The organism is Acidovorax sp. WCS2018Noco2-16 (assembly GCF_031843945.1).
Taxonomy (GTDB): Bacteria; Pseudomonadota; Gammaproteobacteria; order Burkholderiales; family Burkholderiaceae_C; genus Paracidovorax.
This window is the reverse complement of sequence record NZ_JAVTJJ010000015.1, coordinates 1-45641: the sequence shown is the minus strand read 5'-3', so window position 1 is coordinate 45641 and position 45641 is coordinate 1. Positions and strand designations below refer to the sequence as shown.

Annotated in this window: 44 protein-coding genes; 12 read left to right on the top strand and 32 right to left on the bottom strand. The window is 65.3% G+C overall.

Features of this window, described 5'->3' with window-relative positions:
* Window positions 1-103: 103 nt before the first annotated feature.
* The 4 genes from RQI28_RS19105 to RQI28_RS19090 all read right to left on the bottom strand — a co-directional run bounded on the left by RQI28_RS19105 (window position 104) and on the right by RQI28_RS19090 (window position 5057).
* Window positions 104-1861 carry a phosphoethanolamine--lipid A transferase gene (locus tag RQI28_RS19105; RefSeq protein WP_311224199.1) on the bottom strand — a complete coding sequence of 586 codons (1758 nt, stop codon included), beginning with the start codon at window positions 1859-1861 and terminating at the stop codon, window positions 104-106.
* Window positions 1862-2078: 217 nt separating this feature from the next.
* Window positions 2079-2948, bottom strand: coding sequence for an S-formylglutathione hydrolase (fghA, locus tag RQI28_RS19100; RefSeq protein ID WP_311224200.1), 870 nt, complete (start codon window positions 2946-2948; stop codon window positions 2079-2081).
* Complete coding sequence (locus RQI28_RS19095) at window positions 2945-3895, bottom strand: alpha/beta hydrolase (RefSeq protein ID WP_311224201.1); 951 nt, start codon at window positions 3893-3895, stop codon at window positions 2945-2947. The genes fghA and RQI28_RS19095 overlap by 4 nt, the downstream gene beginning before the upstream one ends.
* Before the next feature lie 52 nt (window positions 3896-3947).
* Window positions 3948-5057 carry an S-(hydroxymethyl)glutathione dehydrogenase/class III alcohol dehydrogenase gene (locus RQI28_RS19090; RefSeq protein WP_311224240.1) on the bottom strand — a complete coding sequence of 370 codons (1110 nt, stop codon included), beginning with the start codon at window positions 5055-5057 and terminating at the stop codon, window positions 3948-3950.
* 225 nt (window positions 5058-5282) lie between these two features.
* Between RQI28_RS19090 and RQI28_RS19085 the strand changes: the two genes are divergently transcribed.
* Window positions 5283-6296 carry a GlxA family transcriptional regulator gene (locus RQI28_RS19085; RefSeq protein WP_311224202.1) on the top strand — a complete coding sequence of 338 codons (1014 nt, stop codon included), beginning with the start codon at window positions 5283-5285 and terminating at the stop codon, window positions 6294-6296.
* Between the two features lie 103 nt (window positions 6297-6399).
* Here RQI28_RS19085 and RQI28_RS19080 read toward each other — a convergent pair whose 3' ends face one another.
* The 7 genes from RQI28_RS19080 to RQI28_RS19050 form a co-directional block, all read right to left on the bottom strand.
* Window positions 6400-7710, bottom strand: a complete 1311-nt coding sequence (locus tag RQI28_RS19080; protein WP_311224203.1) for a citrate synthase — start codon at window positions 7708-7710, stop codon at window positions 6400-6402.
* Between the two features lie 18 nt (window positions 7711-7728).
* Entirely contained in the window at window positions 7729-8025 is a 297-nt protein-coding gene (locus tag RQI28_RS19075; protein WP_311224204.1) for a succinate dehydrogenase assembly factor 2, read from the bottom strand.
* Window positions 8026-8035: 10 nt separating this feature from the next.
* Window positions 8036-8737 (bottom strand): succinate dehydrogenase iron-sulfur subunit, encoded by a 702-nt coding sequence (locus RQI28_RS19070; protein WP_311224205.1) that lies wholly within the window; start codon window positions 8735-8737, stop codon window positions 8036-8038.
* Window positions 8738-8765: 28 nt separating this feature from the next.
* Window positions 8766-10574, bottom strand: coding sequence for a succinate dehydrogenase flavoprotein subunit (gene sdhA, locus RQI28_RS19065; RefSeq protein ID WP_311224206.1), 1809 nt, complete (start codon window positions 10572-10574; stop codon window positions 8766-8768).
* Window positions 10575-10607: 33 nt separating this feature from the next.
* Window positions 10608-10973, bottom strand: a complete 366-nt coding sequence (sdhD, locus tag RQI28_RS19060) for a succinate dehydrogenase, hydrophobic membrane anchor protein (RefSeq protein WP_311224207.1) — start codon at window positions 10971-10973, stop codon at window positions 10608-10610.
* 48 nt (window positions 10974-11021) lie between these two features.
* Window positions 11022-11456 (bottom strand): succinate dehydrogenase, cytochrome b556 subunit, encoded by a 435-nt coding sequence (gene sdhC, locus RQI28_RS19055; protein WP_311224208.1) that lies wholly within the window; start codon window positions 11454-11456, stop codon window positions 11022-11024.
* Window positions 11457-11609: 153 nt separating this feature from the next.
* Window positions 11610-12401, bottom strand: coding sequence for a GntR family transcriptional regulator (locus RQI28_RS19050; RefSeq protein WP_311224209.1), 792 nt, complete (start codon window positions 12399-12401; stop codon window positions 11610-11612).
* Window positions 12402-12612: 211 nt separating this feature from the next.
* On the opposite strand from RQI28_RS19050, the gene RQI28_RS19045 reads away from it, so the two are divergent.
* From RQI28_RS19045 to RQI28_RS19020, 6 genes are all read left to right on the top strand, one after another.
* Window positions 12613-13599 carry a malate dehydrogenase gene (locus tag RQI28_RS19045; protein ID WP_311224210.1) on the top strand — a complete coding sequence of 329 codons (987 nt, stop codon included), beginning with the start codon at window positions 12613-12615 and terminating at the stop codon, window positions 13597-13599.
* 16 nt (window positions 13600-13615) lie between these two features.
* The gene (tam, locus tag RQI28_RS19040) at window positions 13616-14398 is read left to right on the top strand and encodes a trans-aconitate 2-methyltransferase (RefSeq protein ID WP_311224211.1); all 783 of its coding nucleotides are present in this window, start codon (window positions 13616-13618) and stop codon (window positions 14396-14398) included.
* Window positions 14395-15411, top strand: coding sequence for an aldolase/citrate lyase family protein (locus RQI28_RS19035; protein WP_311224212.1), 1017 nt, complete (start codon window positions 14395-14397; stop codon window positions 15409-15411). The genes tam and RQI28_RS19035 overlap by 4 nt, the downstream gene beginning before the upstream one ends.
* 55 nt (window positions 15412-15466) lie before the next feature.
* Window positions 15467-16126: a hypothetical protein gene (locus RQI28_RS19030; protein WP_311224213.1), complete on the top strand. Its 660-nt coding sequence runs from the start codon at window positions 15467-15469 to the stop codon at window positions 16124-16126.
* Window positions 16127-16254: 128 nt separating this feature from the next.
* Complete coding sequence (acnB, locus tag RQI28_RS19025) at window positions 16255-18861, top strand: bifunctional aconitate hydratase 2/2-methylisocitrate dehydratase (RefSeq protein WP_311224214.1); 2607 nt, start codon at window positions 16255-16257, stop codon at window positions 18859-18861.
* 231 nt (window positions 18862-19092) lie between these two features.
* Complete coding sequence (locus RQI28_RS19020) at window positions 19093-19344, top strand: DUF3079 domain-containing protein (RefSeq protein ID WP_311224215.1); 252 nt, start codon at window positions 19093-19095, stop codon at window positions 19342-19344.
* 115 nt (window positions 19345-19459) lie between these two features.
* Here the strand turns inward: RQI28_RS19020 and RQI28_RS19015 are convergent, their stop codons facing one another.
* The 7 genes from RQI28_RS19015 to cyoA are packed head-to-tail and all read right to left on the bottom strand — an operon-like array spanning window position 19460 to window position 26309.
* Complete coding sequence (locus tag RQI28_RS19015) at window positions 19460-19999, bottom strand: response regulator transcription factor (RefSeq protein ID WP_311224216.1); 540 nt, start codon at window positions 19997-19999, stop codon at window positions 19460-19462.
* Window positions 19986-21347 carry an ATP-binding protein gene (locus RQI28_RS19010; RefSeq protein ID WP_311224217.1) on the bottom strand — a complete coding sequence of 454 codons (1362 nt, stop codon included), beginning with the start codon at window positions 21345-21347 and terminating at the stop codon, window positions 19986-19988. Before RQI28_RS19010 ends, RQI28_RS19015 begins: the two co-directional genes overlap by 14 nt.
* Window positions 21328-22083, bottom strand: a complete 756-nt coding sequence (locus tag RQI28_RS19005; RefSeq protein ID WP_311224241.1) for an SURF1 family protein — start codon at window positions 22081-22083, stop codon at window positions 21328-21330. The genes RQI28_RS19010 and RQI28_RS19005 overlap by 20 nt, the downstream gene beginning before the upstream one ends.
* A 59-nt stretch (window positions 22084-22142) precedes the next feature.
* A complete protein-coding gene (cyoD, locus tag RQI28_RS19000) occupies window positions 22143-22562 on the bottom strand; it encodes a cytochrome o ubiquinol oxidase subunit IV (protein WP_311224218.1) in 420 nt (139 codons plus the stop codon).
* Window positions 22563-23198 (bottom strand): cytochrome o ubiquinol oxidase subunit III, encoded by a 636-nt coding sequence (cyoC, locus tag RQI28_RS18995; RefSeq protein ID WP_311224219.1) that lies wholly within the window; start codon window positions 23196-23198, stop codon window positions 22563-22565. It abuts the gene before it with no gap.
* On the bottom strand, window positions 23191-25194 hold the full coding sequence (gene cyoB, locus RQI28_RS18990; protein ID WP_311224220.1) for a cytochrome o ubiquinol oxidase subunit I: 2004 nt from the start codon (window positions 25192-25194) through the stop codon (window positions 23191-23193). Before cyoB ends, cyoC begins: the two co-directional genes overlap by 8 nt.
* A gap of 56 nt (window positions 25195-25250) precedes the next feature.
* Window positions 25251-26309: a ubiquinol oxidase subunit II gene (gene cyoA / locus RQI28_RS18985; protein WP_311224221.1), complete on the bottom strand. Its 1059-nt coding sequence runs from the start codon at window positions 26307-26309 to the stop codon at window positions 25251-25253.
* A 275-nt stretch (window positions 26310-26584) separates the two neighbouring features.
* On the opposite strand from cyoA, the gene RQI28_RS18980 reads away from it, so the two are divergent.
* Window positions 26585-27922, top strand: coding sequence for an MFS transporter (locus tag RQI28_RS18980; protein ID WP_311224222.1), 1338 nt, complete (start codon window positions 26585-26587; stop codon window positions 27920-27922).
* Window positions 27923-28118: 196 nt separating this feature from the next.
* Here the strand turns inward: RQI28_RS18980 and tolA are convergent, their stop codons facing one another.
* The 10 genes from tolA to RQI28_RS18930 form a co-directional block, all read right to left on the bottom strand.
* Window positions 28119-29147 (bottom strand): cell envelope integrity protein TolA, encoded by a 1029-nt coding sequence (gene tolA, locus RQI28_RS18975; RefSeq protein ID WP_311224223.1) that lies wholly within the window; start codon window positions 29145-29147, stop codon window positions 28119-28121.
* Between the two features lie 63 nt (window positions 29148-29210).
* Window positions 29211-29636 (bottom strand): biopolymer transporter ExbD, encoded by a 426-nt coding sequence (locus RQI28_RS18970; protein WP_311224224.1) that lies wholly within the window; start codon window positions 29634-29636, stop codon window positions 29211-29213.
* A gap of 34 nt (window positions 29637-29670) precedes the next feature.
* On the bottom strand, window positions 29671-30372 hold the full coding sequence (tolQ, locus tag RQI28_RS18965; RefSeq protein WP_311224225.1) for a protein TolQ: 702 nt from the start codon (window positions 30370-30372) through the stop codon (window positions 29671-29673).
* On the bottom strand, window positions 30369-30791 hold the full coding sequence (gene ybgC / locus RQI28_RS18960) for a tol-pal system-associated acyl-CoA thioesterase (RefSeq protein WP_311224226.1): 423 nt from the start codon (window positions 30789-30791) through the stop codon (window positions 30369-30371). The genes tolQ and ybgC overlap by 4 nt, the downstream gene beginning before the upstream one ends.
* A gap of 15 nt (window positions 30792-30806) precedes the next feature.
* On the bottom strand, window positions 30807-31991 hold the full coding sequence (locus tag RQI28_RS18955) for a pyridoxal phosphate-dependent aminotransferase (RefSeq protein ID WP_311224227.1): 1185 nt from the start codon (window positions 31989-31991) through the stop codon (window positions 30807-30809).
* Between the two features lie 74 nt (window positions 31992-32065).
* Window positions 32066-32623, bottom strand: coding sequence for a transcription antitermination factor NusB (nusB, locus tag RQI28_RS18950; protein ID WP_311224228.1), 558 nt, complete (start codon window positions 32621-32623; stop codon window positions 32066-32068).
* Window positions 32620-33084, bottom strand: a complete 465-nt coding sequence (gene ribH, locus RQI28_RS18945; RefSeq protein WP_311224229.1) for a 6,7-dimethyl-8-ribityllumazine synthase — start codon at window positions 33082-33084, stop codon at window positions 32620-32622. Before ribH ends, nusB begins: the two co-directional genes overlap by 4 nt.
* A gap of 5 nt (window positions 33085-33089) precedes the next feature.
* Window positions 33090-34211 (bottom strand): bifunctional 3,4-dihydroxy-2-butanone-4-phosphate synthase/GTP cyclohydrolase II, encoded by a 1122-nt coding sequence (ribBA, locus tag RQI28_RS18940; protein WP_311224230.1) that lies wholly within the window; start codon window positions 34209-34211, stop codon window positions 33090-33092.
* Between the two features lie 199 nt (window positions 34212-34410).
* Window positions 34411-34713, bottom strand: coding sequence for a 2Fe-2S iron-sulfur cluster binding domain-containing protein (locus RQI28_RS18935; protein ID WP_311224231.1), 303 nt, complete (start codon window positions 34711-34713; stop codon window positions 34411-34413).
* A gap of 374 nt (window positions 34714-35087) precedes the next feature.
* A complete protein-coding gene (locus RQI28_RS18930; RefSeq protein WP_311224232.1) occupies window positions 35088-35369 on the bottom strand; it encodes a DUF427 domain-containing protein in 282 nt (93 codons plus the stop codon).
* A gap of 124 nt (window positions 35370-35493) precedes the next feature.
* Between RQI28_RS18930 and RQI28_RS18925 the strand changes: the two genes are divergently transcribed.
* The 3 genes from RQI28_RS18925 to RQI28_RS18915 all read left to right on the top strand — a co-directional run bounded on the left by RQI28_RS18925 (window position 35494) and on the right by RQI28_RS18915 (window position 40478).
* Complete coding sequence (locus RQI28_RS18925; RefSeq protein WP_311224233.1) at window positions 35494-36402, top strand: SDR family NAD(P)-dependent oxidoreductase; 909 nt, start codon at window positions 35494-35496, stop codon at window positions 36400-36402.
* 172 nt (window positions 36403-36574) lie between these two features.
* Window positions 36575-38110: a glutamate--cysteine ligase gene (gene gshA, locus RQI28_RS18920; protein ID WP_311224234.1), complete on the top strand. Its 1536-nt coding sequence runs from the start codon at window positions 36575-36577 to the stop codon at window positions 38108-38110.
* 100 nt (window positions 38111-38210) lie between these two features.
* Window positions 38211-40478, top strand: coding sequence for an FUSC family protein (locus RQI28_RS18915; RefSeq protein ID WP_311224242.1), 2268 nt, complete (start codon window positions 38211-38213; stop codon window positions 40476-40478).
* A 93-nt stretch (window positions 40479-40571) separates the two neighbouring features.
* Here RQI28_RS18915 and RQI28_RS18910 read toward each other — a convergent pair whose 3' ends face one another.
* The 4 genes from RQI28_RS18910 to RQI28_RS18895 all read right to left on the bottom strand — a co-directional run bounded on the left by RQI28_RS18910 (window position 40572) and on the right by RQI28_RS18895 (window position 44373).
* Window positions 40572-42284, bottom strand: coding sequence for a thiamine pyrophosphate-binding protein (locus RQI28_RS18910; RefSeq protein WP_311224235.1), 1713 nt, complete (start codon window positions 42282-42284; stop codon window positions 40572-40574).
* Between the two features lie 130 nt (window positions 42285-42414).
* Complete coding sequence (locus RQI28_RS18905) at window positions 42415-43659, bottom strand: GAF domain-containing sensor histidine kinase (protein WP_311224236.1); 1245 nt, start codon at window positions 43657-43659, stop codon at window positions 42415-42417.
* A 100-nt stretch (window positions 43660-43759) separates the two neighbouring features.
* The gene (locus RQI28_RS18900; RefSeq protein WP_311224237.1) at window positions 43760-44008 is read right to left on the bottom strand and encodes an oxidoreductase-like domain-containing protein; all 249 of its coding nucleotides are present in this window, start codon (window positions 44006-44008) and stop codon (window positions 43760-43762) included.
* A 119-nt stretch (window positions 44009-44127) separates the two neighbouring features.
* Window positions 44128-44373: a hypothetical protein gene (locus tag RQI28_RS18895; protein ID WP_311224238.1), complete on the bottom strand. Its 246-nt coding sequence runs from the start codon at window positions 44371-44373 to the stop codon at window positions 44128-44130.
* A 91-nt stretch (window positions 44374-44464) separates the two neighbouring features.
* Between RQI28_RS18895 and ylqF the strand changes: the two genes are divergently transcribed.
* The gene (gene ylqF / locus RQI28_RS18890) at window positions 44465-45385 is read left to right on the top strand and encodes a ribosome biogenesis GTPase YlqF (protein WP_311224239.1); all 921 of its coding nucleotides are present in this window, start codon (window positions 44465-44467) and stop codon (window positions 45383-45385) included.
* The last annotated feature ends 256 nt before the right edge of the window (window positions 45386-45641 follow it).

Sequence of the window (45641 nt, the reverse complement as noted above, 5' to 3'; positions counted from 1 at the left end):
TAAAGGAGTCGGGCTATGGGCGCGAGGGATCGACCCATGGGCTGGCGGATTACCTGCACACCCAGTATTTGTGCCAGGGTGGGTTGGACTGTACAACCGGCCCTCAGATGCGCCGTGGCAAGCCGTTCGAAGACGAAGCGGCCGCCACGGCCCTCACCTTGCCCGCGCAGCTGCTGAACACATCCAGCTGCGGCTGGTAGACGCTGGTCTGCACGTCCATCAGGCCCAGCACTGAGTGAAAGTAGTTGTCGTGCGTGATGCGCCTATCGCCCATGGCCGCTTGCAGGCAGGCGGTGCTGGTGCCGCCGCGCTGCTGCATCGCTGGTGACAACCAGGTGATCCACGGCACGTGCTTTTGCACGTCGGGCGCGATCGCGTAAGGCAGGCCGTGCAGGTAGATGTTGTTCTCGCCCAGTGATTCGCCATGGTCGGCCACGTAAATCATCGAGGTCTGCGCTTCTGCCGAGCGCCCCTGCAGCCAGCGGATGGTGGCGTTCACGAAGTGGTCGGTTTCCACGATGCTGTTGTCGTATGCGTTGACCAATTGCTGCGCGCTGCATTCCTGCAGGCTGACCGATTGGCATTCGGGCTGGAAGGCCTTGCGCTCTGGCGCGGAACGCCGGAAGTACGCCGGGCCATGGCTGCCGATCTGGTGCAGCACGACCACCGTGCCGCGTGCGCGCTGCTCGGCCGGCAGCGCCGCGATGCGCTCGTCGATGCCGCGCAGCATCACCTGGTCGAGGCACTCGCCGTCGGGGCACAGGCCGGGCACGTTCGATGACGCCGTGTTGGCCTCGCCGATGCGGTCGCACACGCCCTTGCAGCCGCCCTGGTTGTCCACCCACAGCACGGCCAGGCCTGCGTGGTGCAGCACGTCGATCAGGCTTTCGTACCGGGCGCTGCGCGATTCATAGGCCGCCTTGCCCAGGTGTGAAAACATGCAGGGCACCGATGCTGCGGTGCTGGTGCCGCAGGACCAGGCGTTGCGCGCGGTGACCAGGTCATTGCGTGCCGACAGCTCGGGCGTGGTGGGCCGGCCGTAGCCGTTGAGCGCGAAGTTGCCGCTGCGCCCCGTTTCGCCCAGCACCAGCACCAGCAGCGGCGGCTTGTTCTGGCCTGCGTAGCTGGCGCCCAGATGCGCGTCGGCGCCCACCGGCATCAGCGGCCCGCTGTCTTGCCGAAACGGGCGCGCGGCCAGGTTGCCCACCGCGTACACGCTGTTGAGCGGGTTGATCATGTAGCGCAGCTGCGTGTGGTTGCGCATGGTGGACGAGAACGGCTGGAATACCACCAGCAGGCACGCCACAGCGGCGGCCAGCGCACCCACCACCAGCAGCAGTTGCTGCAGGGCCAGCCGGCCCCACGGCAGCCGGCGAACGCGCTGGCGGCGCAGCCACCACAGCGGCGGCACGGACAGCGCCAGCACGGTGACGGGCAGGCGCCAGGTGAACAGGGCAGCGGCCTCATGCGCGTCGGTCTGCAACACGTTGATCAGCATGTTGGTGTCGATCACGACGCCGTACGCCGACATGAAGTAGCAGCCGAAAGCCGCTGCCAGCACGGCCGCCGCCAGCACGGGTTTGAGCGCGAAGCGCCAGGCCGCCAACGCCAGCACAGCCGCATTGCCCGCCGCCACGATGGCCATGAAGGCCAGCAAAAAGACGACGCGCTGCGGGCCGTGGTCGCCAGGCAGATCCATCACCGCGCGCCACAGCGGCACGTTGCAGGCCGTGGCCAGCCAGAGGCTGATCAGCAGGATCACCCGCGCGGGGTGAATGGTGTCGTCAAGCTGGGCCGCCGCGCCTGGATGGCGTGCGGTGCGGGGGCGCTGCAGCGCGGGAAAGGGCAGGATCAGGGGCATGGGGCGCGATTCTTCGGCCCCGCGCTTAACGCCACATTAAGGGTGCGATGCGGCGTTCGTCTCTTCTGCTAACGCCGTGGTCAACTGCCTCTGGATACTATGGTTTTCATAGCTGCTAGCGCTTGTCTTATGCGATATTCAAGGTGTTTTCATATTGAATCGCCCATAGGTAAAGCGCAAGCAGCTATCGATAAGATAGCATCTTCTTGAGGTTCTCTCAGCCCTGCAGCGCTTGCGCGTGGTGGCGCAGGTGGTCTTCGATGAAGGTCTGGATGAAGTAGTAACCGTGGTCGTAGCCGGCATGCTGGCGCAGCTCCAGCGGCTGGCCGATGGCGTTGCACGCGGCTTCGAACAGGTGCGGGTGCAACTGGTCGGTGAGGAATTTGTCAGCCAGGCCCTGGTCGATGAGGATGCCGCCGGGGTAGGGTGCGACGGGCTGGTTCTGCATCAGCACGGTGGCGTCGTGCTCGGCCCAGGCGCTGCGGTCGGGCCCCAGGTAGCCGGTGAAGGCTTTCTCGCCCCAGGGGCACTGCGTGGGCGCGCAGATGGGCGCGAAGGCGGACAGCGACCGGAACAGGCCCGGGTGCCGCAGCGCCAGCGTGAGGGCGCCATGTCCGCCCATCGAGTGGCCGAAGAGCCCCAGGCGCTCACCGTCGATGGGCTGGTGTTCGCGCAGCAGCGGCAGCAGTTCGCGTGTGAGGTAGCTCTCCATGCGCCAGTGCGTGCGCCAGGGTTCTTGCGTGGCGTCGAGGTAAAAACCCGCGCCAATGCCAAAGTCCCAGCTGGCGGTGGCGCCTTCCAGCGCTTCGACCGCCGCCCCGCGCGGGCTGGTGTCGGGTGCGATGAGCGCGATGCCCAGCTCGGCCGCCAGCCGCTGCGCGCCGGCTTTGACCATGAAGGTTTCTTCGTTGCACGTCAGCCCGGCCAGGTAGAGCAGGGCGGGCACGGCGCCGGTTTCGGCCTGCGGTGGCAGGTAGATCGACAGCTTCATCGGCAGCCCGATCTCTTGCGATTCGTGCTGCAGGAAAAGCTGCGTACCGCCGAAGCTGGCGTGGCTGGACAAGGTCTTGAAAGGCGTGGTGGTCATGCGAAGGTGTCCGGGTTCTGTTCACGCACCAGGTGCAGCACGGCCCGGGCGAAGGCCTCGGGCAGCTCCTGGGGCAGGTTGTGGCCGGCGCCGGGCAGCACGCGGTGTGCATGCCCGCCGGTGAAGTGGTGGGCGTGCGCGGCAGTGCCCTGCACCGGCATCACGCCGTCATCGGCACCGTCCAGGGTGATGGCCGGCACGATGATGTCGGGCTGGGCGGCCAGGCGCGCTTCGATGGGCGCGAGTGCCGGATCGCCGGGCGCACCCGGGTGGGCGTGCCGGTGGCGGTACGAATGGATGACCACGTCCACGAAGTCCGGGTGGTCGAACGCCGCGGCGCTGCGCGCGAAGGTCGCATCGTCGAATTTCCAGGTGGGCGACCACTGGCTCCACAGCAGGCGGCAGAGTTCGTCGCGATGGGTTTGCAGGCCCGACCGGCCACGCTCGCCCTGAAAGTAATACTGGTACCAGTGGCGCTGCTCGTTGGCCGGCACCGCCGGTGTGCCTGCCGCCGCGATGTGCTGCAGGTTGTAGCTGTTGACCGACACCAGTCCCGCGCAGCGCTCGGGCCAAAGCGCGGCCACCACGCAGCACGCGCGCCCGCCCCAGTCGTAGCCGGCCAGCACGGCGCGGTCGATGTGCAGCGCGTCCAGCAGCGCCAGCAGATCGGCGCCCAGCGCGGCCTGCTCACCCGATCGCGGCGTGGCCGCGTCGACGAACGCAGTCGCGCCGTACCCGCGCAGGTAGGGCACGATGACGCGGCAGCCCTGCGCGGCCAGCAGCGGGGCCACGGCTTCGTAGGCGTGAACGTCGTACGGAAAGCCGTGCATCAGCAGCACGGGCGGTCCGTCCTGCGGGCCGCTTTCGCAAAAGGCCACGTCCAGCACGCCGGCGCGCACGCGGCGCAGTGCGCCTAGGCAAGCAGCAGGGGAGAGCGTGGCGGTCATGGTCTTGTCCAGTGATGCGGTGAGCGGCTGCGCAGGGCGGGATCGGTGTGGATCAGTAATGCACCACCGAGCGGATCGACTTGCCTTCGTGCATCAGGTCGAACGCGTCGTTGATGCCCGGCAGCGGCATGGTGTGGGTGACGAAGGGTTCGAGCTGAATGCGGCCTTCCATGGCGTCTTCGACCATGCCCGGCAACTGGCTGCGGCCCTTGACGCCGCCGAAGGCCGAGCCCAGCCACTTGCGGCCGGTGACCAGCTGGAAGGGGCGCGTGGAGATCTCTTGCCCCGCACCGGCCACGCCGATGATGACCGACTGGCCCCAGCCGCGGTGCGCGCATTCCAGCGCGGCGCGCATCACGTTGACGTTGCCGATGCACTCGAAGCTGTGGTCCACGCCCCAGGTCGTCATCTCCACGATCACTTGCTGGATCGGTTTGTCGAAGTCCTTGGGGTTCACGCAGTCGGTGGCGCCGAAGGTGCGGGCCAGGTCGAACTTGGACGGGTTGGTGTCCACTGCGATGATGCGGCCGGCCTTGGCCAGTTGCGCACCCTGAATGACCGCCAGGCCGATGCCGCCCAGGCCGAACACGGCGACGGTGTCGCCCTCCTGCACCTTGGCGGTGTTCTTGACGGCGCCCAGGCCGGTCGTCACGCCGCAGCCCAGCAGGCACACCTGTTCGGGGTTGGCGTCGGGGCTGATCTTGGCGAGCGACACCTCGGCCACGACGGTGTATTCGCTGAACGTGGAGCAGCCCATGTAGTGGTAGATGGGCTGGCCGTTGTAGCTGAACCGCGTGGTGCCGTCGGGCATGACGCCCTTGCCCTGCGTGGCGCGCACGGCCACGCACAGGTTGGTCTTGCCGCTCTTGCAGAACAGGCACTCGCCGCATTCGGCGGTGTAGAGCGGAATGACGTGGTCGCCCGGCTGCACGCTGGTCACGCCTTCGCCGACTTCCACCACAATGCCCGCGCCTTCATGGCCCAGCACGACAGGGAACAGGCCTTCCGGGTCATCGCCCGACAGCGTGAAGGCGTCGGTATGGCACACGCCGGTGTGCGTGATGCGGATCAGCACTTCGCCTTTTTGCGGTGGGGCCACGTCGATCTCGACGATCTGCAGGGGTTCTCCGGCCTTGAAGGCCACGGCGGCGCGGGATTTGATGCTCATGGGGTTGTCCGTCCTGTTGGGGGTGTCTGAAGAGGAAAGTGCGCACGCACGCAAGTTGCGGGGCAGATCCATCACTTTAGGCCATCTGCCCGCCGTTGCCGGCCCATTGGCCGCATGAACGAGGGGGTTGGCCGAATTCCACGGTGCCGGCCGGCGGCGGACATCGCGTCTATAGTCGGGCGCGTTTGTCGTCCCGCTTACCCATTTCTCTGCGTCTCCATGGAACCTCACCGCCACACCACCGCGCACCGCGTCGACCTCGTCGTTTACCCAGGCTTCAAGGCGCTGGAAGCCGTGGGGCCGATGTCGGTGTTCGACTATGCCAACGTGCATCTGCGCCGGCATGGCCGGCCCGACGGATACGAGGTGCGTGTGGTGGCGGCACAGGCCGGGCCAGTGCAGTCGGACACGTTGATGGCGCTGGATGCGACGCACACCCTGGCCGAGCTGGAAAAGGGCGGTGCGGGGTGCACCGTGTTGCTGGTGGGCTCGCGCGACATCGAGCAGGTGCTGGCCGCATCGGGCGACCTGGTGGCCTGGACGGCCCGGGTGGCGCCGCGGGTCGCCCGCATGATCGCGCTGTGCTCTGGCAGTTTCTTTCTGGCGGCGGCCGGCTTGCTGGACGGCCGGCGCGCCGCGACGCACTGGAGCGTGGCCGGCCTGCTGCGCCAGCGCTACCCGGCCATCGACGTGGATGCGGACGCCATTTACGTGCGCGACGGGCATCTGTGGACGTCGGCCGGCGTGACAGCGGGCATCGACTTGGCGCTGGCGGTGGTGGAAGAAGACTTCGGCCACGAACTGGCGCTGGAGGTGGCGCGCGACTTGGTCATGTACCTCAAGCGGCCGGGCGGGCAATCCCAATTCAGCGTGCAACTGGCCAGCCAGAGTACCGGCCACCGCGACATCCAGGCCGTGCAGAACTGGGTGTTGCAACACCTGGCCGAGCCCATGCCAATGGCTGCACTGGCCGGGCGGGCCGCGATGAGCGAGCGGCATTTCCGCCGCATCTTCCAGCAGGAGACGGGGCAGACGCCTTCGGCCTTCGTTGAGTCGGCCCGGCTGGAAGGCGCGCGGCGGCTGTTGGAGTCGCAGGGCTCGTTGCCCCTCAAGACGGTGGCTGCCCGCGTGGGCCTGGGGTCAGAGCAGGCGCTGCGGCACTTGGTCGTGCGGCACCTGGGCATCACGCCGCAGGCGTACCGCGAACGCTTCGGGGGGCCGGTGCGGCGCTGATCACGCCATTGATCAGCGCCATGAAAACAGCCCGCGGGCATTGCTGCCAGCGGGCTGAGGTCTGAGTCGCTGCAGCAGGCCGGCCGGCCTGCGCAAAAACCAATCAGCGCGTGCCGATAGGCTTGACGTCGCGGCGCTCGGCGCCCACGAACAGCTGGCGCGGACGGCCGATCTTGTACTCGGGGTCGCCGATCATTTCGTTTAGCTGGGCGATCCAGCCGACGGTGCGGGCCAGCGCGAACACGCCGGTGAACAGGTTCACTGGAATGCCGATGGCGCGTTGCACGATGCCGGAGTAGAAGTCCACGTTCGGGTAGAGCTTGCGCTGCACGAAGTAGTCGTCTTCCAGGGCGATCTTTTCCAGCTCCTTGGCCAGGGCGAACAGCGGGTCTTTTTCCAGGCCCAGTTCGGCCAGCACTTCATTGCAAGTCTCTTGCATGAGCTTGGCGCGCGGGTCGTAGTTCTTGTACACGCGGTGACCGAAGCCCATCAGTTTGACACCGGAGTTCTTGTCCTTGACCTGCTTGATGAACTCGCCGATCTTTTCCACGCCGCCCTGGGCCTGGATGTCATGCAGCATGTTCAAGGCGGCTTCGTTGGCGCCACCGTGTGCGGGGCCCCAGAGGCAGGCCACGCCCGCGGCGATGGCGGCAAACGGGTTCGTGCCCGAAGAGCCGCACAGGCGCACCGTGGAGGTGGACGCGTTCTGTTCGTGGTCTGCGTGCAGGATGAAGATGCGGTCGAGCGCGCGTTCGAGCACGGGGTTGACCTTGTACTCTTCGCACGGCGTGCCAAACATCATGCGCAGGAAGTTGCCCGAGTAGCTCAGGTGGTTCTGCGGGTACATGTACGGCTGGCCCACGCCGTACTTGTAGGCCATGGCGACCAGCGTAGGCATCTTGGCGATCAGGCGGATGGCCGAGATCTCGCGATGCTGCGGATTGTTGATGTCCGTGCTGTCGTGATAGAAGGCCGACAGTGCGCCCACCAGACCGGTCAGAACGGCCATCGGGTGAGCGTCGCGGCGGAACCCACGCAGGAAGAACTGCATCTGCTCGTTGACCATGGTGTGGTTGGTCACGCGGTTGTTGAAGTCAGTCTTCTGGGCGTCGTTCGGCAACTCGCCGTTCAGCAACAGGTAGCAAGTTTCCATGAAGTCGCACTGCGTCGCCAGTTGCTCGATGGGGTAGCCGCGGTAAAGCAATTCGCCCTTGTCGCCATCGATGTACGTGATGGACGACTGGCATGCCGCCGTCGAAAGGAAACCGGGGTCGTACGTGAACATGCCCGTCTGCGCGTACAGCTTGCGGATGTCCACCACGTCGGGGCCGATGCTGCCCTGGTACACGGGAAGATCCACGCTGGGGCTGCCGTTGCTGAACGATAGCGTTGCCTTGTTGTCTGCCAGTTTCATTTCAATTTCCTTCTGTTGTTAGCCCGCAAGCGCAGGAGGGGGTGCCGCCACCCGAGGGCGCAGCTGTTCAAGCACTTCCTTGATGGTCGGCGTGTCGATATCGCCCGTGAGTTCCTTGCGCCGAAGCAGCAGGTCCAGCAGGTCGTTGTCGGGTAGATCCATCAAGGTCGTGAGACCTTGCGCCTGGCTGGCAGTCAGGCGCGAGCCGTAGGTGGCGAAGAACTGTTCGATGAACAGGTCGTTCTCCACCAGACCGCGGCGGCAGCGCCATTGGAGCTTCGCTGCCTCGCGTTCGTCGAGCAATGCTTCGGACATCGTCAAGCCATCAGATGGCGCGACGCACCATCAGTTCCTTGATCTTGCCGATGGCCTTCGTGGGGTTCAGACCCTTGGGGCACACGTCCACGCAGTTCATGATGGTGTGGCAACGGAAGAGGCGGTACGGATCTTCCAGGTTGTCCAGGCGCTCGCCCGTGGCTTCGTCGCGGCTGTCGGCGATGAAACGGTAGGCTTGCAGCAAACCGGCGGGGCCCACGAACTTGTCGGGATTCCACCAGAAGCTGGGGCAGCTGGTCGAGCAGCTGGCGCACAGAATGCACTCGTACAGGCCGTTGAGCTCGTCGCGCTCTTCAGGGGACTGCAGGCGCTCTTTCTCAGGCGTGATGCTTTCCGTGATCAGGTACGGCTTGATCGAGTTGTACTGTTTGAAGAACTGCGTCATGTCCACGATCATGTCGCGGATCACGGGCAGGCCCGGCAGCGGCTTGAGCACGATGGTGCCCTTGAGCGTGTTCATGTTGGTCAGGCACGCCAGACCGTTCTTGCCGTTGATGTTCATCGCGTCGGAGCCGCACACGCCTTCGCGGCAGGAGCGGCGGAACGAGATCGACGGGTCTTGTTCCTTGAGCTTGACCAGGGCGTCCAGCAGCATGCGTTCGTGGCCGTCGAGTTCGATCTCGATGGTCTGCATGTAGGGCTTGGCGTCCTTGTCCGGATCGTAGCGATAGATTTGGAAAATGCGCTTCATGGGGTGTTCTCTCGTGAGGCTGCGGGGATCAGAACGTGCGAACCTTGGGAGGCACGCTGTCCACCGTCAAGGGCTTGAGGTTGACTGGCTTGTAGGTGAGGCTGTTGTCAGCGCTGTGCCACAGCGTGTGCTTCATCCATTCCTTGTCGTTGCGGCCCAGCGGGAATTCGGCGTGGTCGGCGGGCTGCTCGTAGTCGTACACGGTGTGGGCGCCGCGGCATTCCTTGCGGGCTGCGGCAGACGTCATCGTGGCTTGCGCCACTTCGATGAGGTTGTCGACTTCCAGCGCTTCCATACGCGCGGTGTTCCAGACTTTGGACTTGTCCTTGAGCGTGATGGATCCCACTTGCTCACGGATGCCGTTGATCTTGACAACGCCTTCGTTCATGCTGTCTTGCGTGCGGAACACGCCGGCGTGCTGCTGCATTGATGCGCGGATGTCGTTGGCCACGTTCTGTGCGTACGTGCCCTGATTCGACTCCTGCAGTTGATTCAGACGCGTCAGCGTGCGGTCAGCGCCATCGGCCGGCAGCGGCTTGTGCTCGCCGCTGTTCTTGACCAGATCGACGATGTGGCGGCCGGCCGACTTGCCGAACACCAGAAGGTCGAGCAGCGAGTTGGTGCCCAGGCGGTTGGCGCCGTGCACCGACACGCAGGAGCATTCGCCCACGGCATAGAGGCCGTTCACGACCTGGTTGTTCACGTCGCCGTTCTGGATGACGACCTGACCGTTGATGTTGGTCGGGATGCCGCCCATCTGGTAGTGGATGGTGGGCACGACAGGAATCGGTTCCTTGGTGATGTCCACGTTGGCGAAGTTAACGCCGATCTCGTACACCGAAGGCAGGCGCTTGTGGATGGTGTCTGCGCCCAGGTGGTCGAGCTTGAGCATCACGTAGTCCTTGTTGGGACCACAGCCACGGCCTTCCTTGATTTCCTGGTCCATCGAGCGCGAGACGAAATCGCGCGGCGCCAGATCCTTCAAGGTGGGCGCGTAGCGCTCCATGAAGCGTTCGCCATTGCTGTTGAGCAAAATGGCGCCTTCGCCGCGGCAGCCCTCAGTCAGCAGCACGCCCGCACCGGCCACGCCGGTGGGGTGGAATTGCCAGAACTCCATGTCCTGCAGCGGAATGCCGGCGCGTGCCGCCATGCCCAAGCCATCGCCGGTGTTGATGAAGGCATTGGTGGACGCCGCAAAAATGCGGCCGGCGCCCCCGGTGGCCAACAGTACGGCCTTGGCTTGCAGTGCATACAGCTCGCCGGTTTCCAGCTCCAGTGCCATCACGCCGACCACGTCGCCCGAAGCGTCGCGGATCAGGTCCAGCGCCATCCATTCGACGAAGAAGTTGGTCTTGGCCTTGACGTTCTGCTGGTACAGCGTGTGCAGCATCGCATGGCCAGTACGGTCGGCCGCTGCGCACGCGCGCTGCACCGGCTTTTCGCCGTAGTTGGCGGTGTGGCCGCCGAATGGGCGCTGGTAGATCGTGCCGTCAGGGTTGCGGTCGAACGGCATGCCAAAGTGTTCCAGCTCATACACCACTTTGGGTGCTTCGCGGCACATGAACTCGATGGCGTCCTGGTCGCCCAGCCAGTCGGAGCCCTTGATGGTGTCGTAAAAGTGGTAGTGCCAGTTGTCCTCAGACATGTTGCCGAGCGATGCCGACACGCCGCCCTGCGCTGCCACGGTGTGCGAGCGAGTAGGGAAGACCTTGGAGAGCGAGGCCACGTTCAGGCCCGCGCGGGACAGTTCCAGCGCGGCACGCATGCCGGAGCCGCCCGCGCCGACGATGACGACGTCGAACTTGCGGGTGGTGATATTCGCTTTGGTATAGCTCATTGTTGGTTGTCTTTCAGTCGCGGGGAAATCGGATCAAAGGCGCCAGAGGATCTGAATGCCCCAGCCTGCGCAGCCGATGAGCCAGAAGATCGTTGCCGCCTGCAGCGCCAGACGCAGGCCGACAGGCTTGACATAGTCCATCAGCACGTCGCGCATGCCGACCCAGGCATGCCAGGCGATGGCGATGACGACCGAGAAAGTGAGCACCTTCATCCACTGCGCCGAAAAGATCGATGCCCAGCGGTCATAGCCGATAGGGCCCTTGGTGAGCACCAGCTGTGCCAGCACGACAATGGTGAAGACGGCCATCAGGACCGCAGTGACGCGCTGGCTGAGCCAGTCGCGCAGGCCATAGTGGGCACCGACGACGGTGCGCTTGGAACCATAGTTCACGGACATGGGGAGACCTTGGATTTATGTGGTGGGGAACAGGGGTGAGTTGGCCGGTCAGTACAAGCCGAACAGCTTGGCGCCGAGAACCAGGGTGAGGGCGATGCTGATCACGAGGGTGGCCTTGGCCGACTTCTGACCGAATTCCTTGCTCACGGCATCGTGGCTCACATCCATCCAGAGGTGGCGCAGGCCTGCCGTGAAGTGGTGCAGGTAAGACCAGATCAATGCGAGCACCACGAGCTTGATGAACCAGCCGGGGATGAAGCCCAGCCCTGCCGTGAAGGCGGAGGTGAACTTGCCGAAAGAGATCTCTGAAGACACAGAGGTGTCGAACATCCACAGCACGAAGGGCAGCAGTGCCAACATGATCACACCGCTGATGCGGTGCAGGATCGACACCCATCCTGCAGGCGGCAGGCGATAGGTAGGCAGGTCCGTGATGGCGTTGATATTGCGAAATTCAGGCCGTTTCTTGGCTAGCTCGGTCATGGCGGGGGCTTTCGTGGATGTAACTGCGTTGTAATTGCACGGGCAAACAACCCAAAATTCTATTGCAATGCAACAACCAGGGGGGTGCGGACACTGCGTATTTTCGGTTTCAACGGGCTTTAGGTAATAGGTTGTGCCAAGAGACCATGGGAATCAGTTGAGATCGTTGCGGTAATGATGAGTGTCCGTGCGGTACAGACCATGCCGTAACTCCATCGGAACATCGTTGTAGGTGTAGGCCAGTCGCTCAACGCTGAGCAGCGGAGCCTGCTCGCTGACATTCAAAGCCAGCGCCTGGGCGGCATCCGGCAGCACGGCTCGAATCTTTTCTTCGGCGCGCACCATGCGCACTCCAAAGTCGATCTCGAACATGGCATAGGTGGGGCCCTGGTAATCGGCAAGACGTTCAGCCGTCAGGCCTTTGAACGCATGGCCTGGCAACCAGATGTCTTCCAGGATGGTCGGCTCGCCGCTGAACGCCAGAATGCGCCGCGCCAAAATGACTGGGTCGCCAGTGCGAAGCATGAGCGATCGCGCTACATCGGCGCTCGCCCGCATGCGGCGGCATTCCAGCACGGCGCGCTGCGCCGGGCCTTCGTCATTGGCATCGCCTGCGTCAGGTTGCAGTTTCAGGAAGCGGTACTGCACATGCCGTTCGGCATGCGTTGCGACGAAGGTGCCTTTGCCCTGTCTGCGGGTCACTAAGTTTTCTGCTGCCAGCTCGTCGATGGCCTTGCGCACCGTGCCCTGGCTGACCCGAAAGCGCGCAGCCAGCTCCATCTCGCTGGGAATGGCCTCGCCGGGCTTCCATTCACCGTGCTGCAGGCTGTGGAGGATAAGTCCTTTGATCTGCTGATACAGCGGGCTGAAGGCAGGCGTCGGCCCTGCAGCGCCGCCCGGAGGCAGGGCTGCGCTGTCGGAGGCGGCAAAGGGCGTGGAGGACATGGGGGGGGTGGCGCAGGCTTGGCGCCGTGGCGCGGGTTGCCAAGTCAGGCAAACCGCAATCATATCTTATATAAGACATAAGACAAATTGACCCTGCGCTTGATTCAGCAGTACACTCCGAGGCTGTTTTGCAGTGCACGGGCCGCTGGTGACTGGCGCTGGTGCATCTTGCACCGACACCTGTTTCTTCATTCTTTTTTGGAGTTTTCACATGAGCAAGAAGCCCGTCCGCGTTGCCGTTACTGGTGCAGCCGGCCAAATCGGTTACGCCCTGTTGTTCCGTATCGCATCCGGCGAAATGCTCGGCAAAGACCAGCCTGTCATCCTGCAACTGCTCGAAGTCCCGGTTGAAGGCCCCCAGAAGGCGCTCAAGGGCGTGATGATGGAACTGGACGACTGCGCATTCCCGCTGCTGGTTGGCATGGAAGCCCACAGCGACCCAATGACCGCCTTCAAGGACGCCGACTATGCGCTGCTGGTCGGTTCGCGCCCACGTGGCCCCGGCATGGAGCGCGCCGAGCTGCTGGCCGTCAACGGCGCCATCTTCACCGCACAAGGCAAGGCCCTGAACGCCGTGGCCTCGCGCAACGTGAAAGTGCTGGTCGTCGGCAACCCTGCCAACACCAACGCCTACATCGCCATGAAGTCCGCGCCTGACCTGCCACGCAAGAACTTCACAGCCATGCTGCGCCTGGACCACAACCGCGCTGCCAGCCAGATTGCTGCCAAGACCGGCAAGGCCGTGGCTGACATCGAAAAGCTCACCGTCTGGGGCAACCACTCGCCCACGATGTACGCTGACTACCGTTTCGCCACCATCAACGGCGAAAGCGTCGCCAAGATGATCAACGACCAAGAATGGAACGCCGACACCTTCTTGCCCACAGTGGGCAAGCGTGGCGCGGCCATTATTGAAGCACGCGGCTCCTCGTCGGCTGCATCGGCTGCCAACGCCGCCATCGATCACATGCGCGACTGGGCTCTGGGCACCAACGGCAAATGGGTCACCATGGGCATTCCATCGGACGGCCAGTACGGCATTCCCAAGGACACGATGTTCGGCTTCCCGGTTACCTGCGAAAACGGCGAGTACAAGATCGTCGAAGGCTTGGAGATCGACGCGTTCTCGCAAGAGCGCATCAACAAGACGCTGGCTGAGCTGCAAGGCGAGCAAGACGGCGTCAAGCACCTGCTGTAAGCACCGGGGGTCGCGCGTGCTCGACTGGAATCCTGCGCTTTATCGCCGTTTCGAAGACGAGCGCACGCGCCCGGCGCAAGAGCTGCTGGCGCGCGTTCCGCATCCTGCGCCCACCCGTGTGGTGGATCTCGGTTGCGGCCCGGGCAATTCCACCGAGCTGCTGGTGCAGCGCTTTCCTCAGGCGCAAATTACCGGCCTGGACAATTCCGATGCCATGCTGGCCACTGCGCGTGAGCGCCTGCCTGGCGTGGCTTTCGTCGCGGGTGATATCGCCCGCTGGGAGCCGGCGCCTGGCGCCGCACCCGACCTCATTTACGCCAATGCCTCCCTGCAATGGGTGGCAGGGCATGAACAACTGATTCCAAGGCTGCTGCGCAGTCTGGCCCCTGGCGGCGTGCTGGCAATCCAGATGCCGGACAACCGCCGGGAACCCACCCATCGCCTGATGCGTGAGGTGGCCGCCGATGGCCCGTGGGTCAAGGCCATAGGCAACCCCGACGCGGTACGCACCCAGCTGCTGGACATTGATGGCTACTACGACTTGCTGGCGACCGAAGCCGCGCAGGTGGATGTGTGGCACACGGTGTATCAGCACGTCATGCCATCTGCGTCAGCGATTGTCGACTGGGTGCGTTCGACCGGGCTCAAGCCTTTCGTCGATCCGCTGCCCGAGCCATTGCGCTCCGCTTTCCTGACCGAGTACGAGCGACGTGTTGACGCCGCCTATGCCGTGCGTGCGGATGGCAGTCGGCTGCTGGCCTTTCCGCGTCTCTTCATCGTTGCGCAGCTTTCCGCATGAGCGAGCCCGCTTCCTTCGCTCACCCAGCGCAGGTTCTGCTGGGCGCCCAGGCGAGTGCCATGCATTTGCCGGTCTGCGATCATTACAGCGGTGTCGAGGGGCGCATGCGCAAGAGCCTGTCACTGCAAGCCGAACTCACGGCCGAGTATGGCCACTGCGTGTTCGATGTGACGCTCGATTGCGAAGACGGTGCCCCGGTAGGTCAAGAGCGTGAACACGCCAGCCTGGTGGCAGCGCTGGCGCGTGACGCGGCCCCGGCGGCGCGCGTGGCTGCACGGGTGCACACGGTGGACCACCCGGCCTTTGCCAACGATGTGGCCACCATTGCAGGCGAGGCCGGCCACCGTCTGTGCCACGTCATGATTCCCAAGGTGGAGTCGGTGGACGACGTGCTGCAGGCCGAGCGCGCGTTGCAGGTAGCGGGTGCCGGTCATGTGCCGCTGCACGTGCTGATCGAGTCTCCGGCTGCGGTGCAGCGCGCCTTCGAGATCGCGGCGCACCCGCGCGTGCAAAGCCTGAGCTTCGGGCTGATGGATTTCGTCTCTGCCCATGGTGGGGCCATTCCAGCTGCGGGCATGAGCGCGGCGGGCCAGTTTGAGCACCCGCTGGTCGTGCGCGCCAAGCTGGAGATTGCCTCGGCCTGCCACGCCCACGGCAAGGTGCCGTCCCATTGCGTCGTGACCGAGTTCAGCGACGCGGTGGCACTGCAAGCCGCCGCCAGCAAGGCCGCGCGAGAATTTGGTTTCACCCGGATGTGGAGCATTCACCCCGGTCAGATCCGGCCCATTCTGGCGGCCTTTGCCCCCGCTGGCGATGAGATCGCCCAGGCGGCCCGGATCATTTCTGCCGCTGTTCATGCTGACTGGGCTCCCGTCAGCGTGGACGGCGTTTTGCACGATCGCGCGAGCTACCGCTACTTTTGGCAGGTGCTGGCGCGTGCTTACCAAACTGGCCGAGCGCTGCCCGAGACGGCGCAGGCCTGGTTTCCCCAAGCCGATATCCCGGCCCTTTGATTGTTCCCAGCAGGTTTGTTTACATACTGCTTTCCCCCCGAGTTGGAGTCACCCCATGAAGTCCTTGATCGCTTCCGCGTTGATGCTGCTGGCCCCCGCGCTGGCGCTGGCGCAAACGACTGACGCCGCCAAGCCTGCGCCCGCCAAAACCACGGCCAAGCCTGCCGCCAAGGCCGCGGCCAAGCCGGCAGACGCATCCGCCAAGAAGGCCCCTGTAGCCAAAACCACCAAGTCCGCTGCAGACAAGGCCGCTGCGGCCAAGGCCAAGGCCAAGGCGACCAGCAGCCGCACCCAGCTCAAGAGCGCCACGGGGCAGGTGGCGTCAGGCTTCATTGCGGCCGAAGAAGCGCTGTCGCCAGCAGAGCTGTCGATCGCCGAGCGCGTGCACACCGGCCGCATCGCCTGTGAACTGGGTGCCTTCGTCAGCATCGAGCGCGACCCTGCATCGCCCGGTCGGTTCAACCTCGAAGGCAAGGGCTTCAAGTACCGCATGACTCCCGTGGCGACCAGCACGGGTGCCGTGCGCCTGGAAGATCAGCATGGCGGCGCGGTCTGGCTTCAGATCGCCAACAAGTCGATGCTGATGAACCAGAAGGCAGGCCAGCGCTTGGCCGACGAGTGCATGAGCCCCGAGCAGCTGTTGGTGGCCGAAGGCCTCAAGACCAATCCGCAGCCGAGCGTGCTGGACCCACTGCCTGCTGCCGCCAGCAAGTGAGTCGAGCGCTGATCCGTCCGGTTTGAAGAGCACCACAGAAAAGACGAATCCGCGCTGAAGGTCGCCCGATGCTTGTCAGGCGCCCAAGCCACCCCACTTTAGAAACGTAGAACCCACCGGAGAAGAAAATGTTGAAAGCCTATCGCGACCATGTAGCTGAACGCGCTGCACTGGGCATTCCGCCGCTGCCGCTCGAAGCCAAGCAAGTGGCCGAGCTCATCGAGCTGATCAAGAACCCGCCGGCCGGGGAAGAGGCTTTCCTCATCGACTTGCTGACCCACCGTGTGCCACCGGGCGTGGACGACGCGGCCAAGGTCAAGGCCAGCTTCCTGGCCGCCGTGGCGCATGGCGACCTCTCCGTGGGACTGATCTCCAAGGCCAAGGCTACCCAGCTGCTCGGCACCATGGTGGGTGGCTACAACGTGCATCCGCTGATCGAGTTGCTCGACGATGCCGAGGTGGCCGGCGTGGCGGCCGAAGGCCTGAAGAAGACGCTCTTGATGTTCGACTTCTTCAACGACGTGGCCGAAAAGGCCAAGGCTGGCAACGCCAAGGCCCAGGAAGTGATGAAGAGCTGGGCCGATGCCGAGTGGTTCACCACCCGCCCTGAAGTCGAAAAGAAGATCACCGTCACCGTGTTCAAGGTGCCCGGTGAAACCAACACCGACGACCTGTCGCCCGCGCCCGATGCGTGGAGCCGCCCCGACATTCCGCTGCACTACCTGGCCATGCTGAAGAACACGCGTGCCGACGCTGCGTTCAAGCCGGAAGAAGACGGCAAGCGCGGCCCGATGCAGTTCATCGACGACTTGAAGAAAAAAGGCCATCTCGTGGCCTACGTGGGCGACGTGGTGGGCACGGGCTCCAGCCGCAAGTCGGCTACCAACAGCGTGATCTGGGCCACGGGCGCTGACATTCCGTTCGTGCCGAACAAGCGCTTTGGCGGCGTCACGCTGGGCGGCAAGATCGCTCCCATCTTCTTCAACACGCAAGAAGATTCGGGCTCGCTGCCCATCGAAGTCGATGTGAGCAAGCTCGAGATGGGCGACGTGATCGACGTGCTGCCCTACGACGGCAAAATCGTGCGCGACGGCGAGACCTTGGTCGAGTTCCAGCTCAAGAGCGACGTGCTGTTCGACGAAGTGCGCGCCGGCGGCCGCATCAACCTGATCATCGGCCGTTCGCTGACCGCCAAGGCGCGCGAGTTCCTGGGCCTTCCAGCCTCCACCGTGTTCCGCCTGCCGCAGGTGCCCGTCGCCACCCAGGCCGGCTTCACGTTGGCGCAGAAGATGGTCGGCCGCGCCGTCGGCCTGCCCGAAGGCCAGGGCGTGCGCCCCGGTACCTACTGCGAACCCCGGATGACCACCGTGGGCTCGCAAGACACCACGGGCCCGATGACCCGCGATGAGCTGAAGGATCTGGCCTGCCTGGGCTTTTCCGCCGACATGGTCATGCAGTCGTTCTGCCACACCGCGGCCTACCCCAAGCCGGTGGACGTGAAGACACACCGCGAACTGCCCGCCTTCATCAGCAATCGCGGCGGCGTCGCGCTGCGCCCTGGCGACGGCGTGATCCACAGCTGGCTCAACCGTCTGCTGTTGCCTGACACGGTCGGCACCGGCGGCGACTCGCATACGCGTTTCCCGATCGGTATTTCGTTCCCCGCCGGCTCCGGCCTGGTGGCCTTCGGTGCCGCCACGGGCGTGATGCCGCTGGACATGCCTGAATCCATCCTGGTGCGCTTCAAGGGCGAAATGCAGCCCGGCGTGACGCTGCGCGACCTGGTGCACGCGATTCCGCTGTACGCCATCAAGCAAGGCCTGCTGACGGTGGCCAAGGCCGGCAAGATCAACGCGTTCTCCGGCCGCGTGCTGGAAATCGAAGGCCTGCCCAACCTGAAGGTCGAGCAAGCATTCGAGCTGTCCGACGCATCGGCCGAGCGTTCTGCAGCTGGTTGCACGATCAAGCTGAACCCCGAGCCGATCAAGGAATACCTCACCAGCAACGTCGTGCTGATGAAGAACATGATCGCCGACGGCTATGCCGATGCCCGCACGCTGGCACGTCGTATCGAAAAGGTCGAAGCCTGGCTGGCCAACCCCAACCTGCTGGAAGCCGACAAGGACGCCGAGTACGCCGCGGTGATCGAGATCGATCTGGCCGACATCAAGGAGCCCATCGTCTGCTGCCCGAACGATCCGGACGACGCCAAGTTCATGTCCGAAGTGTCGGGCACCAAGATCGACGAAGCCTTCATCGGCTCGTGCATGACCAACATCGGCCACTTCCGCGCAGCTGCCAAGCTGCTGGGCGGACAGCGCGACATTCCCGTCAAGCTGTGGGTGGCACCGCCCACCAAGATGGACGAGAGCGAGCTGATCAAGGAAGGCCATTACGCGGCCTTCGGCACAGCTGGCGCGCGCACCGAAATGCCGGGCTGCTCGCTGTGCATGGGCAACCAGGCGCAGGTGCGCGAAGGCGCGACGGTGATCTCCACCTCCACCCGCAACTTCCCCAACCGCCTGGGCAAGAACACCAACGTGTTCCTGGGCTCGGCTGAGCTGGCCGCCATCGCGTCCAAGCTGGGCAAGATCCCGACCGTGGCCGAATACCACGAGGCCATGGGTGTGGTGAACAAGGACGGCGCGTCGATCTATCAGTACCTGAACTTCGACAAGATCGAAGAGTACGCAGACAAGGCCAAGGCGCAGACTGAAGCCGCCTCTGCGGCCTGATCGGCCAGTGGCAGAGAGCCCGCTTCGGCGGGCTTTTTTGCGTCTTGTGTGCTATGGATTTAATAGCTGCTAGCGCTTTGGAGGCAAGCGATACACCCCGATTTGATGGTTAATTGGGAATGGCGGCGCCTTGGTCGTTGCGCGTTTGACTCAGCGCAACATCGAGCGCAGCGGCGCTCCGCACAATGGGCGAGCCCGCAGGTTCGCGCCGGTTACGGCAAGCGATTTGACATGTCTGCAGGTTCCGCCGTGGCTACCAAGAAATTCCCCCTTCACCCCGCCCACCCCGAGCGCAATTGCTGGGGCTGCGACAGATACTGCCCGGCAGATTCGCTGCAATGCGGAAACGGTTCAGAGCGAACACAGCATCCGGCGGAACTGTTTGGTGATGACTGGGCGCAGTGGGGCTTGGACAAAGCCGAGCCTGTAAGTGATTTCGGTCCAGAACCGTCGGAAAGCAGTTCTATTCCGAAGCGACTTTGAACCGATTCAAGAATGCGCGTGGCGAGCGACTGTAATGGGTTGTGCTATTAAGTTAATAGCTACTAGCGCTTGATGGATAAGCGCTAGAGACCAATTTGACCTTGAATTTCTGCTGTCAGCTGACCTGGCGCTTTTCCAGCTTGCGCGTCAGCGTGCGCCGATGCATGCCCAGGCGGCGGGCGGCTTCCGAGATATTGAAGTCGGTTTCCGCCAGCACCTCGTGGATGCGTTCCCACTCCAGCGTCTTGATCGAGCTGGAACGGTTGGTGAGCTCGACGTCGGTGTTGCCTTCCGACAGGCTGAAGGCCGCCTCGATGTCGTCGGTGTTAGACGGCTTGGCCAGGTAGTGGCAGGCGCCCAGCTTCACGGCCTCCACCGCGGTGGCGATGCTGGCGAAGCCGGTCAGCACGACGATGAGCATGTCTTCGTCGAGCGCATGCAGCTTTTGCACGCAGGCCAGGCCCGAGGCCTCGCCCTTGAGCTTGAGGTCCACCACGGCATAGCCGGGCCGGTGGTGCGCCAGCACATCGTCCAGCGCGGCTAAGCTGTCGGCCTGTAGCACGCGATAGCCGCGCCGCTCGAACGAGCGCGCGAGCGTGCGCGCGAAGGCGTCGTCGTCTTCGACAATGAGCAGCAGGCGGTCAGTGGGGTCCATGGTGATGCGGGGCTCCAGGTTCCGGCAGCGCAATGGCTGCCAGTGGCAATTGGATGACGACTTCGGCGCCGCCTTCTGGCCGGTTGCGGGCCACCAGGCTACCGCCCAGGGTGCGCGCTACGGTCATCGCCAGGAACAGGCCCAGGCCGCCACCCGGACGCCCCTTGGTGGACTGGTACGGCTTGCCCATGCGGGCCAGGATGGCGGAATCGAACCCCGGTCCGGCATCGGTGACGGTGATGCGCAAGGAGTCTGCGAAGCGGTCGATGAGCAGATCGACCAAGTCGGGCGATGCGTCCCGGGCATTGTCCAGCACATTGAAAACCATTTGCTCCAGCGTGGTGTCGGCCACCATCGCGGCGTCGGCGCCGAAGCGGTTGGCGTAGCGGAATTCCGTCACCGATCGGGTCGCTTGCCAGTCGTGCGCCAGCCGGTCGGCGAACTGGCACACGGTGGTCTGGGCGGACTCTTCGCCCCGCGTTTCGCCGGCCGACAGCAAGATGCCGCTGACGATGCTCTTGCAGCGTTTGACCTGCGCCTGCATCTCGGCCACCTCGCCTTGCAGGCCGGGGTGGGCGGCCAGCAGCGGGTCGTGCTTCCAGTCTCCCAGGATCACCGCGAGCGTGGACAGCGGCGTGCCCAGTTCATGCGCGGCGCCAGAAGCCAGCAGGCCCATGCGTACGATGTGCTCTTCTTCGGCGGCGCGCTGGCGGGCCGATGCCAGGCGGGCGTCGCGCTGGCGCAGGTTGCGGCCGATGCGGGTGATGAAGATCACCACCAAAATGGCGTTGAGCAGAAAGCACACCAGCAGTCCTTGCGTGTACAGGCTGGGCGCGCCCTGGTGCAGGTCGGGCACGGCCGGCAGCGGCAGGTGGTGGCGCGACAGGGCGGTGAAGCACAGCGCGGCGATCAGCACGATCGACCAGATGTAGCCGCCGCGCAGCAGCACGGCGCCCAGCGCGATCTGCAACAGGTACAGGAAGACGAACGGGTTGCCGGTGCCGCCGCTCAGATACAGCTGGACCGTGAGCACGGCCACGTCGATCAGCAGCGCCAGGAACAGCTCGACATGCTGCACGCGGTGGCCCGTGCGCCAGCGGAGGAGGCTCACCCCGTTGAAGACCGCCAGGCAGCCGACGACCATCAGCATCTCGCCCACCGGCACGGCCAGCGCCAGTGTGTAGTACGCAACCTCGATGGTGAACACCTGGCCGATCACCGCCAGCCAGCGCAGTTGAATCAGCTGGTGAAGATTCTTGAGGCCGGCCGCGGTGTTGGCGGCCTGCGCCTTGCGCACGGAGGGCACCGGCGCGGGCGTGGCAGAAGGTTCAGGAGGAGGTGGTGTCATGGAAGGTGGATGCGGCGGATGCGGCGCGCGAACGACGCTCGTATCGTGCCACGTACACCCAGGCGATCACCGTCATCAATGCCAGCCCGAACCAGGTAAGGGCGTAGACCAAGTGGCTGTTGGCAAAGCGGATCACCGTCATGCCGGCGCGTGGCCACGCGTTGGTGGCGGCCGCAGTCTGAGCGCCGGGCAGGCCGGCGTCGATGAAGAATGGTGCGGCGTTGCGCAAGCCTTGTGCGGAGGCAATGGCCGCGACATCGCGGGAATGCCAGCGCTGCGCTGCGGGGTCGTTGCGGCGCAGGAAGCCACCGACGGGCTCGCTGATGCGCAGCAGGCCCTGCACAGTCGCCTCTGCCGCAGTGGTCTGATTGGCCGGGCCAGACTGCCATTGCGCGCGCTGGTCGGACGGAATGTAGCCGCGATTGACCAGCACCTGCGTGCCGTCCTGTTGCTGCAGTGGCGTCATCACCCAAAACCCTGCGCCGAGCTCAGTCACCGCCTGGGTCAGCACGGTCTTGTCGCTCAACCAGCGGCCTGAGGCACTGACCGGCAGGTATTCGTAGCCGGCGGCATCTACGCGGGGCCAGTCGGCCACCGGCGGCAGCGCAACGGGAGCCGAATGCACCCGCTGGTCGACCCGCTCGATCAGATCGAGCTTCCAGGCGCGCCGTTGCACCTGCCAGCTGCCGAGGGCGATAAACCCCAAAAACAAAGCGATGCCCACCAGGATGAGCATCGCTTTGGTCAAGGATGAGCGCCGGCCGCTCGGGCCGGCGCTGGAGGCCGCGTCGCCTGTCAAGGCGTGACGGCCGCCGGAGCGGACTGGGCGGGTGGCGAGCCGGGCATGGCGTGGTCCGGCATCATGTTCGCGTTCATGTGGAACATCACCCACAGCGTGCCGGCAATGGCGATGGCCACGAACACCACGGTGAAGATGGTGGATAGCATGGTCCATCCGCCCTCGACCTTGCCGTTCATATGCAGGAAGCACACCATGTGCACAAGGATCTGCACCACAGCGAAGCCCCCCAGCACCAGGATGGCAGTGTTGCGATCGGCGATGACCTTGGCCATGACCAGCCAGAACGGAATGGCCGTCAGGATGATCGACAGCACAAACCCGGTCATGTAGCCCGAGAAGGTGCTGTGCGGCTCGTTCGCATCGTGGTGGTGGGTGTCGCCAGCGGCGGCGTGGGTTGCGTGTTGCGCGCTCATTTACAGCACTCCCATCAGGTACACAAAGGTGAAGACGCCGATCCACACCACGTCCAAGAAGTGCCAGAACATCGACAGGCACATCAGTCGGCGGTTGTTCTCGGGGATCAGGCCGTGTTTGCCGATCTGGATCATCAGCACCACCAGCCAGATCAGGCCGAACGTGACGTGCAGGCCGTGGGTGCCCACGAGCGTGAAGAAGGCAGACAGGAAAGCGCTGCGCTGCGGGCCTGCGCCCTGTTCGATCAGATGGTGGAACTCATAGATTTCGAGCGCCAGAAAGCACAGGCCGAAGAGGCCCGTGACTGCCAGCCATACCAGCGTGCCCTTCACATCGTTCTTCTGCTTGCGCAGCATGGCGAAGCCGAAGGTGATGGACGAGGCCAGCAGGAAGGCCGTGTTGATGGCCACCAGCTTCAGGTCAAACAACTCGGCGCCGGTAGGGCCTGCCGCATAGCTGCGACCCAGCACGCCGTAGGTGGCGAAGAGGGCTGCAAAGATGAGGCAGTCGCTCATCAGGTAGAGCCAGAAGCCCAGCGCAGTGCCGTTTTCTGGATGGGGCTCGTGCACGGGATGGTATTCGCGTGGAGCCAGGGCGCCGGCAGCAGCGCCGGCTTGGAGACGGATATCAGACATGGCGTGCGAGTTGGAGTGTGCGGGCTTCTTCGGTCGTGGCGACTTGATCGGCAGGGATGTAGAAGTCACGCTTGTAGTTGAAGGTATGGATGATCGCCACCAGCACCACTGCCGCGAACGACAGGCCGGCCAGCAGCCACATGTGCCAGATCAGGGCAAAGCCCAGCACCAGCGACAGTGCGGAGATCACGGCACCGGAGCCGGTATTGGCAGGCATGTGGATGGGCTGGAAGCCTGCCAGCGGACGCTTGTAGCCGTGCTTCTTCATGTCCCACCAAGCGTCGATTTCATGCACCACCGGCGTGAACGCGAAGTTGTAGTCTGGCGGGGGCGAAGAGGTCGCCCATTCCAGCGTCCGTGCGTCCCATGGGTCGCCCGTTTCGTCGCGCAGCTCTTCGCGCTTCAGGTAGCTGACGACCAGTTGCATCAGGAAGCAGCCGATCCCTGCAGCGATCATCGCCGCGCCGATGGCGGCCACCACGAAGTAGGGCTGCAGCGAAGCGTCTTCGAAGTGGTTGGCGCGACGGGTCACGCCCATCAGGCCCAACACGTACAGCGGACCGAAGGCGACCCAGAAGCCGATCACCCACAGCCAGAAGGAGCGCACGCCCCAGGTGCGGTCCAGCTTGTAGCCGAAGGCCTTGGGGTACCAGTAGTTGATGCCGGCGAACAGGCCGAACAACACGCCGCCGATGATCACGTTGTGGAAGTGGGCGATCAGGAACAGGCTGTTGTGGAGCACGAAGTCGGCTGGCGGCACCGCCAGCAGCACGCCCGTCATGCCGCCGATGGCAAACGTGATCATGAACGCCACGGTCCACATCATGGGCAACTCGAACCGGATACGGCCCTTGTACATGGTGAACAGCCAATTGAAGATCTTCGCGCCCGTCGGGATCGAGATGATCATGGTCGTGATGCCGAAGAACGTATTCACGCTGGCGCCGGAGCCCATGGTGAAGAAGTGGTGCAACCACACCAGGTACGAAAGAATGGTGATCACCACCGTGGCGTAGACCATCGACGTATAGCCGAACAGCCGCTTGCGGCAGAACGTGGCCACCACTTCGGAGAAGATGCCGAAGCAGGGCAGGATCAGGATGTAGACCTCAGGATGGCCCCAGATCCAGATCAGGTTCACGTACAGCATGGCGTTGCCGCCCAGGTCGTTCGTGAAGAAGTTGGTGCCGATGTAGCGGTCGAGCGACATCAGCACGAGTGCGGCCGTCAGCACTGGGAAAGAGGCCACGATCAGGGCGTTGGTGCACAGCGCGGTCCAGGTGAAGATGGGCATCTTCATCAGGTTCATGCCGGGCGCGCGCATCTTGACGATGGTCACGATCAGGTTAATGCCCGACAGCGTCGTGCCCACCCCCGCGATCTGCAGCGCCCAGATGTAGTAGTCCAGTCCCACGCCCGGGTTCTGCGCCCCCAGATTGGACAGCGCCAGCCAGCCAGAGGTGGAAAACTCGCCAAGGAACAGCGACACCATCACCAGAATGGCGCCGGCGGTGGTCATCCAGAAGCTGAAGTTGTTCAGGAACGGGAACGACACGTCGCGCGCGCCGATCTGCAGCGGCACCAGATAGTTCATCAATCCGGTCACCAGCGGCATCGCTACGAAAAAGATCATGATCACGCCGTGGGCGGTGAAGATCTGGTCGTAGTGGTGCGGTGGCAGGTAGCCCAGGTTGTCACCGAAGGCCATCGCCTGCTGCAGCCGCATCATGACCGCGTCGGCAAAGCCGCGCATCAGCATGACCAAGCCCAGGATCATGTACATGATCCCGATTTTTTTATGGTCGATGCTGCAGATCCAGTCGCGCCACAACGGGCCCCACAGACGGAATTTGGTGATGCCGGCGACCATGACAAGGCCACCCAGCACCACGGCTATGAAGGTCCACAGCACGATGGGCTCGTGCGCCATCGGGACAGAGTCCCAGCTGAGCCGGCCTAAGGCCCAATGGGACACAGCGGCGGTTTGTTCAGACATATCGAGTCTCTTTGATGCGGGCTCAGCCTGTTCGCACAGGTGTCAGCCCTTCGGATTTATTGTGGGGAAGCGGCGTTGGTGCGGGGGTTGCCAGCCAGCGGCTGGCCCAGCGATGCGATCACCTGGGCGGCGTTGTCGACCGTGCAGACGTCTTGCGGCAGATTCAGGCCGGCAGCCTTCAGGTAGGCCGCGCCACCGGCCTCATCGATGGCCATCATGTGGTGCATGCACATCTTGCCGTCTTCCACGCAGCGGTTGAGCACCTTGTCGTACAGGCCCTCTTCCACGCTGGCGAAGTACTCGACCGGGTTGCGCTCGCTGGGCTTGGACAGCGCCTGGTAAGCGGTGCGGCTCAGCGGCTTGCCGGCGGCCTTGGCCTGAGCCACCCACTGGTTGAAGTCGCCATCGTTCAGGCCGCGAAACTTGAACGTCATGCCCGAAAACCCAGCGCCGCTGTAGTGCGAAGCCAGGCCGTGGTACACGCCCTCTTTGTTGATGATGGCATTCAGCTCGGTCTGCATGCCGGGCATGGCGTAGATCATGCCGGCCAGGTCAGGCACGTAGAACGAATTCATCGTGGACGTGGACGTCAGCTTGAAGAGGATAGGGCGATCGACCGGCGCGGCGAGTTCGTTCACCGTGGCGATGCCTTGCTCCGGGTAGAAGAACAGCCATTTCCAGTCCATCGCGACTACTTGCACTTCGAGGGGCTTGACGTTGGGTGCCAGCGGACGGCTCGCATCCACCCGGTCGAGCGGACGGTACGGGTCGAGCTTGTGGGTGCCGATCCAGGTCACAGCTCCCAAGGCGATGATGATCAGCAGCGGCACCGTCCAGATGACCAGTTCCAGCGTGGTGGAGTGGTGCCAGTCCGGGTCGTACTCGGCTTCCGTGTTGGTGTGGCGGTATTTCCACGCAAACAGGCAGATCAGGAAGATCACCGGAACGATGATGATGAGCATCAACAAGGTCGCGGTCACGACCAACTGGCCCTGCTGCGCGGCCACATCGCCCGCCGGGTTGAGCACCACGGCCTTCTGACAGCCAGCCAGGGTGGCTGTCAGAAGGGCCGCTGCAAGCCACGCGGGCCTGCGGATTTCCTTGAATTGATACATGCTGAGGACGCAATGAGGGCGCAATTAGGTAAAAACGCGGTTACTTGATGACTCGGAATGTAATACGCGCAGCAGTTTTGTCGATTGGACATTTTGTCCACGGTCAATCACTCGCTAGGAAAAAATCCGGCTCAAAAGCCAGCCGAATCACATTCCGCGACTGCCAGCTTGGCGAGTGCGTAGGGTAACTCCCACCGGCTTGTGAGGAAAAGTCGCCTTGTGAGCGCGGGGTGTTGGGGGTAGAACCTACTAGTCAGAATGAACAGGAGGATTTCATGAGTGGACTCGCAGCAACTGCCGCCTTGCCGGCAGGGGAATTCAATGATTCGGGATCACTCTCTCGTGCGGATACCCATGAAGACGTCACGCCCAGCGAGATCGCCGTCGGGGTGATCATCGGGCGGTCGTCCGAATATTTCGACTTTTTCGTCTTCGGGCTCGCCTGTGTACTGGTGTTCCCGTCATTTCTGTTCCCTTACCTTTCGCGGCTGGAAGGCACGTTGATGGCTTTTGCCATCTTTTCTGTGGCGTTCGTCGCGCGGCCCGTAGGCACTGCCATCTCCATGGCCATACAACGCCGCTGGGGCCGCGGCACCAAGCTGACGGTGTCGCTCTTTTTGCTGGGCGCCAGCACGGCAGGCATGGCGTTTCTGCCCGGTTACAACTCCATCGGCAGTGCAGCCATTGTCGCGCTGGTGCTGCTGCGGATCAGTCAGGGTCTGGCGCTGGGCGGCACCTGGGATGGCCTGCCATCCCTGCTGGCCATGTCGGCGCCTAAGGAGCGCCGCGGCTGGTACGCCATGGTCGGGCAGTTGGGCGCCCCCATCGGCTTCGCCCTGGCGGCCGGTCTGTTTGCTTACCTCTACAGCAGTCTGAGCGTGGCGGAGTTCCTGGAGTGGGGCTGGCGCTATCCATTCTTCGTCGCCTTCGCCATCAACGTGGTGGCACTCTTTGCGCGTCTGCGGTTGGTGGTGGGCCAGTCGTACGCTGACCTGATGCAGCAACGTGAGTTGGAGCCCGTCAGCGTGACGCGCCTGATGCGTGATGAGGGTCGCAACGTAGTGTTGGGCGCCTTTGCCGCACTGGCCAGCTTCGCGCTGTTCCATGTGGTGACGGTGTTTCCGCTGTCGTGGATCTCGATGTACTCCGAGCAGTCCATCACCCACGTGCTGGGCGTGCAAATCTTCGGCGCCTTCTGTGCCGCCGGCGCGGTGATGCTGTCAGGGTGGCTGGCCGACCGGTTCGGCCGGCGCAACACGCTGGGCGTGATGGCGGTGCTCATCGGTGTGTTCAGTCTGCTGACGCCGCTGCTGCTCAATGGCGGCACTGCGGGCAACAACATCTTCATCATTGCCGGCTTCATTTTGCTGGGCCTGTCGTACGGCCAGGCCTCCGGCACGGTCACGGCCAACTTCTCGCCAGGCTATCGCTACACCGGCGCGGCTTTGTCGGCTGACATGGCCTGGCTGTTCGGTGCGGCGTTTGCTCCGCTGATTGCGCTCGGCCTGTCGGCCAAGTTCGGGCTGGTGGCCGTCAGCATCTACTTGATGTCTGGCGCCATCTGCACGCTGCTGGCGCTGCGAGTCAACCGGCTGATAGAACGACGCGAATGAGATGGTATGGCGGCGGCTGTGAACACGGCCGCCTGCCTGACTTGGGCATTTGCTATCAAAAAAATAGCTGCCTGCGCTGATTCTGCAAGGGGTTCATGCCGATAAAGGCTTGAAACCAGGGCGGAATCAGCGCAGGCAGCTTCGTTTTCAGGAGCACCCGGCCCAGCCCCGGCCCCAAGACCCAGGCGCTGCGTCGTTACTCCTTCGGACTAAACCCGATGGTCAGCGATGACGGTACCCGGCCGTCCACGTCCTTGGGCAGCGTGTCGGTCTTTTGCAAGGCGCGAATCACGGCGTCGTCCCAGGCCTTGTTGCCGCTGGACTGGGTGATGCGCGTGCCGACGATGGTGCCGTCCGGTGCGGCGCGCACTTCCACTTCAGTGCGGGGGTTGCCCGAGACGATGTCCGGATAGATGATGTTCGGGCGCACCTTTGCTGCCACCTTGCCGCCGTAGCTGCCCGATGGCCCTGAGCTGCGTTGCGCGGTGCCGGTGGCGGTCTCGCCGCCCGTGGCACCGGCAAGGCCCTGCATGCGGCGCAGGTTGGCTTGGCGCTGCTCTTCCACGCGCTTGGCTTCTGCCTCGGCCTTCTTCTTGGCCTCGGCCTGCTTCTTCTTGTCCTGCTCGGCCTTCTCGGCCTTTTCGCGGCGCTCTTCCTCGCGGTCGACGCGTTCCTTCTCGGCTTTTTCGCGCTGCGCTTTCTCGCGTTCGGCCTTGTCCCGCTCGGCCTTGTCGCGCTGCGCTTTTTCCTTTTCCTTGTCCTTTTGCAGGCGGTCCTTCTTGTCCTGCTCCAGCTGTTCCTGCCGCTCGCGTTCGCGCTTGTCCCGCTCGGCTTGCTGCTGGCGTTCCTTCTTGGCTTGCTCCTGGCGCTTCTTCTCGCGTTCGGTAGCGATGTCGGCCTCTCGTGTGTCGGGCTCTACCTGGCGCGGAGGCGGAGGCGGAGGGGGCGGCGGTGGTGGTGGAGCCGGCGCTGGAGTCGGGGCAGGCTGAGGAGGCGGCGTGGGTGTCGGTGGCTCGGGCGTGGCGGCGCGTGGCGCGGCCTGCTGGGGCACGGCGGACCACAACTCGGCTTCCACGGCGGGTTGATCGGCGCTGGTTTTCCAGTTCACGCCCCAGGTCAACGCGCCCAGCAGTGCGGCATGTGCCAGCACGGCCAGGGCCACGGCGCGAAGGCGGCCGGGCGGGCGGGGCGGGGCAAACTGGTCGCGGTCGTCTTGGGCGTGCATGCGGGGGCTGAAGGGGAGGGCAGGTCGGGAAACGGAAAGATTGAAAGAAGCCGGGCTCAGCCGTCAGCCGCCCGCCTTCACGGACAGGCCCACGCGCTGCACGCCCGCCTTCTGCAGCGAATCCATGGCTTTCACCACCGATTCATACGGCACGGTTTTCTCGGCGGTGATGACGACCGCGCTGCCCTCGGGCTGGCCGGCCTGCCAGCGCTTGGCGGCATCGCCGATCTCGCGCTGCGTGAGCGTGCGGGTGGCGTCACCAGTCTTCAATTGCAGCGTGCCGTCCTTGCCGACCAGAATCTGCGCCACGGCCGGCGGCTGCTTGGATGCCTTGCCGACAGTGGGCACGTCGATCATGCCGGGGGTCAGCATGGGCGCGGTCACCATGAAGATGATCAGCAGCACCAGCATCACGTCGATGAACGGCACCATGTTGATCTCGTTCATCGAACGGCGGCGGCTGCTGCCGCGTGAGGCCATTGCGGGCATGCGTGCCTCCTATTTCTTGCGAATGATGGATGAATCAGTGGCCCGAAGCCGAACCGGGCTGTGCGCCCAGGTTGCGCTGCAGGATGTTGGAGAACTCTTCGATGAAGGTTTCTTGGTGGGTGGCCACGCGATCGATGTCGCTGGCAAAGCGGTTGTACGCCACCACGGCCGGAATGGCTGCGAAGAGGCCAATGGCGGTAGCCACCAGCGCTTCGGCAATGCCGGGCGCCACCTGGGCCAGCGTGACCTGCTCCATGCCGGCAAAGCCAGTGAAGGCATGCATGATCCCCCACACGGTGCCGAACAGGCCCACGTAAGGCGACACCGAAGCCACCGAGCCGAGGAACGACAGGCTGGATTCGACCACGTCCATCTCGCGCTGGAAGCTCGCGCGCATGGCGCGGCGGGCGCCGTCCAGCAGCGTGCCGGGGTCGCTGATGCGGCGCTCGCGCAGCTTTTGGTATTCGCGCATGCCGCTGGCGAAGATGCGTTCCATGGGGCCGGCGTTCTTTGAATTTTGCGCGGCGCCGGCATACAGGTCGTTGAGGCTGGTGCCCGACCAGAATTCGCGCTCGAATTCGTCATTCAGCGTGCGAACGCGCTTCAAGGCGAACAGCTTGCGGAAGATGGCCGCCCAGCTGGCGATCGAAACACCGATCAGCAGCAGCATGACGAACTGCACCACCCAACTGGCGTTGAGCACCAAACTGACGATCGACATGTCTTGGGAATTCATGGTCTTGAGATTGTTTCCAGAAGGGAGCCGGGGATGCGTGCGGGGCGGAGCGTATCCGCCTGAACCCAGCCAATGCGAACCGTGCCTTCACACAGCAGCACCGGGCCGGATTCGATAGTGTGCTCTGTTTTCAGGAGCGCTTGCTGGCGTATTGTCAGGCAAGCCCGTCCGCATTCCTGGACGGCTGCCGTAACAATCAGTTCATCGTCCAGCCGAGCGGGTCGAAGGTAGCGCAGCTGCGCATCGGCTACGACAAACATGCCGCCCGTGAGTTCCCGCAACGCTTGTTGGCCCAGGCCCAGGGATCGCAGCCATTCGGTGCGCGCGCGCTCGAAGAACTTCAGGTAGTTGGCATAGAAGACGATCCCGCCCGCGTCGGTGTCTTCCCAGTAAATGCGCACCGGCCATTCGAATGCCATCGCCCAGCCCTGGCTTCAGCCGATCACCGACTGCAGGCGCCGCACGGCCTCCTGCAGCTGCGGCATCGAGTTGGCGGTGGAAAAGCGCACGAAGCGCGCCGTGTCGGCCGTGCCGAAGTCGCGTCCCGGCGTGATGGCCAGGTGGGCGCGTTGCATCAGCGCGAAGGCAAAGTCCCAGCTACCTTGCACGCCCATCCGTTCGGCCGCCTGGCTGCAGTCGGCCCAGGCATAGAAGGCGCCGTCGGGCAGCACAGGCACGTGCAGCCCCATCGACTGCAGCGCCGGAATGAAGAAGTCGCGCCGCGCCTTGAATTCGGCCCGGCGGCGTTCGTACTCGGCAATGCACTCGGGCTCGAAGCAGGCCAGCGCCGCGTGCTGCGCAATGGTCGACGCGCAGATGAACAGGTGTTGCGCCAGCCGCTCCACCACCGGCACCATGGCGTCGGGCACGACCATCCACCCCAGGCGCCAGCCGGTCATGTTGAAGTATTTGCTGAAGCTGTTGATGCTGATGACGTTCTCATCGATGGCCAGCGCCGTCTGGCCGAAAGCGTCATCGTGCGACAGGCCCAGATAGATCTCGTCGATCAGCGTGACGCCGCCCCGCGCCTGCACCACGCCGTGGATGCGGCGCAACTCGTCGGGCGCGATGGAGGTGCCCGTGGGGTTGGAGGGCGATGCGAGCAGCACGCCACGTGTCTTCGAGCCCCAGGCGGCTTCGACCTTGGCGGCGCTCAGCTGAAAGCGCTCCTCGGCCGTCGTCGGAATCAGCACCGCACGGCCGTCCGCTGCACTCACGAAGTGGCGGTTGCAGGGGTAGCTCGGGTCGGGCATCAGGATTTCGTCGCCCGACTCGATGAGTGCCAGGCAAGCCAGTTGCAGCGCCGCCGATGCACCGGCGGTGATGACGATGCGCCGCGCCGGCACCTGCACGCCGAAGCGCTGGGCGTACCAGCCGCTGATGCGCTCGCGCAGCGCATCCAGGCCCAGCGCGTTGGTGTATTGCGTGGCGCCCCGTCGCACGGCGCGGTCGGCCGCTTCCTGCACCAGCGGCGGCGCGGTGAAGTCAGGCTCACCGATGTTCAAAAAGATCATCGGGTCGGCGCTGCCGGCCACGTCACGCGCCAGGGCCTGAGCGGCCTTGGCGACTTCCATCACATAGAAGGGTTCGATGCGCTCGGCGCGGGTGGAGAACTTCATCGGTGCGCGGTTCTTGCCCGCAAGGCGCGGGCGCGGTGGGGGCTGGCAAGGCAGTGCCAGCCCAAAAAAACTCTTCAGTCTTGGCTAGGCGTGGGCGTGGGCGCTGGCGCTGGTGCCATCGGCTTGTCCGACGCGACCTCGGCGGCGCGCAGTTGCGGCGCCAGTCCGTTCAGCACACCGTTGACGTATTTGTGGCCGTCCGTGCCGCCGAATTCCTTGGCCAGCTCGATGCACTCGTTGATCACCACGCGCCAGGGCACGTCCAGGCAGTGTTGGAACTCATACACGCCGATCCACATGGCGGCATGTTCGATGGGCGAGATCTCGGCCATCTTGCGGTCGAGCTTGGGCAGGATCAGCGCGTCCAGCGACTCCGCGGTTTCGATGCAGCCATGCAGCAGTGCGTCGTAATGCGCCGAATCGGCCTTGTGAAAGCCGGCCAAATCGCGCGTGAAGGTGTCGATGGCGGCGGCGTCGTTGCGGCCCACCAGGTGCTGGTAGAGCGCTTGCAGGGCGAATTCGCGCGCACGGCTGCGGCCCGATTTGGACGCGGCCTTGCGGGCTCCGGTGCTGGTGGTGCCGGTGCGCGCCTGGCGCGGTGGGCGCTTGTCGCCGTGGGTGGATTCGCTCAAGACAGCTCCTCCAGCAAGTTGGCCATTTCGACCGCGACCCGTGCGGCGTCCTGGCCCTTGTCGCTCTGGCGGGCGATGGCTTGTTCCATGTTCTCGGTGGTGATGATGGCGTTGGCCACCGGCACGTGGTATTCCAGCGCGATGCGCGAAACACCTGCGCCAGACTCATTGGCCACCAGTTCAAAGTGGTAGGTCTCGCCGCGGATGATGCAGCCCAGCGCGATCAGCGCGTCGTATTCGTCACGCTCGGCCATGGCCTGCAGGGCCACCGGCACTTCCAGCGCGCCGGGCACCAGCACGTGGTGAATGTGCTTTTCCTGCACGCCCAGGGCGATCAGCTCGGCGCGGCAAGCCGCTGCCAGCGTGTTGGTGATGCTCTCGTTGAAGCGGGCCTGGACGATGCCGATGTGCAGCTTCTTGCCATCGAGCTTGTCCGCCGTTCCTTTGTCTGCGCCAAACATGTTCTTTATTCCTTGGGGATGAAGCCGGTGATTTCCAGGCCATAGCCGGCCATGCTGGGCATGCGGCGGGGTTGGCCCATGAGTTGCATCTTTTGTACGCCGCACTCGCGCAGGATCTGCGCTCCCACGCCGTAGGTGCGCAGGTCCATGCGGCCGCGCTCGGGCGCCTGGGCGGCGCGGGCCGTGCCTTCAAACTGCTCCAGCAGTTGCTGTGCCGATTCGCCGCAGTTGAGCAGCACCGCCACGCCCTTGCCCTGGGCTGCCAGGTACTGCAGGCTCGAATCGAGGCCCCAGGAATGCATGGAGCGGTTGACCTCGAGCGCGTCGAACACCGACAGCGGCTCGTGCACACGCACGGGCACCACGTCGTCGGCGCTCCATTGGCCTTTGACCAGGGCTAGGTGTACGGCCTGGCTGGGCTTGTCCCGAAAGGCGTGCGCGGTGAACTCGCCGGCGGCCGTCTGCAGCGTGCGCGTGCCTACTTTTTCTACCAGCGACTCGTTGCGGCTGCGGTATTCGATCAGGTCGGCGATGGTGCCGATCTTCAGGCCGTGCTCGGTGGCAAACACCTGCAGGTCGGGCAGGCGGGCCATGGTGCCGTCGTCTTTCATCACCTCGCAGATGACGGCAGACGGGCTGCAGCCAGCCATGGCAGCCAGGTCGCAACCGGCTTCTGTGTGGCCGGCGCGCATCAGCACGCCGCCGTCCACCGCCTGCAGCGGGAAGATGTGGCCGGGCTGCACCAGGTCGCGCGCCACGGCGTTCGGGGCGACGGCGGCCTGCACGGTGCGGGCGCGGTCGGCGGCGGAGATGCCGGTGGTCACGCCCTCGGCCGCTTCGATGGAGGCGGTGAAGGCCGTGCCCATCTTGGTGCCGTTGCGCGGCACCATGGGCGGCAGGTTCAGGCGCTCGCAGCGTTCGCGCGTCAGCGTCAGGCAGATCAGGCCACGGCCGAAGCGGGCCATGAAGTTGATGGCTTCGGGCGTGACGTGGTCTGCTGCCAGCACCAGGTCGCCTTCGTTCTCGCGGTCTTCCTCGTCCACCAGGATGACGATGCGCCCGGCGCGCATGTCCGCCACGATGTCTTCGACGGGCGAGATGGCCGCGAGCGGGAGGGGGGTGTTCATGAAAGGGCTTTCGGGTGGGCCGCCCGGCCGGGGTGCGGCGCGTGTTCCCCGATGGGCGGCGGCCGGCCTGCCAGGCAGCCGCCATAAAGAACAGGCGTCGCGGCGGGCCGCGCGGTGCGGGAGCGCTGCGCTCCCGTGAAGCGGGCGATTCTATTCCAGCGCGCCGGCTTCTGCAGGGGCAGACGAATGAGTATGGCGGTCAGATGCCTTGCGGCTCCAGCCGCAGGTCGCTCGATGGATAGGCGATGCAAGGCAGCACGCAGCCTTCGGCCTGCTCTTCGCGGGTCACGCCCGGCCATTCGATGCGGTAGTGCACTTGGCCTTCGGCCAGCATGCCGATGCAGGTGCGGCAGGTGCCGTTGCGGCAGGAACTGGGCCAGTCGATGCCGCCTTGTTCCAGCGAATGCAGCAGCGGCTGGTCGGGCCAGGCATCGCACTGCGTGCCGTCGTCGCCGACGCGGGCGATGAAGAAGGGCGGGGTGGCGGAAGCGTTGTCGGCCATGGTGTGTCGATGATTAAGAGTCAAATAAGGCTCTAGCGCTTATCCATCAAGCGCCAATAGCTATAAATAGTATAGCAATTCGACGGGTGGTTTGCTTTTTGCCCGCCGGGCGCTCAACTGCCTAAAATGAAGCAGCAAAGGGGAAGTCCTTGTGAATCAAGGATTTGGCGCTGTCATACAAAGCTTGTGCAGAGTTATCCACATGATTGTCCAGTGCAGGCAGGGATAACCAAGAGCTGGCCGCTCCGTTTGTGCCTGTTTTTTGGGCAATGGGTGGAGGCGCCTTGCAAATCAAGGACTTGCAACTGTCATACAGCAGTTAAACCGAGTTATCCACATGATTGTCCAGCGCAGCCAGGGATAACCCGAGGCGGTCATTGCGCGACTTTCACGCCCTTCCAGAACGCATAGCGGCCCTTGATCGATTCGGCTTCGGGCTTGGGGTCGGCATAGGTCCAGGCGGCGTCGGCATTGATCTCGCCATTCACCAGCAGCGACAGGTAGGTGGCCTGGCCCTTCCAGGGGCAGCTGGTCTTGTGGTTGCTGAAGGTGAAGTGTTCGCGCTTCAGGGCGCTTTCGGGAAAGTAATGGTTGCCTTCGACGAGCACGGTGTCGTCGCTTTCGGCAAGGGTGACGCCGTTCCAGGTAGCTTTCATGAGAATTCCTTCTTGCTGGGTGAACAAAACGAGAGGGTGATTTGAGTCACCCCGGGCAACCGCCGGGCCCGGGTGGCTGCCGTACAGTGCAGCGGTCATTGTCAACCCATAGGAAGTTTCATCCATGTCCCTCGACTTTCAAGGCCGCGTGGCCATCGTGACCGGTGCCGGCGGCGGGCTGGGCCGCCAGCATGCCCTGGCGCTGGCTGCGCGTGGAGCGCGCGTGCTGGTCAACGACCTGGGCGGCGCGGTGGATGGCAGCGGCGGCACGGCAACGGCGGCCCAGGCGGTAGTCGATGAAATCGTCGCCGCCGGTGGCCAGGCGCTGGCCAACGGCGCGTCTGTCACCGACTTCGCCGCCGTGGAGGCCATGGTGGCTCAGGCCATCGATGCCTGGGGCCGCGTGGATGTTCTGGTCAACAACGCAGGCATCCTGCGCGACAAATCGTTCGCCAAGATGGAGATGGACGACTTCCGCCTGGTGGTCGACGTGCACCTGATGGGCGCGGCGCACTGCTGCAAGGCGGTGTGGGCACACATGGTGGCGCAGAAGTACGGCCGCATCGTGATGACGACCTCGTCCACAGGCCTGTACGGCAACTTCGGCCAGGCCAACTACGGCGCGGCCAAGCTCGCCCAGGTCGGGCTGATGCAGACCCTGGCCATCGAAGGTGCCAAGCACGGCATTCATGTGAACGCGCTGGCACCCACCGCCGCCACCCGCATGACCGAAGGCCTGATGCCCGAAGAGGTGCTGGCCGCGCTGAAGCCCGAGGCCGTGGTGCCCGCCATGCTGGTGCTGGCGCACGAGAGCGCGCCTACCCGCACCATCCTGTGCGCCGGCGCGGGCAGCTTCGAGGCCGCGCACATCACGCTCACCCAGGGCCTTCACATCGGGCTGGCCGCCGACGCGCCCGAGCAGCTGGCCGCGCGGCTGGCCGAAGTGACCGACCGCGCGGGCGAGCAGGTGCCGGGCAGCGGCGCGGCGCAGGGCACGGCCGAGGTGGGCAAGGCGCTGGCGGCGGGGCGCTAGGCAGGCGCCTGTCTGGCGTGGGGTTGGCGTTTGCCTAGCGCATAACGCCGATCCGCACCATTCACCGGCCAGAGTGCCCCGCCCGCCGGCCAGGCTCCGGTCAAGTCGCCGGCAGAGTGGTCGCCGGCGTGCTAAGTTCCGGCCCCACAAGAGATGGATCGGCAATAAACACATGACAAAACTGCACGAGCGCATCGGCGCGCAGCCCCCCGAGCGCCTGGCAGGCATTCGCCGTGGCGTGGAAAAAGAAGGGCTGCGTGTGCTGCCGAACGGCGGACTGGCGCTCACCCCGCACCCGGCCGCGCTGGGCTCGGCGCTGACGCACCCGCTGATCACCACCGACTTCAGCGAATCGCAGATCGAGCTGATCACCGGCGCGCACCGCAGCGTGCAGGCCACGCTCGATGAGCTGACGGAGGTGCACCAGTTTGCCTACCGCGCCCTCACGCAGCAGCCCGGCGGCGGCGAAATGCTGTGGGTGTCCAGCATGCCCTGCGGCCTGCCGACGGACGAGACCATTCCGATCGCGCGCTACGGCTCGTCCAACATCGGCCGCGCCAAGAGCGTGTACCGCATGGGCCTGGGGCACCGCTACGGGCGGCGCATGCAGACCATCTCGGGTATTCACTACAACTGGTCGCTGCCGGACGTGAGCAGCGAAGACTATTTCGGCCTGATCCGCAACTTCCGCCGGCACGCTTTCTTGTTGCTGTATTTGTTTGGCGCCTCGCCCGCGCTGTGCCCATGCTTCGTGGCGGGGCGCGACCACAGCCTCCAACCGCTGGGCGACGGCCGGCAGGCGCTTTATCTGCCGCACGCCACATCGCTGCGCATGGGCCGCCTGGGCTACCAGAGCGATGCGCAGTCCACGCTGGCCGTCAGCTACAACGGACTGAAGGGCTACGCCGATTCGCTGCATGAGGCGCTGACGCGGCCCTATGCCGCCTACGAAGCCGTGGGCGTGATGAACCCGGGCGGCGAATACAACCAACTGGGCACCAGCCTGCTGCAGATCGAAAACGAGTTCTACGGCACCATCCGCCCCAAGCGCACGGTGCGCACCGGCGAGCGCCCGCTGCATGCGCTGCGCGAGCGCGGCGTCGAATACGTCGAGGTGCGGCTGATGGACCTGGACCCGTTCGAGCCGGTGGGCATCACCGAGCAGACCATGCGCCTGCTGGACGTCTTCCTGCTGCACTGCCTGCTGACCGACAGCCCACCCGATACACCCGCGGAAATCGCCGAGCTGCAGCACAACCAGCACCTGGCGGCCGAGCGCGGGCGCGAGCCGGGCTTGCAGCTGATGCGTGGCGGGCGCAGCGTGGCGCTGTCCGACTGGGGTGCCGAGCTGCTGGCCGACTGCCAGCCTCTGGCCGCCGCGCTAGACGCGGCCCAGCACACGGACGCGCACAGCCAGGCACTACTGGCCGCGCAGGCCACGCTGGCCGAGCCGCAACGGACGCCATCGGCCCGCGTGCTGGCTGAACTGACCCAGCGCCACGGCGACAACTTCACGGCCTTTGCGCTGAACCAGTCCGCCGCCACGCGCGACCACCTGCTGGGCTTGGCTTGGTCGGCCGAGCAGCAAGAGCGCCACGCCGCGCTGGCCGCGCGTTCGGTCGCCGAGCAAAAAGCGCTTGAAGCTGCCGACACGCTGCCGTTCGAAGCCTGGCGCGAGCAGTACATGGCGGTGGATCAGCTGGGCTGATTGCTCGGCCCCAGGGCGCGGGGGGCCTTCCCGGGTCGGGGCAGCCCGCTTGTGCCCCTGCACTGCCCGCTTCACACTGACGACCGTGAATTCCTCCCTGATGAACCCGCGCGCCGCGCTCGCCATCCGCCTGCGTGCCGCGCTGCGCGTGGCTCTCAGCCACTATGTGGCCAACGGCATCGGCGTCGCCATCGGGCTGATGCTGATTTCTGCCGGCGTGCACGTGTTCTTCGGCGCTGCGGCGGCATCGGCCGCTTCGGTGGGCGTGATCGTCACCGCACCGCCCGACCTGCCGGGCCCGCGCCGTGGCAAGTTCTGGCAGATGCTGCCGGCGCCCTTGCTGGGCCTGCCGCTTTTCTTCGGCGTCCAGATGCTGCAGGACGACCCGCTGGAGCTGGGCCTGCTCATCGTGCCGGCCGCCTTCATCGCCTTTTTGGCGATGGCCTGGGGCAAGCGGGGCGTGCCGGTCGCCATCGCCCTCATCTTCTCGGCCGTGTTCAGCATGGCCGTGCCCACGCATGAAGGGCGCAACGCGCTGGACGCCGCGCTGCGCACCACGGCGTACTTCGGCCTGGGCGCCGGGCTGTACGTGGTCTACGCCGTGCTGGCGCACCTGGCGCTCAACGGCCGCTACCGCGTGCAACTGCTGGCCGACACCTTGCTGGCGCTGGCCGAGCTGATGCGCGTGCAGGCGCGGCGATTCGGCCGGGCCGATGCCGAGGAGGCGTCAGGCGACGCCGCACCGCTGCCGCCCGACCCCGCGCTCACGGGCCAATTGCTGGCGCGCCATGCGGCATTGGCCGACCAGCTGCAGTCGGCGCGCGACGTGGTGCTCGAATCGCCCCGCACGCCGCGCCGCCAGCGGCTGGCCGGCATGCTGCTGCTGGTGCTGGAGATGCGCGACCACCTGCTGGCCTGCGAGCTGGACCTGGACACGCTGCGCGCCCAGCCCGGCCATGCGCACGGGCTGCGCGCCCTGCAGGCGGTGCTGCGCGACATGGCGGGCGACATCGAGCAACTGGCCGATGCCCTGCTGATGGGCCGCATGCCCTTGCCCGTGCAAGACCGCCGCGCCCAACTGGCCGGCCTGCACTGGACGCCTGAGGGCAGCGACGACGCTGCGGCTGCCGCATCTTTCGCCGCCTGGGCCGGCCCCGGCCCGTCGCCCCAGCTGCTGGCGCGCGCACTGGCCGACCGCACCGGCCACATCAACGACGAAACGCTGCGGCTGGTGGCACTGGCGCGGGGCGAAGCGGCGCCCAACCTGGCCGTGGTGCGGGCCAACTGGCAGATGTTCGTCAGCCCCACGGCCTGGTCGTGGTCGCCCTTCATGGCCTTGTGGCGCTGGGACGCACCGCCGCTGCGCCACGCCCTGCGCGCCGCGCTGGCCATGGGCGCGGGCTACGCGGTGTCGCTCGCGCTGCCCTGGGGCACGCATGCGTACTGGATCTTGCTGACCATCGTGGTGGTGCTGCGCGGCAGCCTGGCGCAGACGCTGGAGCGCCGCAATGCGCGGGTGGCGGGCACGCTGCTGGGCTGCGTGTTGGCGCTGGCCGTGTTGTCCACGCACCTGTCGCCGCTGGGGCTGATTGCGGTGCTGACGCTGGCACAGGCCGTGGCGCACGGCTTTGCAGTGCGGCGCTATCTGATCACCGCCGTGGCCGCCACCGTGCTGGGGCTGGTGCAGTCGCACATGCTCAACACCGGCGTCAGCACGTCGTTCGCGCTGTTCGAACGGCTGGCCGACACCTTGATCGGCACCGGCATTGCCTGGGCCTGCAGCTACGTGCTGCCGTCGTGGGAGCGCGGGCAGATTCCGGCGCTGGTGGCGCGCACGGTGGCCGCGCAGGCCCGCCATGCGCGCGTGGCGCTGGGGCTGGGCCAACTGCAGGCGGTAGATAACGCCCCTGAATTGGCCTGGCGGCTGGCGCGGCGCGAGGCGTACGACAGCCTCTCCGCGCTGGTGCAGGCCACGCAGCGCTCGCTCAGGGAGCCGCGCGCCGTGCGCCCGCCGGTCGAATCGCTTCAGCGGCTGCAGGCGCATTGCTACCAGTTGCTGGCGCAGCTGACCGCCGTGAAGACTATGCTGCTGCTGCGCCGGGGCCAGCTGCAGGCCAGCCGCATAGAGGCGCCGCTGGCCGAGGCCGCCGACCGCATCGACGGCATTCTGTTGTCAGCTTTGCCGGCGGGCGATGCGCAGACCGGGCCCGCCAACCCGGAGGCCGCGCCGGGCCCCGAGCCCTTGCCCGACCCGTTCGAGAACGACCTGAACCCGTGGCTGCTGCGCCGCCTGAAACTGGCTGCGCTGCTGGCCGGCCAGGTCAGAAACGAAGCCGAAGTGGCCCGCCAGACTGCGCCAACGCCGTAGTCGTCGCCATCGCCTTCAAACGGGTTTGCTATTAAATTAATAGCTGTTAGCGCTTGATGGATAAGCGCTAGAGGCCATTTTGACTATGAATTGCTACGCCGAAGTGCCGCGTGCCAGCGCCGCGCTGCGAATGCCCGCCAGCGTGCCGCCGGGCGTGATCGCTTCCGCATCCAGCAGGCAGTGCAGCACGCAGGGCAGGCCGCTGGCGCGCGCCCGGGCCAGGGCGGGGGCGAAGTCTTCCGTGCGCTCCACGCGCTCGCCATGCCCGCCGAAGGCCTGGGCGTAGGCCTTGAAGTCGGGGTTCTTCAGGTGCGTGGCGCTGACGCGGCCCGGGTATTCGCGCTCCTGGTGCATGCGGATGGTGCCGTACATGGCGTTGTCCAGCAGCACCACGATGACGGGCAGGCCGTACTGCACGGCGGTGGCGAACTCCTGCCCGTGCATCAGAAAGTCGCCGTCGCCCGAGAACACCACCACCTCGCGCTCGGGCCACAGCCGCTTGGCGCCCACGCCCGCCGGCAGGCCGTAGCCCATCGAGCCGCTGGTGGGGGCGAGCTGGCTGGCGTAGGCCGTGAACGGCCAGAAGCGGTGCACCCAGGTGGCGAAGTTGCCCGCACCGTTGCAGAAGATGGTGTCGGCCGGCAGCACGTCTTTCAGGTGCTGCATGACTTCGCCCATCTGTAGCGGGCCTGGAATGCGGATAGGCGCCGGGTCGCTCCAGGCCAGGTATTCGGCACGCGCCGCCTCGGTGTGCGCGGCCCAGCGCACGGCGGCCGTTGGGCGCACCGTGGCCAGCGCGGCGGCAAAGGCCTGCGGCGTGGCGTGAATGGCCTGTGTGGCGCGGTACAGGCGGCCCATTTCGTCGGCGTCGGCATGCACATGCACCAGCGGCTGCTGCGGCACGGGAATGTCGAACAGCGCATAGCCCTGAGACGGGATCTCGGACAGCCGGCCGCCTACCAGCAGCACCAGGTCGCTGGCGCGGATGCGGGCCAGCAGCTTCGGGTTGACGCCCAGGCCCAGGTCGCCGCCATAGCTGGCGTGGCTGTGCGGGAACAGCATCTGCCGGCGGAAGGAGCAATAGGCAGGCAGGCTCCACGCCTCGGCAAACGCGATGAAGTCCTGCACGGCACGTTCGGACCAGCGGCTGCCGCCCAGGATGGCGACCGGGCGCTCGGCGGCGGCCAGGCGCTCGGCCAGTTCCTGCAGCGCTGCGGTGCCGGGGTGCGTTTCGGGCACGGTATAAGGCAATGCGTCGGCCACCTGCACGGCGTCGGTCAGCATGTCTTCAGGCAGCGCGATCACCACCGGGCCGGGCCGCCCGGACGTAGCGACGTGGAAGGCGCGCGAGACCATCTCGGGCAAGCGGCGTGCGTCATCGATCTGCACCACCCACTTGGCCATGGTGCCGAAGACGGCGGGGTAGTCCAGCTCCTGGAAGGCCTCGCGCCCCAGCGCGCCGCGCGCCACCTGGCCCACGAAGATGATGAGCGGGGTGGAGTCCTGATGCGCGATGTGGATGCCGGCGGACGCATTCGTCACGCCCGGCCCGCGTGTCACGAAGCAGATGCCGGGCTGGCCGGTGAGTTTGCCCTGCGCCTCGGCCATCATGGCCGCGCCGCCTTCCTGGCGGCAGACGGTGACGGCGATGCTGGCGTCGTGCAGGGCATCGAGCACGGCCAGATAGCTTTCACCGGGCACGCAGAAAAGCTGCCGCACGCCGTGCAGGATGAGTTGGTCGACAAGCACCTGGCCGCCCGTGCGGGCGGTGGCAGAAGAAGACGATGAGGAGGCAGTGGGTTGCATGAATGGCGAATGAGGAAGTGGAGCAATTGAGCGAGCCGCCACTATGTCGCACCCACGCCTGTCAGGCAAAGTGGTGGAACCACCGGGTACGGCCGCCGTTGCCGCCGCCGCACCTGCCACCGCTGGGCCGTCAGGCGCAGGGCAGGGTGATGGTCACCGACGTGCCCATGCCGGGGAGGCTTTCCATGCGCACCTGGCCGCGGTTGGCTTCTACCAGTGACTTCACGATGCCCAGACCGAGCCCCACGCCGTCCTTGCGGGCTTTGGCCGCTTCGCTTTGCCAGCCAGCGTCGAAGGCGCGGGCGACTTCTTCCGCGCTCATGCCCACGCCGTTGTCGGTGACCGTCATCTCGACCGAAGACCCCTGGCGGGCGGCCGTCACGCGGATGGCGCTGCCGGTGGGTGAATACTTGAGCGAATTGCCGATGAGGTTGCCCAGCACCCGCACCAGTTGTCCGTAATCGACCCGCACCACCGCATCGGGCAGCGGCCCCAGCGTGAGGGCGATGGCAAATTTTTCGGCGATGGGCGCCATCATGTCCACGGCATCGCCGGCCAGCGTGTCGATCGTCACCGGCTGCACGCTCGACTGAAAATCGGTCGCCTTCAGCAGCCCGTCGACCATGGTCGCCATCATGCCGACGGCCGACAGCATGCGGGTGGTGACCGCCTCGTTGCGTTGATCGCCGCTGCGCTGCAGCAGCTTTGCGCTCAGTTGCAGCACCTGCAGCGGCGTGCGCAAGTCGTGCGCCACCACCGCCAGCACGCGTTCGCGCGACAGCGCCTGGACACGCGCCGTGACGGCGGCTTGCTGGGCCGACGCCAGCGCGGCGCGCAGGTCCAGCTCGCGGGCGGCGGACGCTGCCAGCTGGCGAATGGTTTCGAGCTCGTCGGCGGTCCAATCCCGCGGCACGGTGTCGACCACGCAGAAGCTGCCGATGTTCTCGCCCGCCGATTTGAGCGGCACGCCGACGTAGGCACGCACGCCCAGGGTCTGCACGGTGGGCACCGCGCTCCAGACCGGGCTGGCGAGGGTGTCGTTGATGACCAGCGCGTCGTCGCGGTCCAGCGTGAAGTGGCAGAAGGTGGGCCCTTCCAGCTGCCGCGCCTGAGCCAGCGGGTCGGGGAAGCCGCTCTGGCTTTTGTAGAAATCGCGGCCCTCGTCCAACACCGAGATGAAGCACACCGCCGCGTTCAACAGGCGCGCCGTGGTCGTGGTGAGGCTGTCGAATCCTGCCTCCTGGGGCGAATCCAGCAAGCCGGTGGCCCGAACGGCATCCAGCCGTGAAGAAGACGCTCGCGCCTGGGCGAGTGTTTCTGAATCAGGGGTGGAAGGCGCGACCGACTCCGCAGGTCGATCGTCAGGGAAGTGCATGCCTGGAGAATACCGCGTTTGTAAGAAACGTCTGACAAACGTGCGAAGCCGGTGTGTGTTAGCAACGCCTTTGGGCTGCCACTTTTGGCCAACGCCGTTGTCACGGCGGGGTGGATGTCGTTATTTGATTCCTACCCGCGGGCTGCGCCAGGGTCTGCTGTGCGTCCTCACACCACCACGCCGCAGCGGCGTAGAAGCCTTCCCATACGCAACCGTTGCAACCGCGGCCGCAGCAGGTGGTGGGCTCGGGGGGCGGCGAACGCAGCGCGATCCCGGCGGTGGCCAGGCGCTGCTGCAGCATGGCAAAGCGGGCGCGCACGCCGGGCAGATCGGGAGGGAAAGCGTCCATGGCGCGATGGAGGGGCAGGCAGGCTGGCTGGATTCGTGGCCCCAAGCAAGGGGGGGTCGCACCGCGATTCGCTGGAATGCAGCCTTTCCTCGCTGATGCTTGTTTTTCTTTTTACGTACTTAGTAACGGCGACGGCCACCGTAGCGGCGCATGCCGTAGCGCACCAGGAAAGCGCAGCCCAGCACCAGCGCGAACCAGCCGACCAGGTAGGCCTGGCGCATCATTTCGCCCACGCTGGACGAGCGCGCCACGTAGGGTGCCAGCAGCACGACGAGGCCGATGAGCGCGCAGGTCACGCCCTTGAACAGCAGCTCGGATTCTTCCTTCTTGCTGGGGCGATGGACGGGGGGGGAAGGCAGGGGCATTCAGGCAGTACCAGGTTGGGGGTCAAGTCGCGATTATCCTTGGCGCGCCAGAATTCCCCTTTGCACCCCGCGAAAGAAAGAAGAAACGTCCATGGCCATCCAGTGGTTCCCCGGTCACATGCATTCCACGCGCAAGGCCATTGCCGAGCGCATCAAGGACATCGACGTGGTGATCGAGTTGCTGGATGCGCGCCTGCCCGGCTCCAGCGCCAACCCGCTGCTGTCCGAATTGACCGGCCACAAGCCGTCGCTGAAGGTGCTCAACAAGCAGGACGTGGCCGACCCGGCCCGCACGCCGCTATGGCTCGATTGGTACAACGCGCAGGCCGAGACCCGCGCCATCGGCCTGGATGCGTCCGAGCCCACCCCCGCGCGCCGCCTGATCGACGCCTGCCATGTGCTGGCCCCGCAGCGCGGCGGCATGGCCAAGCCCATGCGCGTGCTGATCTGCGGCATTCCGAACGTGGGCAAGTCCACGCTGATCAACACGCTGAGCGACCGGCGCCGCGCCAAGACGGGCGACGAGGCCGGTGTCACCAGGCTGGAGCAGCGCATCACCCTGGCGGACGACTTTTACCTGTGGGACACCCCCGGCATGCTGTGGCCGCGCATCACCATCCCCGAGAGCGGCTACAAGCTGGCGGCCAGCGGAGCGGTGGGCAAGAACGCCTATGACGAGGAAGAGGTGACGCTGGAACTGCTGGCGTACCTCAAGCACCCTTACGCCCACTTGCTGGATGCCCGCTATCGGCTGGGCTTGAGCGCTGAAGCGATTGCGGCGCTGCACGACGATGAGTTGCTGGAGGCGATTGCGCGCAAGCGGGGGGCGGTGATGTCTGGCGGGCGGGTGAATCTGCAGAAGGGGGCGGAGCTGGTGCTGACGGATTTGCGCAGTGCGGTGTTGGGGAGGGTGACGCTGGAGACGCCGGATGAGTTTGAGGGGTGGAGGGCGGCGGGGGAGGTGAAGGAGGCGGAGAGGGCGGCTAAGAAGGCGGCTCGTAAGGGGCGGTGATCTTTTTTTTGGGTTCTTTTTAGGGCTTGTTGAGGGTTTGCGGTCCGGGGCCGGGATGTGCGCCCGGCGGCGCACCTACTTTCTTTTGCTTCGCCAAAAGAAAGTAGGCAAAGAAAAGGCGACCCGACTGTCTGCGACCCCTTTCGCCTGCGGCGAGCGGGGCAACCTGAGTCGTGCAGGGCGCGGGGTGCGCCGCGGAACTCACTGCGCGCTTTCGCGCTTCGTTCAAACAGCCGCGGCGAGTCAGAGTTGAAGC

Coding starts and splice junctions, on each gene's coding strand:
- RQI28_RS19105 (WP_311224199.1), bottom strand. CDS start 1,861: ATGCCCCTGATCCTGCCCTTTCCCGCGCTGCAGCGCCCCCGCACCGCA.
- fghA (WP_311224200.1), bottom strand. CDS start 2,948: ATGACCACCACGCCTTTCAAGACCTTGTCCAGCCACGCCAGCTTCGGC.
- RQI28_RS19095 (WP_311224201.1), bottom strand. CDS start 3,895: ATGACCGCCACGCTCTCCCCTGCTGCTTGCCTAGGCGCACTGCGCCGC.
- RQI28_RS19085 (WP_311224202.1), top strand. CDS start 5,283: ATGGAACCTCACCGCCACACCACCGCGCACCGCGTCGACCTCGTCGTT.
- RQI28_RS19080 (WP_311224203.1), bottom strand. CDS start 7,710: ATGAAACTGGCAGACAACAAGGCAACGCTATCGTTCAGCAACGGCAGC.
- RQI28_RS19075 (WP_311224204.1), bottom strand. CDS start 8,025: ATGTCCGAAGCATTGCTCGACGAACGCGAGGCAGCGAAGCTCCAATGG.
- RQI28_RS19070 (WP_311224205.1), bottom strand. CDS start 8,737: ATGAAGCGCATTTTCCAAATCTATCGCTACGATCCGGACAAGGACGCC.
- sdhA (WP_311224206.1), bottom strand. CDS start 10,574: ATGAGCTATACCAAAGCGAATATCACCACCCGCAAGTTCGACGTCGTC.
- sdhD (WP_311224207.1), bottom strand. CDS start 10,973: ATGTCCGTGAACTATGGTTCCAAGCGCACCGTCGTCGGTGCCCACTAT.
- sdhC (WP_311224208.1), bottom strand. CDS start 11,456: ATGACCGAGCTAGCCAAGAAACGGCCTGAATTTCGCAATATCAACGCC.
- RQI28_RS19050 (WP_311224209.1), bottom strand. CDS start 12,401: ATGTCCTCCACGCCCTTTGCCGCCTCCGACAGCGCAGCCCTGCCTCCG.
- RQI28_RS19045 (WP_311224210.1), top strand. CDS start 12,613: ATGAGCAAGAAGCCCGTCCGCGTTGCCGTTACTGGTGCAGCCGGCCAA.
- RQI28_RS19035 (WP_311224212.1), top strand. CDS start 14,395: ATGAGCGAGCCCGCTTCCTTCGCTCACCCAGCGCAGGTTCTGCTGGGC.
- RQI28_RS19030 (WP_311224213.1), top strand. CDS start 15,467: ATGAAGTCCTTGATCGCTTCCGCGTTGATGCTGCTGGCCCCCGCGCTG.
- acnB (WP_311224214.1), top strand. CDS start 16,255: ATGTTGAAAGCCTATCGCGACCATGTAGCTGAACGCGCTGCACTGGGC.
- RQI28_RS19020 (WP_311224215.1), top strand. CDS start 19,093: ATGTCTGCAGGTTCCGCCGTGGCTACCAAGAAATTCCCCCTTCACCCC.
- RQI28_RS19015 (WP_311224216.1), bottom strand. CDS start 19,999: ATGGACCCCACTGACCGCCTGCTGCTCATTGTCGAAGACGACGACGCC.
- RQI28_RS19010 (WP_311224217.1), bottom strand. CDS start 21,347: ATGACACCACCTCCTCCTGAACCTTCTGCCACGCCCGCGCCGGTGCCC.
- RQI28_RS19005 (WP_311224241.1), bottom strand. CDS start 22,083: ATGCTCATCCTGGTGGGCATCGCTTTGTTTTTGGGGTTTATCGCCCTC.
- cyoD (WP_311224218.1), bottom strand. CDS start 22,562: ATGAGCGCGCAACACGCAACCCACGCCGCCGCTGGCGACACCCACCAC.
- cyoC (WP_311224219.1), bottom strand. CDS start 23,198: ATGTCTGATATCCGTCTCCAAGCCGGCGCTGCTGCCGGCGCCCTGGCT.
- cyoB (WP_311224220.1), bottom strand. CDS start 25,194: ATGTCTGAACAAACCGCCGCTGTGTCCCATTGGGCCTTAGGCCGGCTC.
- cyoA (WP_311224221.1), bottom strand. CDS start 26,309: ATGTATCAATTCAAGGAAATCCGCAGGCCCGCGTGGCTTGCAGCGGCC.
- RQI28_RS18980 (WP_311224222.1), top strand. CDS start 26,585: ATGAGTGGACTCGCAGCAACTGCCGCCTTGCCGGCAGGGGAATTCAAT.
- tolA (WP_311224223.1), bottom strand. CDS start 29,147: ATGCACGCCCAAGACGACCGCGACCAGTTTGCCCCGCCCCGCCCGCCC.
- RQI28_RS18970 (WP_311224224.1), bottom strand. CDS start 29,636: ATGCCCGCAATGGCCTCACGCGGCAGCAGCCGCCGCCGTTCGATGAAC.
- tolQ (WP_311224225.1), bottom strand. CDS start 30,372: ATGAATTCCCAAGACATGTCGATCGTCAGTTTGGTGCTCAACGCCAGT.
- ybgC (WP_311224226.1), bottom strand. CDS start 30,791: ATGGCATTCGAATGGCCGGTGCGCATTTACTGGGAAGACACCGACGCG.
- RQI28_RS18955 (WP_311224227.1), bottom strand. CDS start 31,991: ATGAAGTTCTCCACCCGCGCCGAGCGCATCGAACCCTTCTATGTGATG.
- ribH (WP_311224229.1), bottom strand. CDS start 33,084: ATGTTTGGCGCAGACAAAGGAACGGCGGACAAGCTCGATGGCAAGAAG.
- ribBA (WP_311224230.1), bottom strand. CDS start 34,211: ATGAACACCCCCCTCCCGCTCGCGGCCATCTCGCCCGTCGAAGACATC.
- RQI28_RS18935 (WP_311224231.1), bottom strand. CDS start 34,713: ATGGCCGACAACGCTTCCGCCACCCCGCCCTTCTTCATCGCCCGCGTC.
- RQI28_RS18930 (WP_311224232.1), bottom strand. CDS start 35,369: ATGAAAGCTACCTGGAACGGCGTCACCCTTGCCGAAAGCGACGACACC.
- RQI28_RS18925 (WP_311224233.1), top strand. CDS start 35,494: ATGTCCCTCGACTTTCAAGGCCGCGTGGCCATCGTGACCGGTGCCGGC.
- gshA (WP_311224234.1), top strand. CDS start 36,575: ATGACAAAACTGCACGAGCGCATCGGCGCGCAGCCCCCCGAGCGCCTG.
- RQI28_RS18915 (WP_311224242.1), top strand. CDS start 38,211: ATGAACCCGCGCGCCGCGCTCGCCATCCGCCTGCGTGCCGCGCTGCGC.
- RQI28_RS18910 (WP_311224235.1), bottom strand. CDS start 42,284: ATGCAACCCACTGCCTCCTCATCGTCTTCTTCTGCCACCGCCCGCACG.
- RQI28_RS18905 (WP_311224236.1), bottom strand. CDS start 43,659: ATGCACTTCCCTGACGATCGACCTGCGGAGTCGGTCGCGCCTTCCACC.
- RQI28_RS18900 (WP_311224237.1), bottom strand. CDS start 44,008: ATGGACGCTTTCCCTCCCGATCTGCCCGGCGTGCGCGCCCGCTTTGCC.
- RQI28_RS18895 (WP_311224238.1), bottom strand. CDS start 44,373: ATGCCCCTGCCTTCCCCCCCCGTCCATCGCCCCAGCAAGAAGGAAGAA.
- ylqF (WP_311224239.1), top strand. CDS start 44,465: ATGGCCATCCAGTGGTTCCCCGGTCACATGCATTCCACGCGCAAGGCC.